Source organism: Rossellomorea aquimaris (genome assembly GCF_000935355.1).
In the GTDB taxonomy this organism is placed as follows: Bacteria; Bacillota; Bacilli; order Bacillales; family Bacillaceae_B; genus Rossellomorea; species Rossellomorea aquimaris_B.
Window position 1 is genome coordinate 459,816 of sequence record NZ_JXZC01000002.1, and the last position, 57,671, is coordinate 517,486.

The 57,671-nt window shown below is 43.9% G+C and carries 48 protein-coding genes (2 of these 48 cut by a window edge); 12 read left to right on the forward strand and 36 right to left on the reverse strand.

Translation table 11 applies throughout. The features are described 5' to 3' along the window. On the reverse strand, positions 1-569 hold the 5' portion of the coding sequence (locus TV75_RS09280) for a GntR family transcriptional regulator (RefSeq protein ID WP_044338428.1). Its footprint begins 157 nt before the window's first position; 569 of the gene's 726 nt are visible here — the first part of the coding sequence; the start codon lies at positions 567-569; the stop codon falls past the left edge of the window. Between the two features lie 221 nt (positions 570-790). On the opposite strand from TV75_RS09280, the gene TV75_RS09285 reads away from it, so the two are divergent. Genes TV75_RS09285 through TV75_RS09300 form a run of 4 tightly spaced genes read left to right on the forward strand, consistent with a single transcriptional unit; the run spans position 791 to position 4,040 of the window. Beyond that, positions 791-2,098 carry a 6-phospho-beta-glucosidase gene (locus TV75_RS09285; RefSeq protein ID WP_044338429.1) on the forward strand — a complete coding sequence of 436 codons (1,308 nt, stop codon included), beginning with the start codon at positions 791-793 and terminating at the stop codon, positions 2,096-2,098. Positions 2,099-2,121: 23 nt separating this feature from the next. Further along, positions 2,122-3,414, forward strand: a complete 1,293-nt coding sequence (gene celB, locus TV75_RS09290; protein WP_172655683.1) for a PTS cellobiose transporter subunit IIC — start codon at positions 2,122-2,124, stop codon at positions 3,412-3,414. Continuing rightward, positions 3,411-3,725, forward strand: a complete 315-nt coding sequence (locus tag TV75_RS09295; RefSeq protein ID WP_044338430.1) for a PTS lactose/cellobiose transporter subunit IIA — start codon at positions 3,411-3,413, stop codon at positions 3,723-3,725. Before celB ends, TV75_RS09295 begins: the two co-directional genes overlap by 4 nt. Before the next feature lie 12 nt (positions 3,726-3,737). Continuing rightward, positions 3,738-4,040: a PTS sugar transporter subunit IIB gene (locus TV75_RS09300; RefSeq protein ID WP_044338431.1), complete on the forward strand. Its 303-nt coding sequence runs from the start codon at positions 3,738-3,740 to the stop codon at positions 4,038-4,040. Between the two features lie 102 nt (positions 4,041-4,142). On the opposite strand, the gene TV75_RS09305 is transcribed toward TV75_RS09300, so the two are convergent. From TV75_RS09305 to TV75_RS09365, 13 genes are all read right to left on the reverse strand, one after another. Continuing rightward, positions 4,143-4,361, reverse strand: coding sequence for a DUF2922 domain-containing protein (locus tag TV75_RS09305; RefSeq protein WP_044338432.1), 219 nt, complete (start codon positions 4,359-4,361; stop codon positions 4,143-4,145). Between the two features lie 36 nt (positions 4,362-4,397). Further along, complete coding sequence (locus TV75_RS09310) at positions 4,398-4,616, reverse strand: DUF1659 domain-containing protein (RefSeq protein ID WP_044338433.1); 219 nt, start codon at positions 4,614-4,616, stop codon at positions 4,398-4,400. Positions 4,617-4,744: 128 nt separating this feature from the next. After that, positions 4,745-6,124, reverse strand: coding sequence for a Glu/Leu/Phe/Val family dehydrogenase (locus tag TV75_RS09315; protein WP_044338434.1), 1,380 nt, complete (start codon positions 6,122-6,124; stop codon positions 4,745-4,747). Positions 6,125-6,287: 163 nt separating this feature from the next. Next, positions 6,288-7,286: a LacI family DNA-binding transcriptional regulator gene (locus TV75_RS09320; RefSeq protein WP_044338435.1), complete on the reverse strand. Its 999-nt coding sequence runs from the start codon at positions 7,284-7,286 to the stop codon at positions 6,288-6,290. Between the two features lie 8 nt (positions 7,287-7,294). After that, positions 7,295-8,335 (reverse strand): aldose epimerase family protein, encoded by a 1,041-nt coding sequence (locus tag TV75_RS09325; protein WP_044338528.1) that lies wholly within the window; start codon positions 8,333-8,335, stop codon positions 7,295-7,297. A 37-nt stretch (positions 8,336-8,372) separates the two neighbouring features. Continuing rightward, the gene (locus TV75_RS09330; RefSeq protein ID WP_044338436.1) at positions 8,373-10,316 is read right to left on the reverse strand and encodes a beta-galactosidase; all 1,944 of its coding nucleotides are present in this window, start codon (positions 10,314-10,316) and stop codon (positions 8,373-8,375) included. 585 nt (positions 10,317-10,901) lie between these two features. Next, entirely contained in the window at positions 10,902-12,398 is a 1,497-nt protein-coding gene (gene galT, locus TV75_RS09335) for a UDP-glucose--hexose-1-phosphate uridylyltransferase (protein WP_044338437.1), read from the reverse strand. Positions 12,399-12,404: 6 nt separating this feature from the next. Further along, a complete protein-coding gene (galE, locus tag TV75_RS09340; RefSeq protein ID WP_044338438.1) occupies positions 12,405-13,400 on the reverse strand; it encodes a UDP-glucose 4-epimerase GalE in 996 nt (331 codons plus the stop codon). Further along, the gene (locus tag TV75_RS09345) at positions 13,397-14,575 is read right to left on the reverse strand and encodes a galactokinase (RefSeq protein WP_044338439.1); all 1,179 of its coding nucleotides are present in this window, start codon (positions 14,573-14,575) and stop codon (positions 13,397-13,399) included. The genes galE and TV75_RS09345 overlap by 4 nt, the downstream gene beginning before the upstream one ends. Before the next feature lie 262 nt (positions 14,576-14,837). Further along, on the reverse strand, positions 14,838-17,081 hold the full coding sequence (locus tag TV75_RS09350) for an alpha-galactosidase (protein WP_253275503.1): 2,244 nt from the start codon (positions 17,079-17,081) through the stop codon (positions 14,838-14,840). Positions 17,082-17,401: 320 nt separating this feature from the next. Further along, positions 17,402-18,988 (reverse strand): solute:sodium symporter family transporter, encoded by a 1,587-nt coding sequence (locus tag TV75_RS09355; protein WP_044338440.1) that lies wholly within the window; start codon positions 18,986-18,988, stop codon positions 17,402-17,404. Positions 18,989-19,397: 409 nt separating this feature from the next. Further along, positions 19,398-20,813: a hypothetical protein gene (locus tag TV75_RS09360; protein WP_044338441.1), complete on the reverse strand. Its 1,416-nt coding sequence runs from the start codon at positions 20,811-20,813 to the stop codon at positions 19,398-19,400. Further along, positions 20,800-21,318, reverse strand: a complete 519-nt coding sequence (locus tag TV75_RS09365; RefSeq protein ID WP_044338442.1) for an RNA polymerase sigma factor — start codon at positions 21,316-21,318, stop codon at positions 20,800-20,802. Before TV75_RS09365 ends, TV75_RS09360 begins: the two co-directional genes overlap by 14 nt. A 288-nt stretch (positions 21,319-21,606) precedes the next feature. Here TV75_RS09365 and TV75_RS09370 point away from each other — a divergent pair, with 288 nt between their 5' ends. The 5 genes from TV75_RS09370 to TV75_RS09390 all read left to right on the forward strand — a co-directional run bounded on the left by TV75_RS09370 (position 21,607) and on the right by TV75_RS09390 (position 26,289). Next, positions 21,607-22,395, forward strand: a complete 789-nt coding sequence (locus TV75_RS09370) for an ABC transporter ATP-binding protein (protein WP_044338443.1) — start codon at positions 21,607-21,609, stop codon at positions 22,393-22,395. Continuing rightward, positions 22,379-23,134: an ABC transporter permease gene (locus TV75_RS09375; RefSeq protein ID WP_044338444.1), complete on the forward strand. Its 756-nt coding sequence runs from the start codon at positions 22,379-22,381 to the stop codon at positions 23,132-23,134. The genes TV75_RS09370 and TV75_RS09375 overlap by 17 nt, the downstream gene beginning before the upstream one ends. 67 nt (positions 23,135-23,201) lie before the next feature. Further along, positions 23,202-24,197 carry an aliphatic sulfonate ABC transporter substrate-binding protein gene (locus TV75_RS09380; protein ID WP_044338445.1) on the forward strand — a complete coding sequence of 332 codons (996 nt, stop codon included), beginning with the start codon at positions 23,202-23,204 and terminating at the stop codon, positions 24,195-24,197. A 64-nt stretch (positions 24,198-24,261) separates the two neighbouring features. After that, entirely contained in the window at positions 24,262-24,852 is a 591-nt protein-coding gene (locus TV75_RS09385; RefSeq protein WP_044338446.1) for an SCO family protein, read from the forward strand. A gap of 204 nt (positions 24,853-25,056) precedes the next feature. Then, entirely contained in the window at positions 25,057-26,289 is a 1,233-nt protein-coding gene (locus tag TV75_RS09390; RefSeq protein ID WP_044338447.1) for a helix-turn-helix domain-containing protein, read from the forward strand. A gap of 357 nt (positions 26,290-26,646) precedes the next feature. On the opposite strand, the gene TV75_RS09395 is transcribed toward TV75_RS09390, so the two are convergent. The 6 genes from TV75_RS09395 to TV75_RS22515 form a co-directional block, all read right to left on the reverse strand. Continuing rightward, the gene (locus tag TV75_RS09395; RefSeq protein ID WP_044338448.1) at positions 26,647-27,765 is read right to left on the reverse strand and encodes a hypothetical protein; all 1,119 of its coding nucleotides are present in this window, start codon (positions 27,763-27,765) and stop codon (positions 26,647-26,649) included. After that, the gene (locus tag TV75_RS09400) at positions 27,758-28,192 is read right to left on the reverse strand and encodes a type II secretion system protein (protein ID WP_044338449.1); all 435 of its coding nucleotides are present in this window, start codon (positions 28,190-28,192) and stop codon (positions 27,758-27,760) included. Before TV75_RS09400 ends, TV75_RS09395 begins: the two co-directional genes overlap by 8 nt. 13 nt (positions 28,193-28,205) lie before the next feature. Next, on the reverse strand, positions 28,206-28,625 hold the full coding sequence (locus TV75_RS21155; protein ID WP_052504491.1) for a type IV pilus modification PilV family protein: 420 nt from the start codon (positions 28,623-28,625) through the stop codon (positions 28,206-28,208). A gap of 187 nt (positions 28,626-28,812) precedes the next feature. Then, positions 28,813-29,934, reverse strand: a complete 1,122-nt coding sequence (locus TV75_RS09410) for a sensor histidine kinase (protein ID WP_044338450.1) — start codon at positions 29,932-29,934, stop codon at positions 28,813-28,815. 188 nt (positions 29,935-30,122) lie between these two features. Beyond that, positions 30,123-31,589: a cell wall-binding repeat-containing protein gene (locus TV75_RS21160; RefSeq protein ID WP_052504492.1), complete on the reverse strand. Its 1,467-nt coding sequence runs from the start codon at positions 31,587-31,589 to the stop codon at positions 30,123-30,125. A 245-nt stretch (positions 31,590-31,834) separates the two neighbouring features. Further along, positions 31,835-31,960 (reverse strand): hypothetical protein, encoded by a 126-nt coding sequence (locus TV75_RS22515; RefSeq protein WP_301280422.1) that lies wholly within the window; start codon positions 31,958-31,960, stop codon positions 31,835-31,837. A gap of 474 nt (positions 31,961-32,434) precedes the next feature. Here TV75_RS22515 and TV75_RS09420 point away from each other — a divergent pair, with 474 nt between their 5' ends. Beyond that, the gene (locus TV75_RS09420; RefSeq protein WP_044338451.1) at positions 32,435-34,087 is read left to right on the forward strand and encodes a M4 family metallopeptidase; all 1,653 of its coding nucleotides are present in this window, start codon (positions 32,435-32,437) and stop codon (positions 34,085-34,087) included. Positions 34,088-34,138: 51 nt separating this feature from the next. Here the strand turns inward: TV75_RS09420 and TV75_RS09425 are convergent, their stop codons facing one another. The 11 genes from TV75_RS09425 to TV75_RS09480 form a co-directional block, all read right to left on the reverse strand. Then, positions 34,139-36,559: a putative bifunctional diguanylate cyclase/phosphodiesterase gene (locus TV75_RS09425; RefSeq protein ID WP_052504493.1), complete on the reverse strand. Its 2,421-nt coding sequence runs from the start codon at positions 36,557-36,559 to the stop codon at positions 34,139-34,141. Between the two features lie 14 nt (positions 36,560-36,573). After that, positions 36,574-37,746 (reverse strand): beta-ketoacyl synthase N-terminal-like domain-containing protein, encoded by a 1,173-nt coding sequence (locus TV75_RS09430; RefSeq protein WP_052504494.1) that lies wholly within the window; start codon positions 37,744-37,746, stop codon positions 36,574-36,576. 227 nt (positions 37,747-37,973) lie between these two features. Then, positions 37,974-39,752 (reverse strand): LamG-like jellyroll fold domain-containing protein, encoded by a 1,779-nt coding sequence (locus TV75_RS09435; RefSeq protein WP_052504495.1) that lies wholly within the window; start codon positions 39,750-39,752, stop codon positions 37,974-37,976. 122 nt (positions 39,753-39,874) lie between these two features. Further along, positions 39,875-40,903, reverse strand: coding sequence for a MupG family TIM beta-alpha barrel fold protein (locus TV75_RS09440; protein ID WP_044338453.1), 1,029 nt, complete (start codon positions 40,901-40,903; stop codon positions 39,875-39,877). After that, a complete protein-coding gene (locus TV75_RS09445) occupies positions 40,900-42,258 on the reverse strand; it encodes a PTS transporter subunit EIIC (RefSeq protein ID WP_044338454.1) in 1,359 nt (452 codons plus the stop codon). The genes TV75_RS09440 and TV75_RS09445 overlap by 4 nt, the downstream gene beginning before the upstream one ends. Before the next feature lie 90 nt (positions 42,259-42,348). Continuing rightward, positions 42,349-43,251 carry an N-acetylmuramic acid 6-phosphate etherase gene (murQ, locus tag TV75_RS09450; RefSeq protein WP_044338455.1) on the reverse strand — a complete coding sequence of 301 codons (903 nt, stop codon included), beginning with the start codon at positions 43,249-43,251 and terminating at the stop codon, positions 42,349-42,351. A 559-nt stretch (positions 43,252-43,810) separates the two neighbouring features. After that, entirely contained in the window at positions 43,811-44,371 is a 561-nt protein-coding gene (locus tag TV75_RS09460) for a competence protein ComK (RefSeq protein WP_044338457.1), read from the reverse strand. A 269-nt stretch (positions 44,372-44,640) separates the two neighbouring features. After that, positions 44,641-47,721 (reverse strand): cell wall-binding repeat-containing protein, encoded by a 3,081-nt coding sequence (locus TV75_RS09465; protein ID WP_052504496.1) that lies wholly within the window; start codon positions 47,719-47,721, stop codon positions 44,641-44,643. Between the two features lie 197 nt (positions 47,722-47,918). Beyond that, on the reverse strand, positions 47,919-49,199 hold the full coding sequence (locus TV75_RS09470) for a TRAP transporter large permease (RefSeq protein WP_044338458.1): 1,281 nt from the start codon (positions 49,197-49,199) through the stop codon (positions 47,919-47,921). A gap of 18 nt (positions 49,200-49,217) precedes the next feature. Further along, a complete protein-coding gene (locus TV75_RS09475; protein WP_044338459.1) occupies positions 49,218-49,796 on the reverse strand; it encodes a TRAP transporter small permease in 579 nt (192 codons plus the stop codon). A 14-nt stretch (positions 49,797-49,810) separates the two neighbouring features. Continuing rightward, the gene (locus TV75_RS09480; RefSeq protein ID WP_044338460.1) at positions 49,811-50,809 is read right to left on the reverse strand and encodes a TRAP transporter substrate-binding protein; all 999 of its coding nucleotides are present in this window, start codon (positions 50,807-50,809) and stop codon (positions 49,811-49,813) included. 494 nt (positions 50,810-51,303) lie between these two features. Between TV75_RS09480 and TV75_RS09485 the strand changes: the two genes are divergently transcribed. Next, positions 51,304-52,308, forward strand: coding sequence for a YeiH family protein (locus tag TV75_RS09485; RefSeq protein ID WP_156142373.1), 1,005 nt, complete (start codon positions 51,304-51,306; stop codon positions 52,306-52,308). A 176-nt stretch (positions 52,309-52,484) separates the two neighbouring features. After that, positions 52,485-53,183 (forward strand): FadR/GntR family transcriptional regulator, encoded by a 699-nt coding sequence (locus TV75_RS09490; RefSeq protein WP_044338462.1) that lies wholly within the window; start codon positions 52,485-52,487, stop codon positions 53,181-53,183. Between the two features lie 51 nt (positions 53,184-53,234). On the opposite strand, the gene TV75_RS09495 is transcribed toward TV75_RS09490, so the two are convergent. The 5 genes from TV75_RS09495 to TV75_RS21165 form a co-directional block, all read right to left on the reverse strand. Next, positions 53,235-54,311: an Ldh family oxidoreductase gene (locus tag TV75_RS09495; protein ID WP_044338534.1), complete on the reverse strand. Its 1,077-nt coding sequence runs from the start codon at positions 54,309-54,311 to the stop codon at positions 53,235-53,237. A 78-nt stretch (positions 54,312-54,389) separates the two neighbouring features. Further along, on the reverse strand, positions 54,390-55,547 hold the full coding sequence (locus TV75_RS09500; RefSeq protein ID WP_044338463.1) for a UxaA family hydrolase: 1,158 nt from the start codon (positions 55,545-55,547) through the stop codon (positions 54,390-54,392). A 2-nt stretch (positions 55,548-55,549) separates the two neighbouring features. Beyond that, positions 55,550-55,894, reverse strand: coding sequence for a UxaA family hydrolase (locus tag TV75_RS09505; protein WP_052504497.1), 345 nt, complete (start codon positions 55,892-55,894; stop codon positions 55,550-55,552). Between the two features lie 120 nt (positions 55,895-56,014). Further along, entirely contained in the window at positions 56,015-56,965 is a 951-nt protein-coding gene (locus TV75_RS09510; protein WP_044338464.1) for a hydroxyacid dehydrogenase, read from the reverse strand. A 335-nt stretch (positions 56,966-57,300) separates the two neighbouring features. Further along, positions 57,301-57,671 carry the 3' portion of a cell wall-binding repeat-containing protein gene (locus TV75_RS21165; RefSeq protein ID WP_052504498.1) on the reverse strand. The gene runs 1,258 nt beyond the window's last position, so 371 of the gene's 1,629 nt are visible here — the last part of the coding sequence; the start codon falls outside the window, past its right edge; the stop codon is at positions 57,301-57,303.

Sequence of the window (57,671 nt, forward strand, 5' to 3'; positions counted from 1 at the left end):
GCTAAAAATAATTCAATCGTTTCGACGGTCTTTTTAATTTTTATCTCAAACTGTGTTTCCAGGAGCTTGTAAAGTGATCTTTCACATTCGTCTTTATCAAGCCCGGGCGTCTTGTACCAGGGCAGATAGGCCACCTCATATTGCAGGGGCAGCCCGTCTGAATAACGAATTCTCTCTAACCGATTGACGGGATCTCCGTTCTTCAACTCCAGCGCTTTTTCCACTGTTGATTCTGCCGGGATGACATTCATGCTCAGTACCTTGATCTTAGGTTTCTTACCTTGTAGTCGCAGTTGCTCTGTGTAATTGTCGATCGTCGATGACAGGATCTGACTGACTTTCTGTTCTGCGACAAAGGTTCCCCTTCCTTGCTCCCGATACACGTATCCTTCAAGTGTCAGCTGCTGGAGCGCCGTCCGGATCGTCGTACGGCTGACGTTGAACTTTTCGCAAAACTCCGCCTCTGTCGGCAGTTTAGTATTCGGTGCGTATTCTTTATTTTTAATCATGTGGATGATTTCTTCTTTTACATGCGAATGCAGGGCCTTTGCTTCTTGTGTCTCTTTCATTTTGTTTCTCCCTTCCACTTTCTTCCTATATTTGTTATAACACACCCACGTTCAATTCTCTATTCCTATTCATTTTATCATAAAAATAATTTGTTATTACAATTAAATAAAAAACAGTCATAAATTTTATATTTGTCATTACAATATATAGACGAGCGAAAATTTGTATGATACATTATAAAAAACAGAAATCGCTTTCAAAATGAAGGGAGATCGACAGAATGTCATTAAAGGTGGTCATAATCGGAGGCGGATCAAGCTATACACCAGAAATTATCGAGGGGTTCATCCACCGATACGAATCTTTTCCTATTACGAACATCACGCTTGTAGATATCGAAGCAGGAAAGGAGAAGCTTGAAATCATCGGGCAGCTTGCTCGTCGAATGATCCATAAAGCAGGTGTGCCGATTGAATTGGAATGGACTCTTAACCGGCGCGCTGCCTTGATCGGCGCTGACTTTGTGACAACACAAATCAGGGTGGGCGGCCTCTCAGCCAGGGAAAAAGATGAACGTATTCCGTTGAGTCATGGGGTCATCGGTCAGGAAACCAATGGAGCAGGCGGTATATTCAAGGCCTTGCGTACCATTCCGGTCTTGATGGAAATTTGTCATGACATCCAGCAGATTTGTCCCCATGCATGGCTCATTAATTTCACCAACCCCGCAGGCATTGTAACAGAAGCCCTGCTTAAATACAGCCCTCACAAAAAAGTCATCGGGGTATGCAACATCCCGATCAACATGAAAAACAGTGTGGCTGAGATGATGAATTGTACTGCAAATGAAGTACAAATCGAGTTTGTAGGGATGAATCATTTTGTATTTGGAAAAAGGGTTTGGGTCAACGGTCAGGATGTCACAGATCAGGTTCTGCAAAAACTGATCCATCAAGAAGTGGATTACTCACCGGCCAACATCGTCTCCCTCGGATGGTCGAAGGAATTTTTACAGGCCATCGGGATGCTTCCCAATCCTTATCATCAATACTACTTCCAACGGGACTCTGTGTTGGAAAAGGACCTTCAAGCTTATAGTGAAAACGGTACACGGGCAGAGGTTGTTCGAAAAGTTGAAAAAGAACTTTTCATACAATATATGAAAGAAGAGTTGAACGAAAAACCAAAAGAACTGGAAAATCGAGGAGGTGCCTACTACAGTGATGCTGCCTGCAGCCTCATGACGAGCATTTACAACAACTCAGGGGACATCCAAACCGTCAATACACTGAACAATGGATCCATCCCTGACCTGCCTCACGACGCTGTCATCGAAGTAAACGCTGTCGTTACGAGGGACGGACCTCGGCCAATCGCCATCGGACCGCTTCCTCCCTCCGTCAAAGGGATCATCCAACAGATGAAAGCGTTCGAAGATCTCGTCATCCAGGCAGCAATGTCCGGTGAGTACAATCATGTCTATCAGGCCATGGTGATGAATCCGCTAGTACAGAACGAAGGGGTAGCAAGACAACTAGTCGATGAATTATTGGAAGCTCACAAAGAGTTTTTACCGCAATTCAATTAATCTAGTAAATGGGGGAAAGAGAAATGAGTAAAGTAATGGGGTTTATGGAAAGCAAGTTTATGCCGATTGCAGGACGAATCGGGTCACAACGGCATCTCGTCGCCACCCGTGATGGATTCGTTTCGATCATGCCACTGATCATCGTCGGATCTTTGGCTGTCTTATTAAATAATCTGCCGATCGATGCCTTTCAAAATTTTATGGCCTCTGTGTTCGGCGAAAGCTGGAAATCCGTCGGGGGCAATATGTGGAATGGGTCATTCGCCATCCTCGGACTGCTCGTCGCCGCATCCATCAGTTATCATTTAGCCAAGTCCTATCATATCGATGGGCTATCTGCAGCGTTGGTATCGATCGCTTCACTCATCATCCTCACGCCGGTAACGGAAGACTGGGGGATTTCCTACGCGTGGACAGGAGCACAAGGGATATTCGTCGCAGTGATCACGTCCCTCCTTGTCACAGAATTATTCAAAGTGTTGATTCGTTCCAAGTTTACGATCAGTATGCCGGACGGTGTACCTGAAGGGGTCGTAAAATCATTTAAAGCCCTGATCCCGGCTACGATCATCTTGATTCTTGTTGGTCTTATTCAAGCTCTCTTAACTTCCTTTGCAGAAAAAAGCATCTTTGAAATCGTGTTCACTGTGGTTCAGGAACCACTGCAAGCTGTATCCAACTCACTGCCATCAGCCATAGTTGTAGCCTTCTTAAATCATTTCCTTTGGTTCTTCGGCTTACATGGCACGAACATATTAGGTCCGATCATCGAACCGATCTACCTTCCATTGATTGAGAAAAACCAGCAGCTGTTCGCAGACGGCATGAGTGCCTTCGACGTTCCATACATTGTAACGAAGCCATTCTTCGACGCATATGTGTACATGGGCGGATCCGGTACGACCATTGCCTTGATCATCGCCATCTTCCTTGTAGTGAAAACGAAGCATTACCGCACAGTCGGAAAATTATCTGCAGCGCCTGGGGTTTTCAACATCAATGAGCCGGTCATCTTTGGATTGCCGATCGTGTTAAATCCGCTTATGTTTATCCCGTTTTTACTGGTACCTGTCGTATTGACAGTTACATCTTACCTGGCACTGAGCTTAGGAATTGTACCTAAAACCGTCGCGATCGTTCCTTGGACGACACCACCGATCATCAGTGGATACTTGGTAACAGGGGGATCATGGAGTGGAATCGTGCTTCAACTCGTGAATCTGACGATCGCTACACTTATGTACATCCCATTCCTGTTTGCATCTGAACGTGCCCAATTAAAGAAAACAACCGAAACGAGTGATAAAATCGCATGAATGCAAATCTGACTTTAGAAGAAATCTCTTTTCATATCATTTTACATGCGGGAAACGCCCGGTCCTCAGCCATGGAAGCCTTGCAAGCAGCTAAGAAAAAACAATTCGAAACAGCAGAGGAAAAAATGTCCGAGGCAGCGAAAGAAGTACATCAAGCTCACCACTATCAAACGCAATTACTTCAAAAAGAAGCAAGTGGTGAAAATCAGAATCCTACGATTCTATTGATTCACGCCCAGGATCATCTCATGAACGCCATCACCGTCAAAGAACTGGCACAGGAAATCATCGAAATCCATCAAAACAAGTAAGGAGTGCTTCATATGAATATCATGCTGGTCTGCTCGGCAGGCATGTCAACGAGTATGTTAGTCCAAAAAATGCGGAAAGCTGCTGAAGAAAAAGGTCTTGAAGCCACGATTAATGCTACATCCGAAGCTGATTTAAGCAATCATTTAGATAAACTGGACGTCATCCTGATCGGACCTCAAGTCCGCTATCTATCTTCTAAAATCATTGAAAAGGCAGAGCCTTATCAGATTAAGGTGGATGTCATCGATGGGATGCACTATGGGATGATGAATGGTGCGAAGGTATTGGAGCAGGCTGAGGGGCTGTTGGGGTAATAATCGTTTCATGAAAAAGAGTGACCTGTAACAGGTTACTCTTTTTCATATTGAGGAACATGAAGAAAGTGCCCCCCTTTACAGGAGGACACTTCCAATCGATTACATTACTTCATAGTCCGTCACATTACGCTCTACCACCCGGGCTCCCTCAACGCTCACGAATGCTCCGTTTGAACTTCCGAACACATTGGTCGCGATCAGGTTATCCATCGCTGCTTTCACCGCCACAGTATCGATCGGTTCGACGGGGTCATTGATGGATAGTTTAGCTGGCTTCCCCGTTTCCGTTTGGAATTCCAATTCTAATACTTTTGCCATCCTGTCTCCTCCTCTCTATTAAGATATTGTTCATCCTTACTCGTTAATATCAAAGCTTTGCACCTTCTCGATGTTATACAATCCTTTTGAAGAAAGACTTGCCAGCGATAAAGCCGCACTGTTCATCTCATCCGCTGTTGCCAGTGCATTGATGTAGCTGTACGATTTGTATACAAACTTAGGATTCCCTTTCTCGTCCAAACCATCGTTGTAAGCAAGTCGTATTCTCGTCGATTTCAAATCCGCAGTTGCCATGTGCCTCACCTCCCTTCACCCTTTATATAGGGGATAGAGAAAGGAAGGGACACCCCGTTTGTAAAAAAAGAGGGACGGACCTCCATTCCTAGTACCAGCTCCTAGGAATAGAGGTCCGTCCCTCGTTCTTAATAAAGTTTTCCTTGCCTGTATAGAACCGTGGATAGTTTCATGACGGAGTGGATGTAGCAGTTTTGGCGTAATGGGAATGGGTCGCCGAAGAATAGTGGCAGGACGGTGTCCAGGGTTGCTTTCATTTTGTCGTAGAGGAGGTTGAATACTTCTTCCTCAGTATAGAATTGGGTTTCCCGTCCTTGCAGCCATTCGAAGTAGGAGACGATGACCCCGCCGGCATTCGCGAGGATATCGGGGATGATGATGACTCCCTGATCACTTAAGTACGTATCCGCTTCTGTCGTAATCGGGGCATTGGCTCCTTCCACGATGATCCTTGCTTTCACTTTTTCCACATTGTCCTTGTGAACCTGATCCTCTAATGCCGCTAACATCAGAACATCTACGTCTAAAAACAGAACCTCATCACGGTCACGGATTTCAGCATTCACACCGATTTCCTTCAACTGTTCTTCCCCGGTCGGCAGATCTCCTTTATTCTTCATCGTAAACTCAACCAGTGCCGGGATATCCAGCCCATCCGAGTTGAACAGCGTGACATTCCGGTCACTCACCGCCACCACTTTATTCTGTAAATGGGTGGATTGATGGGCTTCAAGCGCTGCCACCGAGCCGACATTCCCGAACCCCTGCACAGCAATCGTCAACGCACGATCTTCAAAATCAAGAGCCGTTTTCGCAAAGACATTATCCGTCTTCGTCAATAGACTCTTCTGGTCCCTCACAAAATCATGAACAAGATAACGGAATGTAAAGAAAACGCCTTTTCCAGTAGCCTCTCTCCGTCCCAACGATCCGCCGTTCACAACACTCTTCCCCGTAAAGCTCCCTCTATAAGGCATCCCCGGCCGGATGCTCTTATACTCCGCCATCATCCAGTCCATTTCACGTTCCCCCGATCCCATATCAGGGGCAGGGATATCTTTATCGGGCCCGAGGACATCGCTGAAATATTGGACATACTTTCTCGCGATCAGATGAAGCTCCTTCTCGGAATACTCCCGGGGATTCAGGATGATCCCGCCCTTTCCCCCACCGAATGGCACATCGTGAAGGGCATTCTTCAACGTCATCAAAGAAGCCAGATTCACGACTTCTTCCTCATTCACCGTCTCGTGAAAACGGATCCCTCCCTTATACGGCCCCAGGGCATTATTATGCTGAACGCGGAATGCGGGGATACGGACCACCTTTTCGTCTTCAAGGGGAATCCTCAAGTACGACTTATGTACATGATTCGGCGTCGATAGAATCGAAGTCAGAGACGTAAACGCTTTCTTCCTCGTCTCACCTTTTACTTCCGGTAAAAAAGATCCGTCCTCTAATAGTGCATCCAATGACTTTTGAACAATATCTCTCGTTTGGCTGATCAAATCGGGTCCCTCCTATAAATGTAAGAAAATAGTGGTATCTACTATATTGTTACCCTTCCATTACTGGTTAAAAACGACTATTCATAAACTCCCATATCAAATCTCTCCCAACATCAAAAAGACCGCACCCTATCCAAAAGGTGCGGTCTTCAACAGATGGTATTCAATAACTGCTTTTTCTGATTACAAGATCGGATGAAACAAACACTTTATGCGTCACCTTCTGCTTTTGCTCCAATCTTTTCATCATGAAGTCAACAGCCGTTTCCCCCATGATTTCGGTTTGGACTTTGACAGAACTAAGTGGCGGATATACATACTTGGCGACGCTGATATCATTGACGCCGATGATATTCACCCGGTCAGGTACACTGATCCCCTCTTCATGAAGGGCACGCAGGGCACCGATGGCAAGGGAATCATTGCCGCAGAAGAAGGCCGTCGGCAGATTTTCACCGTGTTCCCCGATGGCCTTTTTCATTAAATCGAAGCCGTCGTCAACGGTAAAGGAACCGACATACATGGCGGATTCTGACAGCATCCCTTTTTCACCGAGATACGTCTTGAAGGTAGCCTCCCTGGAATCGGGAATGTATGCTCCCCCATTTTCTTTAAACGTCTCCCGGCCCCCGATATAGCCAATTTCGGAGTGACCTTTTTCAATAAAATAATTCAACACTTTTTTCGTGGCAATGGAGAAATCAGTGAGTACAGAATCAAAATCCTCACCCTCTGGACTGAAGTCGACGAATACGATGTTCTCCGTTATACTGTGGAGCTCCTGTACCTGTTTCGGACTGAACTTCCCGATCGCGACCACACCATCGTATTCTTCTTTCTTCATTTCCTCGAAATCATTTTGAAAGTACTTCACCAGATTCAGCCCGTATTGCTGACAGCGCTGCTCGGCACCAAGGCGGATCGACATATAATACAGATCGTCCAATTCCTCTTTTTCCGTGTACCAGTTAAAAATCGCGATGCTGGATTCCACTGATTTCCGCGGTGATTTCTTTTTCTTATATTCCAATTCCTCGGCAATTTCAAAGATCTTTTGTTTTGTCTTATCCGGTACAGATAAACTTTTGTCGTAATTCAGTACCCTTGAAACCGTCGAGATCGAGACACCCGCCTTTAACGCAATATCTTTAATCGTTGCCATTTTTAAATCTACCCCTGTTCGTTTAATACATGAAAACTATACGTCGTGGAAGCTTTGTATACTTCCCCTTTTTTAACCATGACAGATGGGAAATGAGGGTGGTTCACGGCATCCGGGTACCCTTGCGTTTCAAGGCAAAGTCCGAGATGCTCGCGTCCCTTAACACCGCCTGTCAAGAGATCGCCGGAGAGATGATTCCCCGTATATAGGACGACTGCTTCCTGATCCGTTTCCACCGTCATCACTCTGCCGCTTTCTTCGTGGGAGAGGACGATTGGGTCATTCTTTTTATTTAAAACAAAGGCATGGTCATACCCTTCTTTCGGTCCGGACTTCATTCCTTCCACAATCGTTTGGCCTTCACTGAAATCAAAGCCTGTCCCCTCTGTAGGAATCAACTTTCCTGTCGGCACTTTATCCCCGGAAAGCTCGAGGATCCGATCTGCCTCCATTTCCAATCTGTGAGACAGAATATCTTCTTTGTAAGCACCGCTCAAGTTGAAGTAACTGTGGCTCGTCATGTTGATGGGGGTGTCACCATCCGGTTCTGCCTCATACTGAATGAGAAGTTCATTGCCGTTCGTCAGAGTATAGGTTACATCCACCTTGACGTTTCCTGGATACCCCTCTTCTCCGTCACGACTCAAATAGGATAGGCGGACACTGACTTCTTCCTTTTCAACGGACACTTCCTCGACCGCCCATATCACTCTGTTAAACCCTATTTTACCACCATGCAAGTGGTTGCCGCTATCATTAGGGGTCAGTTCAACTTTTTTTCCCTGGGAGGAGTAGCCTGCCTGCCCGATCCTGCCGGCCACCCTTCCTATCAGAGCACCGTAATAGTGCACGTGCTGAACGTATTGCTCTAACGTATCAAATCCAAGGACGACATTCTCAAGTACCCCATTTTTGTCCGGGGTCAGGATTTTCGTAATGGCCCCTCCGAACGTCATAAACGTCATTTCCATTCCGGCATCATTTTTTAACGTATAGGACTCAACCGTTTTTCCATCAATGTCGCCAAAGGGCTTTTTGATTACATCCATATTCATTCACAATCCTTTTCTCCGTTCATGATCTCCGCTACAACTCGTTTATCACGCAGTCATAAGGCTGTAAAACCACTTCACCATACGCTTCCTCATACCCATTGTGGTTAATGATTATCTGATACGTTTTAGCATCGACTGTTCTCGTAACAACCTCGACACCTGGATTTGTTTCCAGCGTTTCAATGCCTGTGTCGTCTGTAATTTTTCTTGCAAGCACGTCCATGATTTCTTTTTCGATTCCCGCACCGATATAGTACGCTTTCCCCTTGCCGAATTCATTTTCCGTTACACAGGCATACTCATTGTAAAATGCGTCGTCGTAGCGATAAAGGGACTTGGCCGTAATCGGATTCACCAAATCGCGCCAGTATTCTGCTATCGTCGTACGACCCGACTCCGTTGATACGACAGGAACAGCTTGTCCTTCATGAAGCGATTCGGATTCCTCCACCTCAATGCCAAGCAACGGGGACAGTCCCCCAGGAATCATTTGTCCGAACACCAGATTATTATCTTTATCCTTCACTCCGGCACGGTACGACACGATGACCGTCCCTCCATTTTTGGTGAACGCTTCAAGTCTCTCAGTCAATTCGGCATCCATCAGCTGCGGCACCGGTACAAGCACCACCTTGTATTGTGAGAAATCCTGATCGTACTTCAACACATCGATCATCGTGTTTTGTTTATGGAAAGGTTCATACAAACGAAGAACTTCCTCTGTAAAATCAATGCTCGGATTCTGCTGCTGGATCCGCCATGACCATACATTATCGAAATCGTATAGCAGGGCGACATCCGCTTTTACAGGTGAATCAAAGAGGGTCTGATATTCCTTGACTTCACTGAAAAATTGCTTCACTTCATTGAATTTACGCGTCGTCCGGTTATTGGCATCAAGGATTCCAAGACAATACTGTTCCGCTCCGCGATTCATTCCACGCCAGCGGAAGAACAACATATTGGAACATCCGTGTGCAAAGGCGTGCCATGCCCATGCCTTTGCCTGATTCGGTCTCGGTAAATAACCGATTACGTCATGACCCTGGGCTCCCATTAATTCTTCAACGATCCAGAAATTCTGTTTCTTTAATCCTCTTACAAAATCGAGTGTCATGGAAAGATGGGCCGGAGAAATTGGTTCCTTCAATCCTCCCCATACCGGATAATTGTCGTAGGAAACAAAATCGAGATCTCTCGAAAATTCATTATGATCAAACCATTTCCCGAAGAAACCGCCTGGCAGGTTCGTGGTCACGGTTTGGTGAGCGCCTTTCAAGCGTCTTGCAAGCTCCACATGTTTAAGGGCAAAGCCGCTTAAAGAAGCTGAACGAAAACGGGACCAATCCAGCATCATGGCCGGGTTATGAACCGTGATCGTTTGTTTGGGTACGGGAATTTCAGAGAACAAATTATACGTCTGCCCCCAGAAAATCGTTCCCCAGCGCTCATTCAATTCATGAATTGATTCATATTTTTCCTGAAGAAACGCTTGAAAAGCACGTTGGCAGCTAGAGCAGTAACACATATCACTATCTTCATGGCCAAATTCATTGTCGATTTGCCATGACACGATGGCTTCTTCGTCACGGTAATGAGTGATGAGTTTTTCAGCGATTCGCAGGGAGTATCTTTGGTACGTTTCAGAGTTATAGCAATACTGCCTTCTCCCCCCGAACGACTTTTTCACTCCATTGATATCTTCAATGAAAATATCGGGATGTTCGGCAGCAAGCCACGCAGGAAACGTCGCTGTCGGTGTCCCGAACATCACCTTCATATCGTACGCCTTCACCTTTTCAATAACATGATCAAAAAAGGAAAAGTCAAAACGGCCTTCTTCTTTCTCCATCAAGTGCCAGGCGAACTCGCCGATCCTGACCATATTGACACCCATGTCTTTCATCCTTGAAAGATCTTCATCTATTAAATCGATATCCCAATGTTCCGGGTAGTAATCTACGCCTAAATACATATCTATCACCTGTTTTGTTTAGTATAGAGAAAATAAGAAACCGGGTCGTTCATTGGTTTCTTATTTCACTTGGAGATTTATTTCTTTTTGAAATCTATGATGGTACTTATCCAACAGTATCTGATTTGATAGGTCTGATGGTACTTATCCAATAGCATCTGACAATTCTCAGAGAACTGCTCATGAATTAGCAAGAGTGGGGCATATATTGATTTCGCTGGTATAAATGTGATTTCGCTGATAAAATCAAATTTTCGCCGTTATATCCGAGATTTCGCTGATAAAATCAAAATTCCGCTGATATATCTCAGATTTCGCCGTTAAAATCAAATTTTCGCCGATATATCTGAAATACCGGACCGATATGTTCAATTTCCGCCTCAAAAAGTGTTCAAACCGGATCATATATCTCGAAACAGAATCTTAATACCATAGAATGGATGCTTTTTTACAACTTCCACCTCAAAACTTCTCATTTTAGCGCGCAAAAAGTCATTTCAATCCCAAATTCCCACAACTTCAACCCTGTTCATCATGAAAAGCAGCCCTATCCGTTCAATCCAGCGCTAATCCACCACAAGGTTTTTAACAAAAGCCGTCCACAAATCTAACAAACGCCTTCTGTCCATTTTCATCCCTCTTAAATACACCGGCATCTTCAAGCACACGGGAGAATTTCTTCCCTAATTCTTCTCTGACGATGCCACCGACATTGTCATGTGTCACTTCCCCATGATAACGGTCCTTCAGTTCTTCCACCCACGGCTTATGGTAGTCTGCCACCTGATGAGCTTCATCCAGCAGGGACTTTTCCACTTCCAACAGTTCATCTTTCAAGCGGGCCGGCAGAACGGCCAGACCCATCACTTCGATCAAGCCTATGTTTTCTTTCTTGATATGGTGGACATCTTCATGAGGGTGGAATATGCCCATTGGATGTTCATCATTCGTTCGATTGTTCCGTAGAACGAGATCCATTTCATACTTCCCGTCACGCATGCGGGCGATGGGTGTAATCGTATTATGAGGTGTGTCCCCGGTAAAGGCCAGGATCTCCGCTTCAGGGTCACTGTACCCTCTCCATCCTGATAAAATATCCTCCGTTGCATCCAGCAGAGCTTCCATGCTTCCGCTGTTCAAGCGGATCACGGACATCGGCCACTTCACGATCGCCGCTTCCACTTCTGGATGACGGCTCATGGAAAAGGTATATTCTTTTTCCGCTTTCGCCATGGCAAAGTCATACCGTCCACCCTGATAGTGATCGTGAGAAAGGATCGATCCACCGACAATCGGAAGGTCTGCATTCGAGCCGGCAAAATAATGAGGGAACTGATCGACAAAATGAAGCAGCCGTTCGAATCCGCCACGATTGATTTCCATCGGACGATGGGTTTCCGACAATACGATGCAGTGTTCGTTGTAATAGACATAAGGTGAATACTGAAGCATCCAGCCTTCATCTGCAAGGTTCAGGCGGATCACCCGGTGATTGGCCCGGGCAGGATGACCGATTCTCCCCTCATATCCTTCATTCTCGACACATAGTAAACACTGTGGATACTTCTGATCCTTTTTCGGCATGGACTTTTCAAGGGCGATTTGCTTAGGATCTTTTTCCGGCTTGGATAGATTGATCGTAATATCGAGTTCCCCGTATTCAGTATCCACTTTGTAGCTGATGTTTTGACTGATTCGTTTTGTCTGGATGTAATTGCTGTCCTGACTGAGCTGGTAAAAGTAATCGGTTGCCTGTTTGGGATCTTTTTTATAAAGATCGGTGAACGTTTGATTGATGACAGATGGACGTGCCACAAAACAGTCCATCACACTGGCCGAGAACATTTCTTTATGATCAAACAAATCTTCGATGATTCCATTTTCCACTGCATAAACCGTCAATGTTTCGAGCAGGTCGGGAATGGTGATACCGTCAAGTGAATCTGCCTCTTCAGCTTTATACTCTTCCATTTTTAAAAGGGCAAGGATCCGGTTTCGCGCATAGATTTCATCCTCTTTTCCGATCAGTTCAGCCTCTAACGCTTTTTGTATAATCGCATCAATGGTCAAGAAAATGCTCATCCTTGTTCACTCTCCCTTTCTGTCGTTGTATCCATACGGATGGGTTTCGTGCCACTCCCAGGCATCCCCGATCATTCTCGTTATCGAGGTACGGGATGGACTCCAGCCCAGCAGTTCTTTCGCTTTTTCAGAAGAAGCGATCAGTTTGCTCGGGTCACCAGCTCTTCTTTTTCCGATTTTCTCGGGGATCGGATGCCCGGTCACTTCCCTTGCAGCGTGGATCATTTCTTTCACTGAAAACCCCTGGCTGCTTCCCAGGTTGAAAATATTACTTTGTCCGGTGCGCTTCAGGTAATCAAGAGCAAGGATATGGGCTTCGATCAAATCATCGACATGAATGTAATCACGGATACAGGTTCCATCAGGAGTATCGTAGTCATCTCCAAAAATCGTGATGAACTCACGTTGTTCCAGGGCCACCTGTAGGATGATAGGAATCAAATGAGTCTCGGGAGTATGATCCTCACCGATTTCCCCGTGGGCACCAGCCACATTGAAATAACGGAGGGAAACAAATTTGATTCCATAGGCTTCATCGCACCATCTCATCATTTTTTCCATGGCAAGCTTCGTTTCGCCGTACGCGTTTGTCGGTAACGTCGGCATCTTCTCGGTGATCGGCACCTGTTCCGGCTCTCCGTACGTGGCAGCCGTTGATGAAAATACGATATGCTTCACACCGAATTCGTTCATCACCTCAAGGGTCACCTGGGTACCATACACATTGTTATCAAAGTACTTTAATGGATTCTCCATCGACTCGCCGACAAGGGAATTCGCGGCAAAATGGATCACCCCATCTATTTTTTCCTTTTCAAACACAGATCGCAGAAAGTCTTTATCCCTGATGTCTCCATTGTAGAAGACCGCGTCCTCATGAACCGCTCCTCTATGACCTGTTTCCAAATTATCCACAACGATGGTTCTGTATCCGCGCTCCACAAGCTGAAATACCGCATGAGAACCAACATAACCTGCACCACCCAGCACTAACACGTTCATACGATCACCTCTTTGTCTATTTCTGTTGCACCATTACCGATACTTGCTACATAGAAGGTTGCTTCATACCCTATGTCACCCTTATATTTCTCGCCTACTCCGTCAATGAAACTCTCCACATAATCCTTTTCCACAATCGCAATTGCGCAGCCGCCGAAGCCTGCCCCGGTCATCCTCGCCCCGACTACGCCCTCTTGATTCCATGCTGCTTCCACAAGGGCATCAAGCTCTTTTCCCGTCACTTCATAATCGTCACGGAGCGAAACATGGGATTCATTCATCAGCTTCCCGAATTCATGAAGCTGTCCGTTTTGTAAAAATTGAAGAGCTTTAAGCGTACGTCGATTTTCATATACAGCATGCTTGGCTCTTTTTTGTTCGACTTCATTCGGGATCACATGCTTATGAAGCTCGAATCCTTCTTCCGTCAGCTCACCCAACGAACCGATATCCGTCACAGATTTCAGGCTTTCCAGGGCAGATTCACATTCCGTTCTACGTTCATTGTATTTTGAACCGGCGAGCTCCCGGCGTTTATTGGAATTCATGATGATGATATTGTGATGCTCAAGATCGATAGGTGCGTATTGAAAGTGAAGGGTGTTGGTATCCAGTAAAATACCGGCTCCCTCTTTCCCCATTCCTATCGCAAATTGATCCATGATCCCGCTGTTCACACCGATGAATTCGTTTTCCACCTTTTGTCCCGTCTTAACGAGAGCGATCCGGTCCACATCCAGTTCAAACAGTCCCTGGAGCATGACACCTGTCGCCAATTCAATGGAAGCCGATGAAGATAAACCGGCACCGTTTGGAATATTTCCGTAGAAAAGAACTTCCATCCCCATGTTGATACGGTTTGTATCCATTAAATAACGGATCATTCCTTTCGGGTAATTCGCCCACTCATGATCTTGATTATAGTCCAGGCTGTCGAGATCAAATTCTATGACGCCCGTATGGTCAAAGTTCAAGGAATAAAGGCGTACCAGACGGTCTTCACGCTTTCTTGCCACTGCATAGGTGCCGAACGTAATCGCACAAGGAAACACATGCCCTCCGTTATAATCCGTGTGTTCCCCGATTAAGTTGATCCGCCCAGGGGCAAAAAACACACGTTTTGCTTCATTGCCGAAAATCTCCTGAAAACTCCTGAAAAGTTGCTGAACATCCATTCTGATTCCTCCTACCATTTATACCGATCTTTCACTAGCTATCGTTCATGTCGCGAGAGTCCTGTAAAGAATTTCGCGGATATAGTTTAAAATTACAGAAACCGCTTTCAACCCCATGATAAAACAAGGAAGGAAAAAGGTCAATAAAATTTTAGTAAAAGTTTTACTAAGTTTTATTTATGGTTAATTCTTTATCTTTGAATAAGGTGTAAAAAAACACCAGACCTCAATCAATCACAGCCTGATGTTTTTTATAATGTTTTCAATCCACCTCAGATAGAATGAAGATCTCAGAAGTAAAGTCACCCGACTCTTCGATGCCGCCCAGTTGTGTGCCTGAATAGCCGCTATCCAGCTGAATCCCCACATGCATCAGTTCATCTCCGAAATAGGTACCACCCCTACCGTTGATGCGGTATTCCTTATCCGGATCGAGCCCCTTCAGTAAGAGCCGTTCATATCCTTGATTCGGTTTAGAGAGCACTTGATAATATCCTGCAATCGCTTTTTTTCGATCAGAGGACACCGTCATCCAGGAAGTCACGTTTCCATCCCCTTCAAATGGACTGATCAGGCGATGAAAATCACCGTACTGAAGGGTATTGCGGTGCTTTTTATAAAAATCGATCTGGGCTTTCACCTGTTCCTTCTCGTGAGCAGTCATTTTCGTCACATCAAGCTCGTACCCGAAAATACCAAAAAAGGCCGTATTTCCTCTTGTATGCAAGGATGTGACACGTCTCACCTGATGGTTCGGAACCTCCGATACGTGGGCCCCCATGGAACTGAGGGGATAGACTAACGATGTCCCGTATTGGATCTTCAACCGTTCCACTGCATCCGTATCGTCACTGGTCCACCCTTGAGGAGCGTAGTACAGCATACCCGGATCAAACCGTGCACCGCCGCTCGCGCAGGATTCGAATAAGATATGAGGGAATGCGGAAGTCAATCTTTCATACAAATCATAGACACCGAGAATATATCGGTGAGGGACTTCCCGCTGACGTTCTGACGGAAGTACCGCTGAACCGATTTCAGTCATATAGCGGTTCATATCCCATTTCACATACGAAATAGGGGCTTTTTCCAACACATCCGCCATCATGCCATAGAGATGATCCACCACTTCTTTCCTTGAAAAATCGAGTACATACTGATGACGTCCGTGCGAAGGGGCTCTGCCCGGGACATGGATGATCCAGTCCGGATGCTTTTCATAAAGTTCACTGGCCTTCGACACCATCTCAGGCTCGAACCATAACCCGAAATCCATGCCCAATTGCTTGATTTTCTCTGCAAGGGACGGGATGCCTGCCGGAAGCTTATCCTTGTCGACAAACCAGTCCCCCAGTGAAGTGGTATCGTCATTCCGTTTCCCGAACCAGCCGTCATCCAGGACGAATAACTCCACCCCCAATTCTTTGGCCGTGCGGGCGATCGTTACAATCTTCTCTTCATCAAAATCAAAATAGGTGGCTTCCCAGTTGTTGATCAGAACCGGACGTTCTTTATCCCGCCACATGCCGCGGGCAAGCCTGTTTCTGTATAGTTCGTGATATTCCCTGCTGAGACCATTCAATCCGGCATCTGAATATGCCATGACCACTTCCGGGGTCTGGAAGCTCTCGCCACTCTCCAGAAGCCAGCTGAAATCAAACGGGTTGATCCCCATAAAAACCCGGGTGACATCATACTGATCCACTTCAGCCTGGGCCAGGAAGTTCCCGCTGTACACCAGACTGAAACCGTAGACTTCCCCTTGGTGTTCCGTTGTTTGGGGACGTTTAAGGGCCAGGAATGGATTTTGCTGACTGCTGCTCGTTCCGCGCGTACTTGAAATACTTTGGATCCCCGGCTGTAACTTTCTCGAGCTCACATGACGTTCCCTTGACCAGCCACCGGATAACTGAACAAGGTCAAAAGTAGAATCAGGCAAATCAACCGAACAGCTTAATGAACGATCCAGTTGCAGCTTTTGATTCCCGTCATTAACGAATTTCGCCGAACGAACGATCACGTCACGGTCATAGTAACAGGAATACAAAAGAATGATCCTTGCATCGAGAAGCTCGTCCCTCAATGTAATTTCAAGGGTCTCTGCTTCAGAGTCATCTTCTGTATAGGTGGCAGGAAGACCCTCAAGCCCCGGCTTTCCATGGATGATCCGATAGCCTTCATACCGAAAATCCGTGATTCGGCTCCCGTTTTCCTGAAGAATCTGAAAGGCCGGTTCACGGTAATCTGTTGTCCCATAGCTCGGGAATTCCTGACGGAGGAAGTCGAGTGAAAAAGATAAATCCCCTTCGAACACACACGAAGAAGTCGCTCGGTGCTCCTCTTTATACAGGTGGGAAAAATCGTCACGATGACGGACTCTCTTCCCATAATGAAGCTGACCAAGCTGCCCGTTTCGCAGCACATTGAAAATATAACTTATATTTTTCCCTTGCAGGTGAAATACCTTGTTGAGTTCGTTAACGTAAATGAGTGTATTCTTTTTCAATTGAGTGACCTCCCATTTGGTTTAATAACGCTCTTTTCTCAAAGAACGTTGTTTTTATTGATTTCTATAAAGGATACATGCTTAGAAAGTTGATTGGAGCGGAAGGATGCTCGACTCCTGCGGGAATAGCGGGAAAGTTGAGACCCCACAGGGAGGAAGCCCGAGGAGGCTCAACTCACGCCCCGCGGAAAGCGAGAATCCTGCAGCGGAAATCAACTACCACTTTCAACCTTAAGACAGCCACAAACTTTTGGGTAAAATAGCCAATTTACAACAAAACAGCCAGGCAATCACCTGACTGTTTTGTTGTAACTATTGTTCTACGCTCCAATCCCGACAGGAGAGAAGACCATATAGATGATGATCATGGCAATCGTACAAGCAATCCCGATCGGATAGACGATTTTCCATGGTGTCATATCGACCTTATGAGATTCCTGCAGCGTATACTCCGTGTCTCTCGGTTTGAACTTCCCGATAATCAGCATCAGTGCTGAACATAGCACGAAAAGTATTCCTAAAATATGCAGGAAGTGAAGGCCCGTATCCCAGAATAACTGTGTAATCGCATACAACGTAATGAACACAAATAGCGAAATTTTCGCTGCAATCGCCGGTACCCTTTTCGTCATGTAACCGACAATGATGATCGTAAAGATCGGCACATTGTAGAAACCGTTTACAATCTGGAGATACTGGAAGAATCCTTGTGGCGCCTTTTCAATGAGAGGTGCCAGAACCATGGCGAAAACGGCGAGTAATACTCCGAAATACTTCCCGTTTTTGACGAGCTGCTTATCAGAAGCACCCGGTTTCACGTATGGCTTATAAATATTCAGCGTAAATAGTGTGACAGAAGAGTTCAGCGCCGAGTTAAATGACGATAAGATCGCCCCGAACAACACAGCTGCAAAGAATCCTACAAGAGGCGTTGGCAGGATTTCATTCACCAGTCGTGGATAAGCATCCGTCGGCTCAAGATTCTCTCCAAACATGTTATACGCGATGATTCCAGGCAGAATCAAGAAGAATGGTCCGACCAACTTCAATGCTGCTGCAATCAGAACCCCTTTTTGACCTTCTTTCAGATTCTTCGCGGCAAGGGCACGCTGCATAATATGCTGAGCCGTACCCCAGTAGAAAAGGTTCACCAGGAGCATTCCCGTAAACATCGTACTGAACGGAACGGGATCCTCAGGCTTACCGATCGCATTCAGTTTCTCGGGTGTATTTTCCATGATGGTGCCGAACCCTTTAAAGAGGGAACCATCACCCAGAACAACCAGACCGATGACTGGAATCATCAATCCACCAATCAAAAGCCCGACTCCGTTGATCGTATCGGAAACGGCAACCGCTTTCAATCCACCGAAAATGGCATACAGGGAACCGATGATCCCAATCGACCACACCGTGATCCAAAGTGCCGTTGTACGGTCCACTCCCAACATTTCAGGAACGTTGAAGATCCCACTCAGTGCCACTGCCCCTGAATAAAGGATGGGAGGCAATAAGTTAAACACATACCCGAACAAGAAAAGAATCGTAACGATTTGCTTCGTACCAGAGTCAAATCGTTCTTCAAGAAAATCAGGTATCGTCGTGATTCCCCCTTTTAAATAGCGGGGAAGTAGATAAAACGCTACAAGTACCAGAGCAATGGCTGACCCGACTTCCCAGCCCATCACCGACATATTATCGGTGTAACCCTGGGCGTTCAGTCCTATGAGCTGCTCTGTGGATAAATTCGTAAGCATAAGTGATCCCCCGATCACCCAGCCGGTCAAACTGCGGCCTGCAAGAAAATACCCTTCCTGTGTCCCCAGATCCTCGTCCCTTGTTTTCCAATACGAAATCAACGCAACAAGAAGCGTGAAAAATAAGAAGGAAACAATTGTGAATACCATAGTTGAAACTCCTCTCTATCAATCTCTCTTTTTAGCTGTTTTATAAAGCTGAATGAAGACTTTTCTAAATCTTTAAAAACAGTATAACGTGAAAGCGCTATTATAGTAAACATTTTAGTAAATAAAATTATTAAATTTTACTATTATTTTTTACCAGAGAGGAAATACGCTTCTATCCGTGAAAAGGAAAAAGGCTTAAAAAGGCAAACGTACAGGTACTTTTCAAGAAGGTTGGACCCTGGGAGAATGGAGGATCCTTTCCATGTGAAGATCGTATGTACCGGATATCATGATCAAAGGTTTGTACCTGGAACCTGAAAAAGAAATCAAAAAAAGACACCCCATAAACGATAGGATGTCTTTCCTGGCTTTTCACTCAATCAATTGACTAGAGCTGGCAAACGTTTCTCTACCATCCATGATAAACCAACACTTCATTTTTCACCTCGAGTAATTCCCCTGAGTTTCCTTCTTCCACTTTATACGGCTCACCGGTCTGTATAACCGTGTCTACAATGGCAGCGAATTGGTCCCTTGTATATTTCTTGGATCGAAGTGACATCAAATCGATAAAGAGGTCCTTATATTCCACATCAGCTGCAGACACGAGAGAAACGGTGGCTATGATCTTTCTGCCTATAATGACGTGTGACATATCCGAGTTAGGAGTATAGTAGAAACGTCCTCCGTACCTCTTTGCAATTTCATCATAATCCTTACCGAATTTATAGATATCGAAATCACGACTTAGCTTAAACGTACGTCCATTAGAATCAGTCATAGTGAATTCCATCGGGTATAGCTCGTCTTCGGGACTGTCTTGGTTCGTCTCTTCATTTTCTTTCTCATCTGCAGAGGCACTTCTTACCTCGCCGCTGCTTATCTTTTCCTTTTCAAGCTTTGCTTCTTCTTCAAGTCGCGTTTTCTCTTCCTCCTCTTCTTTCACCTGATAGAACGCATCTTTTGCCGACTCTATACCTTCTTTCATTTCAGAAGTCGCCTGATTATCGGGCAAAAAGGTAACCTGCTTCATCACTCTCTCTGCTTCTTGTTCGAAATCCTCTTCGTTTAAAGATTGTTCCTCTGCCATCTCTTTAAGGTTTTCGATTTCTTGTTGAGCTTCCCTGTATTGATTAAACGTTTGATCAATACGATTCACCTGTGTCGAATACTGATTGGTAAAAAACGCTCTGAGTGACGGGCTTTCAAGTTTGTCGAATGTGTTTGATTTTTCCGCTAGTTCGCTTTTTATTGACGCTACCTTTTCGGCCACTTTTTCCTCTAAAGGGCTTTTCTCGAGGAGGCTTCTCACTTCATTAATGTTCTGTTGAAGTTCATTGGCCACTGGGACGGTCTTATTATAATCCTCTATTTCATTCATCATCGGAAGTAATTGTTGACGGAGTTCCCTTTCCATTTCTTCTGCACTTTCCAATTCCTTCTCAGCCTTGCTCAGTGATACTTGAGCCGATTTCAATTCGGAAGGTTCGATCGTTTTCAGCAATCCACCTTCTTCCGTATCCTTCAGGTTCGATTCCATTTCTTCATAAACGGATTGAATGTTCGCCTCCGCATCAGCGAATAGCTGATTGGCTTTCTCTTTCTCTGTTTCAGAAATGATATATACCGTCAGGATAGAAAAAACGAGTAACCCTACAGCTGCAGCGACAAGGTTGCCAAACCCGCCCTCTTTCCAGGCTTTCTTCTTTGAAGACGGAGAAGGTTCATGACGGAGTATGGCTGAATGGATCCGTTCTTTCGCCTCTTCATTTAATTGAAGCGGGGGAAGCTTTTTTGATAGGTTGCTTTCATTATGATTCTTCATTTTCATATCCTCCTGTTATGGATTGAAGCTTTTTACACGCACGATGATAGGTGATTCGAACTTTATTCTCCGTCCAATTAAGAATGGCGGCCGTTTCCTTTACGTCAAAGCCATGTATCCCTTTTAAAACCAGCACATCCCGATAATTGGATTTAAGTTTTTGAATCGTGATGAGAAGTTCGCGGCTCTCTTCATTCAGAAAATAAAGAGATTCAGGTGTTTCCATTGAAGCGGCTTCATGATTTCTTTGGGAAAAAGATGACAAGGACCATTTATTCCGCTTCTTCTTTCTCAGTTCATCAAGGGCAAGATTCCTGGCAATGGAGTATAACCATGTTTTCGGATTCGCTTTCCCCTCAAACGAATCCACGGAATTCAATGCCCGGATGAATACTTCCTGAACAAGATCTTCCACATCAACGGACCCCATCCGATATACCAAGAATGTATATATAGGATCACTGTAGAGCCGAAACCAATCTGCGACCAATCTATTGTTGGACATCCCATTCCCCCGCTTTTTTCTTTTATATATTAGACGATATAGAAGTTGAAATCATTTCACTTTTTAGATTTTATTTCCAATTTTCATAAAAACTCTTCCTGCTGAATAAATGGTTACATCCGGTGCCAGACACTAACCCCCCACTTTGTGCCTGGCACCCGTTTAAGAACCGGCTTGGCCAACCTTCACAAAAATAAGGAAACCTTGACAACCATCCCCAATATACTATAATTGTTATTATTTATATTCCGACTAAACTAATAAGATTTATAAGATAAGGATGATTACATGTTTATACAGATCAACCATCTCAATAAGCAATACCTTGATAAGGCAGGAAAACCCACCGATGTCTTGAAAGATATTAATCTCGAAATTAATAAGGCTGAATTTGTTTCAATCCTTGGACCTTCGGGATGTGGAAAGTCCACTCTCCTCTCTATCGTGGCAGGCCTGACCGGCTCAACTTCGGGAGAAATACTTGTAGAAGGAAATCCGATCAAGAAACCCGGAAAGGACCGGGGGATGGTTTTCCAGCAAGCGGCCTTATTCCCATGGCTTAATGTACGGGACAACGTGACGTTCCCTCTCAAAAAAGAAATGTCCAAGAAAGATGCAAGGAAACAGGCAGCCAAATACTTACATATGGTCCAACTGGGAAACTATCAGGATCATTACCCTCATGAGCTGTCAGGGGGCATGCAGCAACGGGTGGCCATTGCCCGGGCTCTCTCCATGAACCCGGAAATCCTTCTCATGGATGAACCATTCGGCGCACTGGATGAACAGACCCGCTCCCGTCTTCACCATCAACTGGAAACGATCTGGATGGAAACGAAGAAAACGGTCCTGTTCGTCACTCACAGCATCTCGGAATCTATTAAGCTCTCAGACCGTATCATCGTCATGGGTACCAGACCCGGTACGATATTGGCGGATATCAAAGTGGATCTTCCCCGTCCACGGGATGCTCATAAAGAAGAAATGGTAAAGATCGAAGAACATATCATGAGCTATCTAAAGAAGGAAATCGACAAAGTGATAAGCGAGGAATTGGCCTATGAACACAGCTCTTAAACGCATCATCTTTTTTGCCCTCATCATCGGCCTCTGGGAATCGGGATCACGATTCGGACTATGGACAGAAGTTGTCCTTCCTTCTCCCACTTCCGTTTTTCAGGCCCTTTTTACAGGAATTGCAGATCAAACCTTGATCATTGACCTTATTGCAAGTTTCAAACGCCTCTTCATCGGTCTCGGGATCTCCTTAGTCATCGGCACGAGCATCGGTGTTCTACTGGCAAAATCAAAAACAGCCGACGATACACTCGGATCCTTACTCCTGGCTTTCCAAAGTGTACCAAGCATTGTCTGGCTGCCACTTGCGATCATGTGGTTCGGACTAAATGAAAAAGCCGTCATTTTCGTCGTCATCCTTGGCGGGACATTCGTCATGGCCCTCAACATTCGAATGGGTATAAAAAACGTCTCCCCCCTCTTTCTGAAAGCAGCACAAACCATGGGGTCGAGAGGTTTGGACTTATTCATTCGAGTCATCTTCCCGGCATCGATCCCCTATGTAGTCACAGGTGCACGCCTTGCATGGGCATTTGCCTGGAGAGCGTTGATGGCCGGGGAACTGCTGAGTACCGGGCCCGGTCTTGGTTACACTCTCCGATATGCATCTGATTTTGGTGACATGAGCCTCGTCATCGCCGTGATGATCATCATCGGTATCATCGGTGCCATCGTAGATCAGCTGATCTTCCAACGTGTCGAGCAATCGGTGATTAAGCGTTGGGGATTGGAGTCATAGCATTGCCTTAGAAAATACGGCAGGTACTTATCGCCTGCCTCATTAATAAAAAACAGGAGGTAACAAAATGAAAAAAGCATTTCTACTCATAACGATTTTCTTTACATTCCTAGGTGTTTTGGCAGGATGCGGAACAGAAAAGAGTTCCGGTGGTGACGTAAGCGAGAAGGTCGTCATCGGTTACTTCCCCAATATTAACCACGTACCCGCTATGGTAGCGAAAGACAAAGGTTTTTATAAAAAGCAGCTGGGTGACGGTACAAAGATTGAATACAAAACCTTCCCTGATGGCTCATCATTCATGACCGCCTTGAAAACTGGCGAAATTGATGCCGGTCTTGTCGGTCCTGGTCCAGCCATGAACAACTATATGACCGGTGCTGACGTAAAAATCATCGGTGGTGGATCTACTGGTGGAACGGTGGTCCTTGCAAGTAAAGAAAGCGGCGTGAAATCAGTCGCCGATTTCGCAGGCAAATCCTTCATCACCCCAGCGGTCGGGTGTACACACGATGTCCAGGTCGAAACATTCCTTCAAGAATATGGCATTGAATCCCAACGTATCGGCGGGACCATGAAACACGTCACAGGAAACCCGGCTCAATATGCGAACATGCTGAAATCCGGTAAAGTCGACATTGCCGTTGCCCCGGAACCATGGGCAGCCGTGATCCAGCAGGAAACAGGTGCGAATGTAATCATCGATCACGATGAAATTTCATTCGGTGAAACCCTGCCTGCTTCAGTACTTGTAGCGTCTGGAAAGTCCGTGACAGAAAACCCTGACACCATCCAAAAAATCGTCGACGCTCATAAAGAAGCAACTTCTTTCATTGCAGAAAATCCTGAAGAAGCAAAAGAAATCACCATTAAAGACGTAAAAGACGTAACCGGCCAGGAACTGAGCAAAGAAGCCGTCAACCAGGCATGGGAACGCATCGGTTTCACCTACAAAGTGGACTCCGAGGCCGTGCAAGCCTTTGCCGACTCATCCTATGAACTGAAATTCCTAAAAGAAAAACCGGAATTCACAGACCTCATTGACAAACAATTCATAGACTAACCAGATAAGGTCCGTCCCTCTTCAGAATGAGGGACGGACCTCTGTTTCAGAAGGAGGAAGTGAAATGAAAGGAAAGTCTATCATTGCTGCGGCTGCCCTATCCCTTTTCTTGCTTGCTGGCTGCCAGAGTGAAAATGTCGAGGAGTCTTTTCCCATGAAAGTGGAGGTCGGTGACTTGGCCGCTGTGGATCAGAATGGGGAAAGCACGTCCTTAAGTGAGCTCAATAAGGGTAAGATTGTGATTGCCGATTTTATCTTTACAAATTGTGATACCGTCTGTCTTCCGATGACGGCGAATATGGCAAAGCTTCAAAAAAAGATAGCAGATGCGGGGTTGGAGGATGAAATTCAGCTGGTTTCAATTAGTGTGGATCCCGAACATGATACTCCTGAGGTGTTGAAAGAATATAGCAGCCGATATGAAATGAAGGATGAGAATTGGAGCTTTCTGACGGGATACTCCCGTGATGAGATTGAATCCTTCGCCAATGTTTCTTTTAAAACGCCTGCAGCTCAAGTGGAAGGATCGAATCAGTTCGTTCATGGAACGTCGTTTTATTTAGTGAGTGAAAATGGGGTTCTGTTGAAGCAGTATGAAGGGGTGTCCAATCCTCCTTATGAAGAGATGATTGAGGATATAGAGAAGTTGAAGTGACCTTTTCGAGTGGGATCGAAGAGGTTTTTTTTGTGGATTTACGTCTGGACCCAACTCTCCATCCACCGATCACCAAACCAAATTCCACCAAAACCCCATGTCTATCCACTCATTTAACTTTCACCACCACTCCCAAAGCAGGAAAAACCCCTCAGCCTAACAAATACTACTCATAAAGGGATATTTATAAGGAGGGGGTTACCCATGCACATTGGGGAAATCATTCGATTTTATAGGGAAAAAGCGGGTCTCACCCAGTCGCAATTGGGTGAAGGAATATGTACAACGACACATGTCAGTAAGATCGAGAGGGGTAAAACGGCTTATTCAGACGATATCATTTCACTTTTTTCAGAACGACTGGGAATCGACATCCATCATGAGATCAACTCATGTAATCAAGTCGAAAAGCAGCTGCAACTTTGGCATAATAGCATAATCATGAGGAGAATGAACCTTGTGGAACAAATGAAATCCGAACTTGAAAAATCTCCGTTTCTCGAGTCCTCGAAATATGGGGTCTACTATCACTTGCTCATGGCAAGGTACTACATCCTGCATAATAAAGATGACCTCTCTTCCAACATACTGGATTCCATCCGAAGGGGTTCAAGTCCTCTTACAGCTTTTGAGACCAACCTGTTTTATCACGTTCAAGGAATCATCTATATAAGAGACACTACGGAAGAAAATCATCAAAGAGCCGTACAAATCTTTAAAAAAATAAATATGGATGAATACAAAAATGAAGAATGCCATTATCATATATCGATTGCTTATCACTGTTTGGGAAACAAAGTAATGTCCTACTTGCACGCCGGTAAATCCCTCAGTTACTTTAAAAAGACGAATAATTACCCCGGTGCGATCAAGGCTGAGTCCTTAATGCTCCTGCAGCTGAGCAGTGAGATGTATCTGGATTTTGAAGATTTGGTCGAAAGGTATCAGAACCTGATCCAGGATAGTGATTCACTTGGGTACTTAGATCAAAAAGGGACTCTGTTAAATAACTTAGGGTATGAGTATTACAATCGTGAAGAATATGCCCTGGCCAAAAAGTGTTTTAAAGAAGCGTTGGACCTGGCGAAAAAAGGTTCGATGTTTTATTTGCGGAGATTATGTAATTATACGGATGCCTGCATTGAAGGAAATCTCATACATTCCAAACAGATAAAGAAACACATCCAACACGGTCTAAAAGAGAGCAAAAGCGCAAACAATACACTATTCATTACATTATTCGAACTTTTTTCTCTCCGTATATACAACCAAAGCGATGAATACTTCTCACATCTTGAAAACAAAGCACTGCCTTACTTTTTTGAAACGAAGAATGTGTTGTTGATTGAAAGGTTTGGGAAGTTGCTCTATGAACATTATGTACAATCCGAGGAGTATAAAAAGGCGGTTCATTTATCCAGTCAATTGATGACATAGTGGACGAGCATCGCGGTGCCAGGCACGAAACTTGGCAATGGTGCCAGGCACACATGTCATAACAAGTGTACCTGGTACAAAACCGTCGATTTGTACCAGGTACACTTTCAATCCTCACTCCATAAAAACGTTCACCAGCTTCACCCATCCAAAAAATGATATCCAAAGGGTGATACTGAAAATCATTCCCCACAATAATCCGATAAACAAGTTGCCCTCTTCATCTCTCACTTCAAAATTCTCCTGACTGATTAATGTATTTTAATAGTCAGCTTTTACAGAGGAAGGGGTAGATATACTTCATTAGTCTCTCATAAAAAAACCTTCCACAAAAGTGAAAGGTTTGCATATTCAGGATCAGTAATCAACTTCAGTGGAAATATCATCCCACATAATAGATAACGTTTGAGCGGAGCTTCTTACTCCACAGTTTTTCACAAAGTCAGTGTGATTCACATAGATTGGCTGTCCAGACTTAATATCCCCTCTTACAGAACCTTTCACAAATAACTTACCTTCTACTTGAATCCGACCCGCTTCAAGGTTGCCGGCTACACACATTTTTGAGTTTGTACTAATAGTTAAATGTTTGGAAATAGAAACGTCTCCCCCAACATAAGTATAGGAGTTATCTTCTATATCCATATGCCCGTTAAGGCTCATGCTGCCTCCGACATATACCTTGGAACTGTCCAATCTTAGGTGTCCTCCAAAGCTCATCGCACCCTTTACTTCAAGGGTCACTTCCGAAGCATTATTCATATTCTTCCCGAGTGACATTGAGCCATCAGAATGAATATATGTATTGGTCATGTTATTGACATTACCGTCCAGTGTGAGTGCTCCGGTTGTATAGATAACCTTGTCATCCAAGTTATTATGATTTTGATGAAAGGTACCAGAGCCAACAACTAAAATTTCATCACAACTATCATATATAATCGGTGGATTTTTGCATTTAGGGGGAAGGTTTTCCGGTTTGAGAATTTGGTTGAAATCCGGTAGTTCTTTTGATGAGGTTGGTCCGGTCTTAAGCGGGATTGTCATGGTCGTGTGCAAGGTGGTTTCTTTACTTTCCGAACTTCCTAAACTCTCAAATTCAACCACTAGTTCACTTTTATCCGAGGAAAGGTTTGCAGTGGTTTTATCCATTGGAATTCTAAAAAATGCTTCCGTTGAAATTTCCTCTATCACATCTCTATTTTTCAAAGAACCTATCACTTTATTTTCCAGGTCTGCACGATCATTAATCCCACTGATCTCTAAAGAATTCAGAACATTTTTTACCGTCTCTTCATAATACTCCACGCCCATCTCCGCCAACGCAACCGATTGATAGTCCTTCTCCACTTCCTTATTTTGTTTCACACTGCTAAAGGATTGACCCATGAAGGATAATGAAATCACCATAAAAACAACCATCATTAATAGGACGGTCACCAATGCATATCCTTTATCGTTTTTTAGATCATTCATTATGGTTACTTCCCTTCAGTCTATATAAGGTTGTATCGATGACGAACTTATTGTTGGGATGGTGCTTATCTGTGATAGTGACGAGTAAAGGATAATCGCTCTTGCTTGGTTTGATGGGTTCCTCCGGGGCCTTTTCCAGTGAAAAACACAGATCGCTATGATGAAACTCCTCTTCTTCTTCACTGTATTTCACTTTGATGGTACATTCCGGATTTTCCAATTCATAGAATTCAGAAGTCTGATGAATCCTCGTCAACTTCATCGTCAGAATATTGGCTTCCTGCTGAATACTATTTTGCGAGACTGCCTTTTTTGTATAATGGATCCCTTGAAAGAATACATTCCATATAACTGCACCTATAATCGACAAAATGGTTAAAGTAGCAAGGACTTCAACAAGCGTCAGGCCACGTTCGTTATGTATCAATGTAGAAGCCCCCTTAGTCATTTATCATCACGTATCCGTAGGTTTCACTTACTATTTTTTGATCTTCAAGCACTTGGATGAGCAATCGATGAGCTTTTGCTGGAGATGGGGATTCTGTTGCATCTAAATCAGAGTGTTTATTGATTGTTACATTCACCTTGAATCCATCGATTGTGGAAGTGAAATACTGATGGTGCGGGTCTGTCCCTTCATTTTTCACGTAATGTGGTGGCGGTGTTTCAAGGCTGCCCCGTTCTTTCCACAGAGCAAGCTCTCCCCTGGCCACGTTCACAGCCTTCATTTTCTCGCCATTATATGCGTTCATCCTGCCCATCTGTGGAAAGAAATTTACAATCGTCAAGAGAACGATCGATAAGATCACCATCGACAGGAGCACTTCTAGTAACGTCATCCCTTTTTCATTTTGCGTCATGATCTTATCCAACCTCCCCTTAAGATGATTATATTTTCCTATATCGATTATACCATTTCCATTCTACTAATCACTCGATCATTTGCTAAAATCAACCAAAAAATCGATGCCAATCTATCGGTGCCAGGCACCAACATCATGTTTGGTGCCTGGCACCGATAGATGGCACCGATAGACCGGTATTCTTTTAGATAACCAGATTGGATCCTACAGGAATACCGATCGTAAACGTCGTCCATTCGTCGTTTGATTGACAACGAATTTCACCGCCATGCTTCTCGATCAGCTTTTTACAGATATATAGACCGATTCCGGTTCCAAGATCTTTCGTCGTGTAAAAAGGTTCAAAGATGGCTTCGATGGTCTCCTCTTTAATCCGTGGCCCATTGTTGGAGATTTCCAGTTTTGTCTTGCCTGCTTCTTCTTGGCAGCAAACGGTGATCTGACGGTGCCCTTCCACTTCTTGAAGGGCGTCAATCGAGTTCATGATGAGGTTAAGAAAAACCTGTCTAAGCTCATCCCTGTTCCCCAATATCTTTATGGTCGTATCACACTTAAAGTCAATGGATACATCACCATCCAGAAGGCTGGGATACAGGAATTCAATGGTTTCTTCCAGGTGGTCGGAAAGGACGATTTCTTCTCTCGTACTATCAATTAAATCCTTTCTCGACACATGGAGGAATTGAGAGATGCGGTAATTCAATTGCTCAAGCTCATGCTGCATAATATCCAGATAAGGTAAGTCGGGATAACCGTTCTGCAAGAGCTTGGTGAACCCGATGATGGAAGTGAGTGGATTTCTGAATTCATGGACAAAGCTCGAGCTCATCTGGCCCAGGATCGTCAGCCTTTCTTTATGGGTCTGATCAATATACAACTCTTTTTCGTGGAGCTGCTGCTCTTTGATTTCCGTATATTTTCTGACGGCCAAGTAGGAAAAACGGTCGAATAACGCATTGATCTCTTCAAAAATGGGCTGTAATTCCCGGAGCTCGATCCCTGAGTTGCTGACCCATTTTATAATGATGCTTTTTCCTATATTCACGTTGTACACAAACTCACTGATATTGACGTTTGCGTTGACCCGTTCCAGTGCGGTCTTGTGTGCAAGATAAGTGATTTCTTCTTCAGTGAGGGGCTTCTCAATCGCACGTTTCACTAATTCAAACATTTTCACCCCATTTTTCAACACTTCTTCTTTATATAAATCGTTTTCTGAAATAACGATGTCTTTTAGCCAATTATGTAAAAATTCCTCTGAATGGTCTTCCAGGAATTGTATCAGCATGGTTGAAGCACTAGTCATTGAATGGCAGTCCCTTCATTCCGTTTATTGTCAAAATATTCGTTGATATCATCATAACAGAAAAAGAGGGATAGGATGATAGTCATTTGGTATTTTATTAGTTGGGGAATACTTGAAACAGCTGAAAATAAAATAAGACCAATTTCCGCCCCAGGCGTGATCATTGGTCTTTCTATCATGTTGATAACCTAGAGGCCGCTGAGCTCTTCTACAACTTTTTGAGAAACAGCACCTTCTCCCCCAAGTACAGTATAGTACCACGTTCCATTTTCTGAAATATACTTCCGTACAGGGTCGGGAACCTTATTTTTTTCTACCAGGATGATAGGTTCGTAGTATTTGGCAGCGAGTACAGAACCAGTCAGTGCATCGGCGAAGTTTTGACCGGTGGCAACGGTGATGATATCTCCCGGCATTTCAAGCTGTGTGGCGATGTTGACCGATGTTTCGTATCTGTTGGCACCTGAAATCCGTACAGGATTCTTTTTAGCAAGTTGCTTTTGGACTCCCTCCGAAATGGCTGATTTTCCTCCTACGATGATTGTGTCCGTGACATTTTTCAGAGCTTCCTTTGTTTCATCTGCTAATTCATTAGTAGGACTTAACAGGATCGGTATCCCACTTGAGGCAGCAAATGGTGCTATGGATAAAGCATCAGGGAAATTGCCTCCGTAGGCAATGATTGCCTGATCGTAATACCCTAATTCTTTTGCAATATTGGCCGCTGTCTCATATCGTGTTTTCCCGCCGATCCGGCGGACGTCCAAGCCGTTATTCTTTAGGTCCCTTGCAACATCAGCTGATATTGCACCCTCTCCTCCTAAAATCACAACTTCCTTGGCCCCTAATTCTTTTATTCGTTCTTTTACCTTACCATTTAAACGATCCTTAGGATTTAATAGGATCGGCGCATCTTTTTGGAAAGCGAAGGGGGAACCTGCCAAAGCGTCAGGGAATGTGGTAGCCCTTGCTAAAACAACTGTTTCGGCCCCGTCTGGCCATCCTACTTTTGAGATTTCAATCGCAGTTTCGTGCCGGTCGTTTCCATAAATCCGATACACATTATCCACGGTTTCTTCTCCAGTGAATGCGGTCAACCCATATACTCCATCCCCGCCAAACACATTCAGGTCAGTGGCTGCAAGATAATACGACCCAGGAGGTAATGAATAATAAATCTGGAGATTATCGCTTCCATCTTCCAGCCATTCATCAGGATAAACAGGCTCGCCTTCCGGGGTGAAAAGCAAATACCCAAGATCATTGAGAGTCGTCAATGTCGAGCCGTAAATATACGTATCCTGCGTTTCATCAATATTCAAACTATAAAAATCCAAGTCCTCCGCCCACCAAAAGGTGCCGAGTACGATGTCGTCGAGGCGGATGTAGTCAGCCTGGTAAGGATAATCATTGGGTTCCTGTTCATACACTTCACCCATCAACCTCATTTCATCGGATTTCTTTAATCCTTTCATCCTTTCTTTCAGCCTGGTGAAGGTTGAGTCATCAAGTGTCGTAGACGATTGTTTCTTTGAGAGAGAGTCAATTTCTTTCTTAATGGATGGGTGCTCAAACGGTCCTGCGGCAAGCGACGGTGAAACACTAAAACAGAAGATCAATAGAAATACAAATAAACCGGTACTGATTTTCTTCATGGTCCCAGCCCCTTCGAATTAAAAATGTATGTAATGCCCAACATTAAGTTGGTTTACAAACTTATTTTATTTGAAAAAGTTGAATTCTAGACGTGAAAATGTGGTTCTATTATTTTCTTATAATGGTTAAGTGGAAAAGGGAATAGTTAAAATACGAGATTTCTTAGAAAGTGAGGTTAGAAAAAGAAAAGCAGTTGGGAATGTAAGGATGGAAATATCGAAAATTAAAATATCAAACTATGTCTTTAGAAAATACGTTTTCTTGGTTTGCTTAAAAACTTCATAAATACCCGTTTTTCTTCGGTTTTAAAGATTTTTATCCCTACTAATTTTAATGGTGTCCATATTTCTTTCATATAATATCCAGACATTATCATTCCTCCTAACACAGCAATTTGTTAACATATATTTCCTATACTTCTATTATAGATTAAATTTCAGAATAGTCTATAAATTAAGAAAGGCTACTTATCGACAACTTTTTCAGATGAGTGCACTACTATTATAGAGTTTATTAAACCCACGGCTAATCATATTATTATAGTATGGTTTATCCCTCTGCATAATTCTAATTACCCAAAAAACCACCATTTATAACCTTTTACTATTTAAATAATCTCTCCCATTATTCTTTCGCTTTCGACAATAACTAGTCCTTATTTATTACTTCGAAACCCGAAATGAATGAAAGAGAATGGTGTATCGCTCTAATTTACCTATAGATCACTCCTTCTCCCACCAATAAATACCCATTTATTCAGACTATTAAGATAATAATAATGAATCATGTAATTATTTTCCTCCCTCTCTATACTTGTACATAAGCTATTAAAGGAGGAAATAATTTGAAGAAAATACTAATAACACCAATTATCCTTTCTACTTCTCTCTTTTCTGCCGCCCTTCCGTCCGGTGATGCCCTTGCCGTCCAACCCCAGGAACACGCAGTAAATGCAGCCTCTAAAGAATGGAATGACAATGCCAATGTCCCGCTTTTTGTAAAAGAAAAGCAGGCCGTCAAACGTCTTGCCGCCAATTCCAATGATGCTCTTAACTATCTGGATCAGCATAAAAGTAAAATTCGAATGAAGAATCCCAAAGCCAGTTTGAAAGTAAAGGAATCAAAGAAAGATGAGCTGGGGATGACCCACGTCCGCTTCCATCAAACAAAAAATGGACTGCCTGTTGAGGGATCTGAGATCATTGTTCACTATAACCAAAACATTGAAATTACAGCCGTGAATGGTTCTTACAATGAACAGGTGGAAACGAGTGAACTGAATACATCTACACTCGTTACCAGTGAAAAAGCGGTAGAAGTTGCGAAATCCTCTGTTCATGCTCCTGAAAAAACAGAATACACCCCTACATCGGAACTCGTGATCTACCCGTTTGAAGGAAAGAATCATGTCGCCTACAAAGTGAATGTGAATTTTTTAGGAGAAGAGCCTGGAAACTGGTTAGTTTTCGTTGATGCGAAAAGTGGAAAAGTGGTTGATCAATATAATGGGATCATGCATTCAGAAGAGATCAAAACCCAAACAGGAGCCGGGACCGGTGTACTAGGGGAACATCGCCTTTTACATATTTCTCAAGTAAAGGAACCGCATTCAGGCACCGAATTCCAGATGGCGGATTATAGTCATGAGGATTTGGAGGGGATTTTAACATACGATTATCCTTCAAGAGAGGTTTTCTCCAATAAAGATGCTTCATTTAAATCGGATTACGATCGTCCTGCCGTGGACGCCCATTATAACTCAGAGAAGGTGTATGAATATTATCTGAACGAACATGACCGAAATTCACTTGATGATGAAGGAATGGCGATCATTTCGTATGTTCATTTTGGTACAAATTATAACAACGCCTTCTGGAACGGACGACAAATGACGTATGGTGACGGAGATGGAGAATTCATGATTCCATTATCTGCCGGTCTTGACGTGGCCGCCCATGAAATGACTCATGGGGTCATTTCCAACTCGGCAAATCTTCTTTACCGTTTTCAATCAGGGGCGCTGAATGAAGCTTACGCAGATATTTTCGGTGCATTGATCGATGACAAAAACTGGGAGCTCGGCGAAGACATCATGGCACCGGCTGCCAAAGCAGAGGGCAGGGAATCTCTTCGCAGCTTAAGTGACCCAAGCAAGTACCCGGTAGGAGCAAAATATGTAGAATACGGCAATGGTGAAGGCAAATATCCATCGCATATGGATGAATTTTATGATCTTCCCCTTTCCCTCGACAACGGTGGAGTTCATATAAACTCCTCCATCATCAATCATGCCGCCTACCTGACGGCTCAGGATATCGGTCGTGAGAAGCTTGGGAAAATTTATTACCGGGCATTGACGGTTTATTTAACGCCTACGTCTGATTTCAGTGCTGCCCGTCAAGCAATCATTCAATCAGCTGTGGATTTGTATGGTGAAGACAGTCAAGAGGCGGAAGCTGCGGCCGGTGGCTTTGATTCTGTGGGGATTTTGGAATAAAATACGATATTAAAAAAGCATGAAGAATCATTCTTCATGCTTTTTTTATTCTCATAACCATTCAGGTAAAGAATTTTCCTTAAATACATTTTTTTCAAACTCCTCAGGAGGCATTGGGTGACCAATCCCATATCCTTGTACCATATCACAATTACTACTTTTCAAAAAATGGTATTCTTCCCGACTTTCCACTCCTTCTGCGGTTACGTTCAAGTGAAGATGTTTTGCCATGGAAATTGTGCTTTTTACAATGGCTTGATGATCTTGATGAGAAGTTATTCCTCTAATGAAGGAACGATCGATCTTTAACGTATCTAAGGGATATTTTTTTAAGTAACTTAGAGATGAATAGCCCGTTCCAAAGTCATCCATAGATAAACTTACTCCTAAACCCTTTAATTCCTGTAGTTTAGAAATCATTACTTCCTGATCACACATAGCAATGCTTTCTGTTACTTCAAAATCGATGTAAGCTGGTTTAATATTGTATTTCTTGATACTTTCTTCCACTTTTCCAACAAATGATTTGTCCATAAGTTGTCTGATCGAAATATTAACGCTTACTTTCAATTCTTTATATCCCGCCTCTTTCCATTGCTGAATTTGTTTCAAAGCATGATCGATTACCCATTGTCCAATAGGGATAATCAGCCCGGTTTCTTCAGCTATTGAAATGAATTCAACTGGTGATACATTACCTAAGGTTTTACTTTTCCAACGTATGAGCGCTTCCATTCCACATATCGATCCTGTCTTAACGTTTAAGAATGGCTGGTAAACAAGGTGAAATTCTTCCTTATCCAAGGCACTGCGTAATTCTTTCTCAATAACCATTTTCCTATAAAACTGTTGATTCATTTCTTTGGTGAATAATTGAAAGCTGTTCTTTTCTCTATCTTTAACATAGTACATTGCTGTATCAGCATTTTTCATTAACGTTTTTGCATCCTGACCATCTTCGGGATACATGCTGATTCCGATACTCGGGGTAATATAGAATTCTTGACCCTTGATTACAAACTCTTCGCTAAATTGCTCAATAAGAAGCTTGGCTGTTTCAGTTGCTTTTCCTCTTGAAAAATCAGGAAACAGGAAAGTGAATTCATCGCCTCCCTGTCGATAGACTTTTGCATTAGACAGCTGGTTTATCTCAAGAAATTTCTCTAATCGTCTTGAAACTTCTATTAATAGTAAATCTCCAAAATCATGTCCCAACGTATCATTAATATATTTGAACCGGTCTAAATCAATCAACATGATAGCAGCACTGATGTTATGAGTAGTGTGATCCATTAATACCGTTGTTAAATCCTCATTGAACAGCCTTCTGTTCGGTAAGCCTGTTAAAACGTCATGATTTGCTTGATGAATGAGCTCATCTTCATGCCGCTTTCGCTGAGTAATATCTGTTGATACCCCTAACAAAATGGTATCGTCTCCACTTACGATCGGAATTTTCGTCGTCTGCAGCCACATAACATTTCCGTCTTTATTAATAAACTCTTCCTCGGGGATGGAAACACCTTTTAACTCAGAAAGGATCGCTTTATCATTATGAAAAGTATTGTTAGCCATTTCTTTATCAAGTTGCACATCAAAGTCCGTTTTCCCAATCATTTCTTCTTTGGTTAAACCATAAAGCCCTGCGTAGGAGCCATTCACTAGAGAATAACGTCCATCTTTATCTTTTGCATATATGTAATTGGGATTTAAATCAATGACCGTCCTTAGGAAAAGGCGTTGTTCATCAAGCTGTTTGTTCATATCTCTAACAATTGCAACATGCATTCGGTTCGAAAGAATTAAAATTGATATGGCAAACACCATGACTGAAATGGCACTGGGAAGCAATCTGGATTCAGGAAACATATTTAAAATCCCTATTCCATACCCAACAGCTGTCGAGAGAAGAAAATGAAACAAAAATGACCGCAAAGCTGAATGATGTATTCTTGTAGAAATAAAGAATGATAGGATCATACTTAATCCAAATAAAAACACATTGGTATGAAAGACCCATGATAATTCCCCATATATAGGGAAATAGAATTCAAAGGACCCCTTTGGTTTGATTAGAATCAATTTATCAATTCCATGCTTACTCCATCCTACTAAGTAAACAATAAAACTCCAGATATAAAAGAAAAGAACGCTATATTTATTCATCACAAAACGCCATTTACTTCTTTTAAAGTTTGGAAACTCTTCTTGATAAATCGTGTATGCCACATAATACAACGTTGGAGATACTAGAATGGACCCTATCCTAAATAACCTGAAATATAGATCGATGGTTTCCTGGGATAATACTCCATAAGCAAACAATAAAGCTACATCCACCTGCCAGAAAGAAGCTAATAGAAGAAAAAGAAATAAGACTTTAGAAAGTTTACTTTTCTTGAACAATAAAAGAACAGTAATCCCAATACTAAATGGAATAAGGGCAACTAGTAGCGAAAAAATAAAAAACATAAGAAGTAACCCCCCTATTTACTTACGATGACACAAGCGTTATTGCCACTATTTCCATGAGTGGTAATACTTACAGCTCTTACTGGTTGATAGATGGTTTGATACACAATAGGTAAGTCTTCGAATCCCTTCCCTTCTGTCTTTATAGTAGGAGGGATGAACCCATATTCTATTGAAAGTAAAGCAGCAATCATTTGTATGGCACCCATCGCCGCAAAGGAGTGACCCGTCATTCCTTTAATGGAGGTTAGAGGGACTATGTCATCAAATAATTTTTTATGTATGAACCCTTCAATTCGGTCATTGGCTTTAAGTCCTAGAGCTTGACTATTCACATAGCAAGGAACTCTATTACCTAGCGTTTCTTTATAAACCGAAAGCATCTCTTCACCCGTTTCATCGGAATGCAATATAGGCCTGCCTTCATTCCTTGAGCACACTTTTTGAACTCTTCCATAAATTGTATTACCACGCTGTAGCGCTTTCTCTTCAGTCTCTAATATCATAATCCCTGCACCTTCCGAAAGAACAAAACCTTGATGATCTGATGAAAAAGGGACGCCTGTTTCATTAATAGATACATCGGAAGTAATGGCCCTGGTCTTAAGAAACCCATTGATACTCCATTGTCCAAGTGGTGCATCTGTCCCCCCGACTATACAAGCATCAACTTGTCCGGCTTCCAATAAGAGTTTTGCCAATAGAACCGCATCTAAACTTGCCGTGCAACCTGTCGTTATGGTGAACGTTGGACCTCTTGTGCCTATATGTTCCGCCACAGTAGCTGATAATGTATGTGAATCAACAAGGGAAACGCCATGCAATGGATACTTTTTCAAATTCAGTGCTACCGATGAATAGTGTTCTACTTCTAGAATAGCTCCAGCTGAAGTTCCAATAATGACAGCTATTCTATGGGGGTCATATGATAAATCTGCCATTTCGACTGCATCATTCGCAGCAGCTAATGCCATCCTTGTCGACCGGGGATATCTAGTATAATTTCTCTCTCTCAACATCCCAAAATCATCTTCTATCACCCCAGCAATAACGCTGGATTGATTCTTTCCTCTACCTTCAAGAACGGAATGAGTACATATGCCGTTCTCCAGAATTCTCTGAAAATCTTCTTTGCTTACAGCACCTGGAGTCTTAATTCCGTAACCAGTTATCACAATGTTGTCCACTGAAATCATCCTTAAAATTAGTAGAAGACGCCTTACCACACTACGTTATAATGCTTATTATATATGAGTTAACTGGCCATAATCTATCATTTTTCGACAATTCTTTAGGCATATCGTTTCATTTTTTAAGAAAGATGAAACGGTTGAAAATTCAGAATCCCTTAATAGCATGAAGACACTTTCTTCATGCTATTAAAGGATTTTTTTACTTTTCCGAAATAAACTATTCACTCCGCGAAATCAAACCGCTCTTCAAAATCAAAAGGGATCTCGAATTGATCCCGTACCCCCGTCAAATACGCCACATCAAAAAACGTTTTCTGCGGCCTCGGCAGTTTATCCACCCATGGGGAGTAGGTCTTAAACGAGATCGTCCCGTCTGCTTCATCGAATTCCGCAAACCTCATCCAGCCATTGCCCCCGTGATAACTTGATTGGTAGTCGACAAGCACTTGTAAAACGGGATTACCTGCTGCATTTTGTTTCACTCTGTGTGTGGAGCCATGGTGATGGCCATTGACCGTCATGAATACCTGGTTAAAAGGATGGACCAGTTCATCCCAGGCAAGTGTCCCCCTCTCTGTCTCAATGGGAGTGACTCCATCTATGTTGAGGATTTGATGAGAAAGAAGGATGGTCGGTGTTTTGGGATGTGCTCTTAGAACCTTTTTTGCCCAAGGAATGTCCTCCTTCATATGTTCCATGTCGAGGGTTAGGAATAAGTAATGATAGCTTCCCGCTTTAATGATGGAATACGAACTATATCCAGTAGGAGAAGCCCCTTTAAAATACGGTTTGTCCTTAAAACGACCTGACCCATAATATTTAAGATAGGGATCTCCTTTACCGTAGTCATGATTCCCGGCAATCGTCACATACGGTGCCTTTCCCTGGTCGAGGAGACCGACGCTTGTAGACGAGTGGACCCATTCCTCCAACGAATCGCTTTGATCGACCATGTCTCCTAAAAAAGCGGTCATGGCAATATTCAATTTTTCATATTTCTTAGAAATCCATCTCATTTGTTCTTTGAAAATTTCTGGTTTAGAGCGTACCGTTTTTTGAGGATCAGGGACAAAAAGAAAGGAATAGTTTTTCTTTTTCGTTCGTAAGGATTGATAATTGTTGGACCCGTTTTTGACGTGGTCACCCGCCTTTAGTTGGATAAGCCATTCTTCTTGTGGAAGAGGTCGATCGGCGATACGTATTTCCTGTAAATTCCCTGCAAACAAGGCATCTGCTTTGTTGTCTTTTTCTGATGCCCCGATATTCCATCCCTTTCCTTTTGCAACATCCATTCCGAATATTTCAGCGTCAGTGGAGTGCCTGAAGTCGGTCACTCCATTTATATAGATGCTTGAATGTTTCCCATCATTGACGACTGCTACATGATACCAGTCTTCTACACTATCAAGAGCTGGGGACCAATCCGTCTCGCTGCGTTGAAGATTTAATGGATGACTGGCCCACTGGACTTGTTTAAAATCGGATACAGATAAGGTGGAGCGTCCGCCCCCCCTTGACATAATGCCCATTCCACCGTGATCTTTAGGCGAGAACTGTTTCGGCAGTTTGAATAATACCTCGATGGTATATCCGTTTTTAAAGCGATTATGATTCAAAGGGGCATCCTTGTCGGTTTGAAAATATTGACCTCCAGCATCACTTTTTTTGTGATGAAACTGCAGGGTCTCCACCTCATCCTTTTGTTCGTAATCTTCTTCAGACCAGCGGATGGAAGGAATCTTTTGATTGGAGTCTTCCAAGTTGATCAACTGGAGGTGATTCGCGTTCCCACTTACATCCCTCATCACCAGATCCTTCCCGGTGATGGTTCCTGATTGGATATAATCCTTCGAGAAGATCCAATGGGCGGCGATGTCTGTAAAAGGACCTCTCTCTTCCATGTCCCGTCCGGAAATGACAGGAGGGAACAACACCCAAAGCAGAACCATCAAACCAGCCAGTCCCGAAATCAATAGCAGGTGTTTCTTGTCTAATCTCAATGTCGTCCCTCCTTTACAAGCGTTTTCTAGTTAGTATGAACCGTGTCGGATAGAAGATGTATCATACTGAAACAAAAAAAAATCTCCTAATGAATCATCATTAGAAGATTTTTTCGGGCACTTCAATCACTGAGGTCCGTCCCTCTCGTCAACCGGATTTTTTGACCAGGATCCATTAATTCCAATAGATCAAGGTCTTTCTCGCTAATCCTCCCGATCACGTTCACGGCAGGGTTTTTCTCCAGGTCATTTCGGACGATTTGCATTTCTCCTTTATAGCGTCCGTACAGATCGTTGTCCTGGGTGATGGTCCCCCGCGGTCTTTCCACGGTATTTGAAGGGGGAACATCCTGACTCTTCCTTGTATCCAGGAGCCGATACACGTCTCTTCCCGGATCTGGCCTGAGCTGATATTCTCCCTCCATTTCACCGAGGCCGTCATACGAAAGCTCCATAACATTTTCTTGATCATGATCCACTAGCTTACGAAGTAGTTCCTGCGACCATTCGGGATCGCCTATAAATACACCTTGAACACCCAAATGCCTCAATTGTATGGCACTCGTATAAGGGTTTCGATCACGGTGATCCTCCAAAGTTGGGAGACCCTTGTATAACGGTCCTCTTTTTCCCTCGTCCCCCGGGATAAAGGCATAAACCGGAATATCTAAAGCTCCAAACAGTCTTTGCTGCCTCATAAAGTAATCCTGATCCAATCCCGTCTCAGGCTTGGGGTAGAAGTTATGCCAAGCAATCATGTTTCTTGTTTCCAGTCCACTCGAGGTCCACTCTAGAAGCTCCCTCTCCCCAACAGTACTGGCATTGATGGCAATCTGAAAATGGCGTGATAAATCAACCAGCTCCTCTGCCGTAAACCCATCATCCAAACGCAGTGCAGACACACCTAATTCCTTTAACTCTTCCAAATGGCTCAACCCTAAAAAGGAGGGCGTGTTCTTCGATACGTCAGCAAACACTTCAAACCCTTCCCTTTTGAAAATGGATAAAAGGTGACGGACATGCTCGCTGCTATACGCCGACTCTTCAGGAATGTGAAGTGAGGTGAACGCAAGCTTGATACCCAATGAAGAAGCGCGAAGAATGCTCTCTTCGGCTCCTTCGTCGGATAAATAAACGGAGATTCCGATCATTCGAACTCACTCGCCATTTCGTCTTTAAAGCCAACAAGATACGTGATGGCAAAACCTGCTGCATAGGCAATTAACAATCCGATCGTGTAGTAAAGGATCTCTCCTGCATTCACAAGGAAAATCAGCGGCAATCCTGATACCCCGATCGCAAACGTCGCGACATCAAAGTACGCTTGGAATGCTCCGCCGAAACCGGCACCTATACAAGCTGTCAGGAATGGTCGGCCGAGTGGTAACGTCACACCGAAGATAAGCGGTTCACCGATTCCAAGCATCCCTGCCGGAAGAGCTCCGCCAATCGCTCTCTTCAACTTCTTCTTCTTCGTTTTCATAAAAATCGCGAAAGCTGCTCCTACCTGTCCTGCTCCACCCATTGCAAGGATCGGAAGAAGAGGGTCGTCCCCGATTGTGTTGATCAGTTCCAGGTGAACCGGTGTCAGTCCTTGATGCAATCCTGTTACGACTAGCGGCAGGAAGGTGGCACCGAGGACGAATCCAGCGACCAATCCACCCATTTCAATCAATGAAAGAAGTCCGTTCGTAATTAAATCTGAAATGAATCCACCTACCGGCATGAATACCGTGTATGTCAATAATCCTGTGACAAGTAACGCAATGGTCGGTGTCACGATAATGTCCACAGCCTGCGGAATCACTTTGCGTACATTTTTCTCAACGAACGCCATGAAAATCGCTGCAATCAATACTCCGATCAGTCCGCCCCGGCCTGGAAGCAGATTTTCACCAAATAGCGTAACATCACCAATGGCCGGGTTGATAATCAGAATACCCGCCAAACCACCAAGTGCTGCAGATCCACCGAACTCCTTCGCCGCATTCATCCCGACAAGGATACCAAGATAGCCGAATAACCCGCTTCCGATGATGGATAGCATCATCACAAGCTGTGACTCACCATTCAGCCAGCCGGCTTGAACGAAGAACTTCGTAAACCCAGTGATAAGTCCTGACGCAATCAACGCAGGAATCAGAGGGATGAAGATATTTGCCACTCGTCTCAGCAGTAATTTAAACGGTGTGCTGTTCTTCTTTTTCAAATCAGCCTTTTGCTCAGCAGCTCGGGCTTTCAGATCAAGATCACCTGATCCGGATGCAACCAACTTCCCGAATACTTCTGTTACTTTATTGACCTTACCCGGCCCTAAAATGACCTGGTATGTTTCGTCTTCTACAAAGCCCAGTACTCCTTCGATCTTCTTGATGTTGGCTTTTTGCACAAGATCTTCGTTATACACTTTCACTCTCAGTCTGGTCATACAATTTTCATAGCTTGCTATATTGTCAGCACCGCCAAACTGCTCTAAAATGATGCCGGCCAATTCTTGATTCGTCATTGTTCACCTTCCCCTTTCAAGTTTGCTTTGTATTCCTTTTCCCTTCTATTTCTATGAAGGGTCCTGGACAGGTACCCCTGTACAAAAAGCCTATTTTTCAATGGCTAAACGAACATAACCATTGGCATCTTCCAGTCGGCTCTTCGCTTCTTCATATCCACAGCCGAGGGTGATCATCACAATGGATGGTTTCACTTCGTTGTTCGCTTTCTTCAATGTGGATGCCGCCGTTTCTCTATCTGCACCTGTGATACTCTCAATGATTCCGATCGCCCGCTGCTCCAGTTTATAGTTACTGATATTCACATCGACCATCAGATTCCCATAAGCCTTTCCAAGCTTGATCATGGCCGCTGTCGAAATCATGTTGAGGACCATTTTCTGTGCAGTTCCGGCTTTTAATCGAGTGGATCCGGTCAAGGCTTCGGGTCCGGCATCCACTTCAATTGCATGCTTTGCTTCAGCAGAAATTTTCGAGCCAGTATTACAAGACAGGGCAACGGTTGTCGCACCAAGTTCCCTTGCATATCTTAGACCACCGATGACATACGGCGTACGTCCGCTCGCAGCAATCCCTACGACCGTGTCAGCCTCGGTCAGTCCGATTTCTTTCAGATCGGATACACCCAGCTCCTCATCGTCCTCTGCTCCTTCAACCGCTTTGACGAATGCTTTCTCCCCGCCTGCAATCAATCCGACAACGACATCACTGCTCACACTGAAAGTCGGCGGACATTCCACCGCGTCAAGCACGCCCAGCCTGCCACTTGTACCTGCACCGATATAGATCAATCTCCCGCCTTGAGAGATGGATTTCACAACATCATCCACTACTTTTTCGACTTGAGGAATCACTTCTTGAACGACCGAAGCGACCTTCTGATCTTCCTCGTTCATCATGCGGAGAATCTCGCCTGTACTGGCTGTATCGATCCCCAGCGTATTTTGATTCACCTTCTCTGTTGATAATTCAAAAAATTTATCTTCTTTCATAAGTCATTCCTCCCAGAAAATCTGAATGCGTTTTCATTACTTATATTAATATCACTTTTAAAATAATATTTCAATTGTAATTTTAAATATATGAAATTTTATTTTAAAATAGACCAATGTTTTTTGTGGAAAGGGAGGATAAGTTTGGTTGTTTAACAGAAGAAAGTGCTGGTTGATTTCCGCTCCAGGTGCTCGCTTTCCGCGGGGCGTGAGTTGAGCCTCCTCAGGCTTTGCCTTCCGGGGTCTCAACTTTCCCGCTATTCCCGCAGGAGTCGAGCACCTTCCGCTCCAATCAACTATCCCGGCATAAAGTTTTCTAAAAACCAAGATAAATGAATGTGCAAAATACAACCTCCAAAAGAAGGCAGTTATTTTCTTCAAACTAGAAAATCATATTTCCTTATACTATTTTTTATTCTGCTGGAAGAACTTGTTTTCCATGACAAAACAGTTTCTTTATGAGCAAAATCAAACGACAAATAGGAGTTGGAACAAGCTTCCTACTCCTGTTTTTTCTTTATTTCATGTTTATCTTACTCTACACTCAGAGGTCCGTCCCTCAAAAATCGATTTGTGGATCATTTGGAATGTCTGCTCCATCCAGTATGCCGGGATGGAATCCTGGAAGATATAGTTCGCTTTCTGTTCTTCTTAAAGCTCTGCGGGATGGGAAGCTGGCGAAGTGGTTCATGGTGGCAGCGGCCCGTTCCCGTTGTTTGGTGATGACTTTCTCGGAACAGTTGATTTCCAACCGCTCTCCATTCGTAAACTGGATGTATGTTTTTCCTTCAGAAGTGGATGATGACTCGATATGCTGGCAGAATAACCAGATGCAATCATAGTGTGTCGGGGCCATGGTAGGTATACAATAGATGAACTCTTGTGGGCAAATCATGAGAGGTGTTTTTCGTAAATACTTGGTGGCATGGCGAACGGCTTTGATCCTGCCGTCATATGTAGACCGGTATGCCATACAGGATTCGTCTAAAATTTCCATGACGGATTTTTTGCTGAACGTCTTTCTCCCTGAGTAGTCATAAATGATCGACCGATGGATCCCATCATAAGCAGGACAAATCGCTACCGTCCTTCGAGTAACCTGCACTTCTAAACCTTTCAATCTAAACACCTTCCTTTTCCTTTTTAATAAAGCCCCTTTTATCAGAATCTTCTTATATATGAGACTTTATTACTATTATATACTAATACCAGAAGATTTCCATTTATATTTGTATATTTTTTGAGAAAAATCTCATAATTTGAGGAAATGGATTATTTCCTGGGAGATAGTGTCGAAGAAAGTGATCAAAAATGAATACTGTTTTGATTAGTAGCAAAAAACCTCCATTCGATACACGAATGCATCAAATGGAGGCTTATTATGATTTGTTATTGTGCCAAAAGTGATTCAACCACCGAATCAGATACGGCTCCTTCTCCACCAAGAATATAATACATATCGGTGACCGGAGCGAACGTAGAAAGGGTATCCATCGTTGTAAACTGTGCCTCTCTCGGATGAGTCAATACGACGGGATTACCTTCTGCAGCTGCCAGTGCAGAACCAGCCAATGCATCTGGGTAGTTCTTGCCTGTTGCGATGAATGGTGTCGTCATGTTCAATTCACCTGCGAAGTAGTGGATGATGCTGCTATTCGTTTCATAACGGTCACTTCCACTTAAACGCTCATAGTTCATGAACTCCTCAGCTACCATTTCCGGGATGGCAGACTCACCACCGATTACGTAGAACTGCTCAAACATGCTCTCTTCCATATAGCTGCGAACAGATTCCGGTGTTCCGCTTTTCTTTGTTAATAATATCGGCATTTCCAGGGAAGCCGCTATCGGGGCAATGGAAAGGGCGTCCGCGAAGCTTTGGCCCGTTGCCACGACTGCTCGATCAGTGAAACCTAACTCTTCAGCGATCTTTACGGATGTTTCATAGCGATCGGCTCCTGAGATGCGTGAAATCGTCTTAACCCCTAAATCCTTCACTTCTTTCTCGACATTGGCCGAAATGACCGATTTCCCTCCGACGAGAACCACCTTTTTCACTTTCAGGCGTTTCAGTTCGTCCTTCACCGACTGAGGAAGGGTTGTAGTATTGGTTAACAATAACGGTGCATTGTGGTGATAAGCAAGAGGTGTGGCGCTTAGTGCATCCGGGTAATTACCCCCTGTTGCAATGACCGCTACATCCGATTGCTCCCAGCCTTTACTTGAAATCTTCACGGCCGTTTCATAACGATCGGCTCCAAAGATCCTCTCCGTGCCGATATTTGCTTGATCGATACCAGTGACGGCACTTAAGGCATCCAATCTTCCCCAGCCGGATACAGTATCATATCCTGGAAGAACCAGTTCTGCTGGGTACGGATACTCATCTTCATAATAATAGCCGTTACCCGGGTTATCCTCTTCGTCGAAGGTAATATCGACAGCTGTTCTTGTTAACACTCTTTCAACTTGAGCCGGTGTTAACGCGGCATCATGGGAAAGCAGCAAACCAGCAACTGCCGCCACGTGAGGAGTGGCCATGGACGTTCCACTCATATAGCTGACGTTTCCATCCGGAACAAGGCTCGGGATATTCGTTCCCGGTGCAACCAGGTCGATCCCGCTTCCAAAGTTTGAGTAGTCAGATACAAGGTCCATATTATTCGTCGCTCCAACAGAAACCACATACTTTGATGAACCAGGGTAAGAAATTTCTTCCATCCCATCATTACCTGTAGCCGCTACAACGGTCACCCCGTGGTCATGAGCATATTTAAGAGCATACTCAATCACACGGCTATATGATCCGCCAAGACTTAAGTTAATGACCTGGGCTCCGTGATCGACTGCATATTTGATCCCGTAAGCGATTTGTTCTGTATCACCGCTTCCGGATGCATCAAGCACTTTAACAGGAAGGATCTTTGTGTGAGGATTGATTCCTGCCATGGAATAGTGATTATTCGCTTCTGCTGCGATGATTCCGGATACATGGGTCCCATGACCGTGATCATCCATTGCATCTGAATTGCGGCCAACAAAATTATAGCCATCATTAGTCAATACAGTACTGCTCAGATCTGCAAGCGTGTGGTCTACGCCCGTATCCACTACAGCAATGACCGTATCTTCAAGATCTTTTTCTTTCAGAAGCTCCTGAAGCTGTTCGTACTGAATATCGGCATCTGGGGTACCGCCGTTGTCCCCATTATTCTTAAGTGACCACTGATAAGGATATTGAGCATCGGAAGACAGAGCTTTATATTGTTGGATTGGTTCAACAAACTCGACTTCAGGCAGCTTTGCAATCTCTTTTGAAGTAGTTTTTAAGGATGCTGTAGAGACTTTACCAGAAGCGTTTCCATCTACTTCTACTACATACATATTTGAGAAGAAAGAATCCTTCGCCTTTAACGGGGAAATGGATTCAACACCCATTGATTTTGTTTTCCCTTGGATACTGGCTGCATCTTTATTATCTTTTAATTTTACGATTAAACGGGTTTCATCACTGGCAGCCTTAATAGGGGAAAGCCCCGCTTTAGCCAAGATGGAAGAAGCCGTTTTATTCGTCAGATTCGAAATTCCGACACTTTTACCTGTGTTTTCAATATTCTCCTGGATAAATGCAGGAGTCGATTCCAGTGCATGGTTGTACAGAGAATTGATCGCATTCTGGTCTTCTTTCGTGATTTTGTAGGAGCTTGCACTGCCATTCGCTGCTACATCGGCAAACAGGTCCTTTAATTGAACAAGATCACGGTAAACACTGTCTCGCAGCGTTTTGCTGAACACCATTTTCGAACTGATGAATGGAGCCGCTTTGTAGTAAAGAGCCGATAAATCCTGACCTTTTTCCGTTTTTGCCAAGACCGTTTCACGAACGGTACGTAAATCTCTTAAGATACTTTTTCCATTTTCCCTTTCTTTCGTGCTTAACTCCGCTGGACATTCCTCTGCGATGGCTTCATCAGAAGGAGGCAGCGTAACACCATCATAGCTGATCGTGTAAGGAGTCACCATATCTTCAAACTCTTCTTCGAACTCTGGATATTCTTCTTCCATACCATAAGACTCGATCTTGATATAATAAGGGCCTACCCAGGAAATCGGGAAGTCGATGATCGCTGGTTCATCTTGATAGGAATAGCTCATATAACGCTCAAAAGCGCGATTATCGATGGCATTTTCCAGACTGGAATAAACCGTCACATTGATTTCTGATTCTGATTGAAGCTTCACTCGTAAATGAGTATAGTCGGTGATTTCCCTTTCAGAAGGATCGACCTTATACCAATGAACATTTTCAGAGACATCGAATTCCCCGTCGACCGGTGTCCCGATCGTCAACGTTCCTTCCTCATTGGGTACACCAGACTCTTCCGCCCCCGCTTCCATCACGGAAAACTGGCTGAAGATCAACGAAAAGACGAAAGCCAAAGCTACGAAACTACGAATCTTCTTTTTCATTAGAACCTCCACTATGTTATAAAATGAACTACAGAATCTATTAAACCACAGAATGCATAAATTGGAAATATATTATATTTATAGGAAAAATATAGGATACTATTAGTGGTATACCTGATCAAGAAACAAATAAAGAGCCAGCCCCTGTTCACGATGAACAGGGGCTGGCTCTATCAAAAATGGAGGTCCGTCCCTCCTTATAATTGGGTCAGGAACATGGACAGGGCCGGGAAGTAGGTGATGAGTAACAGGTCAAATACCATGACGACGATGAATGGGGTGACGGCCCGGATCAGTTTATCGTAGGAGACATCTGCGATTCCTTTTACGATAAAGAGGTCCAGTCCCACTGGAGGCGTGATCAATCCGATGGAAAGATTCACAACCATGACGACTCCGAAGAATACAGGGTCGATCCCCACTCCCATGGCAATTGGCAGGAGCAGCGGCGTCAAGATCGTAATCGCGGCAGAAGCGTTCAAGAAGCAGCCTGCGATGAAGAAAATGACATTGAACATGAGTAAGATGAGTAACTTATTATCCGAGATGCTTGTCACAAGCTGGGTCAGTTGCTGCGGAATCTGTTCTGCCGTCAATAACCAACCGAATAAGTTGGCCGCTGCGATGATGAATACGACCATCGCTGTCATCTTACCGGCTCTAAGGAATGATTCGGGTATGTCCTTCCAATCCATATCTTTGTACACAAATTTATTAATAATGAACGCATACGCTGCAGCTGCAGCACCCGCTTCGGTCGGGGTGAAGATCCCTCCGCGGATTCCGAAAATGATGATCAGCGGCAGGACGAGTGCAAGTGCCCCTTCGAATAAGGTACGTCTAAACGTAGTGAATTCAAACTTCCCTGCTTCTTCGGAATAGTTATTCTTCCTTGTGATCCAATAATTCAACATCATGATGGAAAGACCGATGATGATTCCCGGGACAATCCCTGCCGTAAATAGATCCCCGATCGATACCCCCGCAGTGACGCCATATACGATCATTGGAATGGAAGGGGGAATAACCACTGCAATCGTCCCTGCACTTGCTACCGTAGCAGCAGCGAAGCCTTTGTCATATCCTTTCTGCTCCATCATGGGAATCATCATTTTCCCGACTGCAGCCGTATCAGCTGCCCCTGAACCTGAAATCCCTGCAAAAAACATACTCGTCAGCGTAGATACCTGTGCCAGGCCAGCACGTATCCAGCCGACCGTCGCAAAGGCAAAGGCCGCAATCCTCCGCCCCATGCTTCCCGACATCATGAACTCTCCTGTCAGCATAAAGAACGGGATGGCGAGTAGCGGAAATGAATCCGTCGATGTGATCAACCTCTGAGGAATGACTTCCAGCGGTACATAATAAATACTTGCCATGAATCCGGCTACGGAAGCCCAGATGAGAGAAATGGCGATCGGGACTCCTATCAGCATTAATAAAAACAGAATACCAAGAGCTACTATGGCAACGGTCATACGATCTCCCCCTTTTCTTTAACTTATATTTGTTTGCTGCTGAACTTCTTCTACCTTCATCGCATCTTGGACGTCGACTTTTCCCTGTCTCACCTCATAGATATTGTTTACGGAGTGGATAAGACAGAAGATGGAGCTGATCAGTACTGTTACATAAATGAACGTCATGTTGATCCCCATCGCCGGGGAGATTTGCAGATTCGTATATTGGAGGATCCTGCCGCCAAAAACGATGAGGAAAAGAAACAGGGCTGAGTTTACCGCTTCCATAAAATAATGAAGATACTTTTTTGGTTTTTCAGATAAGTAATGATGCAGGATTTCTACTTGGGCATGACCTTTTGCTTTATATACAATCCCTATCCCCAAAAATACAATCCATACAAATAAATAACGAATGAGTTCTTCCGCCCATGTCAGGTTGAAGACGGAAAAGTCAACCATAGGCAAAGCTTCATTTAAGAATGTGCTTTGAAGAACAAACCGGGAAAAAACCTGATAAACCGTGGTGACAAACGCAATCATAAAGAACCCTATCATAATCCACCGACTGATCCGATCCACCCTATTACTCAAATGAGAGATGAACTGTTTCAATGTGTAGCCCCCTTTTATTCCCGTAGACTTTCGATCTTTTCAAATAACTCTTTTCCAATGGATGCTTCAAACTCCTTGTAAACAGGTTCGACTGCTTTTCTGAATGACTCTCTGTCAGGGTTTTCCTCGATTTGGATGTCTGTCTTCTTTAAATCCTCGAGAAGTTTCTCTTCGTCTTCAAGGGCTACCTGGCGTTCATATAGGACGGCTTCTTTTGCAGCTTCATCGACCACTTCTTGTAGATTTTCAGGGAGGGTGTCAAAGGTTGTTTTACTCATGATGAATACGGCTGCATCGTAGTTGTGGGCGGTCAGGGATAAGTGTTGTTGGACTTCATTGAATTTATTAAGGTAAATCTGGGCCAGTGGATTTTCTTGGCCGTCAACCACATGCTGCTCTAAAGCCGTATACAATTCACCGAAAGGGATGGGGACGGGAGTGGAATCAAGTGCTTTGATGAAAGAAATATACGGTGGTGATTCTTGGACACGGAGCTTCAAATTCGCTGCATCAGCACTGGTTTTAATCGGTTTCTTATTATTCGTCATATGCCTCCAGCCGTTTTCCATATATCCGAGATTAATGAGTCCCCTATTCTCCAGGTCGGAAGCGATATCGTCCCCGATCTCGCCATCCAGCACTTTGAAAGCATGTTCCCTGCTTTCAAATAGGTATGGAAGATTGAGAAGATTGAACTTCGGCGCAAAGTTGGTGACAGGAGCCACTGAACCGATGTGGAAATGTATGGATCCGATCTGGGCGCCTTCGATTTGATCACGGCCGTTCCCTAACTGACTGCTCGGGAAAATATCGATTTGAATCTTCCCATCTGATTTTTCTTCTACGAGCTCTTTAAATTTTAACGCCCCTTTGTGATAAGGATGCGTTTCCGTCTGTAAATGCCCTAGCCTCAGGACATATTCTGCAGATCGTTCATTTCCTTTTGCCATGTTTGAACATCCACTCACCAGGATCATCATGATGATGGTCAGAAATGCCATGTACTTTTTCATGTAACACCCTCCTACTAACAAAAATGTAAGCCCTTACAATTTTTTCTGTAGATGAATTGATTACATTCTAGATGAAAAATTTCAGTAAAAGTCATGACATGGCCATCATCATGACTTCTTCAACTCCAAGGGGTGACAACGTTTAACCTACTAAAGGAATTCCATGCTATGTATTCTTGTCTCTCCATGCCAAGTCCTTCCCGTTTGAAAGAAATGGGACTTAGGGAACACAGCAGCATTGTCTGCATTTAGGTACAGTCACCCAACCACTACCACTTATTTTATTTTCAATTTTCAAAAAAATCAATACTTTTTCGAGATTTACAGAAAAATAATCATTGAATGAAGACATTATTAATGGTTTAATTAAATTATATTGGTTGGGTCACTGTACCATTCGTCTAAATTTTTTATGAATTAAAGGGGGTTTTGAAGTGAGTCCAATTGGAGCCGCAAAGACGAAAGAATCGTCCATTTCCTTGGAATCCAGAAAGATGCGTAAATCATTACAATTGAAAAAGGGATGGATGAAAGGGGTCATCTTGACATTAGTACTTGCTTTACTTGCGGGGATTGTAGCCGAATATCCCGTTTTCTCCGTCATGGGTGTGATGATCATTTCCATTCTTCTCGGGATGAGCTGGAAAGGATTGATGGAGGTCCCTGCAGACGCAGCGCCTGGAATCACCTTCAGCAGCAAAATTCTACTGAGGGCCGGAATCATTCTGATGGGATTGAGATTAAACTTTGAACAAATCCTTTCTGCAGGTTTCTCGATTGTGATCATCGATGTGGTGGTCATCGTGTTCACCTTGGTTTTCATGATGTATCTCGGAAAGCTTCTGTCCATTGATCGTCACCTCTCTACTTTAATTGCAGTCGGAACGGCCGTATGCGGAGCTGCAGCCATCGTCGCCGTTGCGCCGCTTATAGGGGCAAAAAAGGAACTCACTGCTATTTCAGTGGCCTTCATTGCCATCATGGGGACGATCGTTACGATATTCTATACGTTTCTTTACCCTGTACTCGGTTTCACTCCGTATGAATATGGGGTGTTGACAGGTTCAACCCTGCACGAGCTTGCCCACGTGATCGCAGCCGCTGCCCCGGGTGGCGACGTCAGCAGCGATACAGCCATACTTGTTAAGCTTGGGAGAGTTGCCCTTCTTATTCCTGTTGCCATTATATTAGGGTCCATGTTTTCTAAAAAAAGAGGGAATGCCTCTGTACAAAAGCGGACAATCAAAGACCTGCCCGTTCCTTGGTTCATTTTCGGATTCCTGTTCATGTGCTTAATCAATACTGTCGGAATCCTTCCTGACACATTTACACAAATGCTCATTGCATTGAGTATTTTACTATTATCCATGGCCATGGCGGGTCTTGGCCTTAGCGTCAACTTCGCGGAATTCAAGAAACTAAGTTCTAAGGTGCTCGTAACTGGTGTCGCAGGATCTTTTGCATTGATCCTATTGGGTATTCTCCTTACTAAGTTGTAAGCGCTACTAAATATTTCACTAGAGGTTGAGCCACTCGACATGGTACACTGAATATACAGAATAATACCTGTCATGACATGTATCTATTCATATGAGAATCAGAAAAATGATAAGTCTAAGAAGGTTGAGCAAACCTGATGACAGCTACCATTTCACAGATGGATAGGGGCGATTGTATGCAATTAAATCGAAAAGGCATATCTGAACAAGTGGCAGATAGCATAAAAAAGAAAATACAAGATGGAGAATTCAAAGTCGGAGACAAAATTCCCGGGGAACGGGAAATGGGGATCGAGCTTTCCGTCAGCCGGAATACGGTGAGGGAAGCATATAAGATCCTGGAAGCTTACGGCTATATCACAGCAAAGCACGGAACAGGTGTATTCGTTGCCGCACCTGAACATCAGATTCAAAAAATGACAGAAGCCTTCTTTGTATCTTCTGATCAGATTAATGATTTCTTCTCCGTACGTAAGATTCTCGAAGAATGGACGGTCAAATGGTCCATTGAAAATTCCAACGAAGAGCAATTCCGTGAATTGGAGCACATCCTTGAAGAAGCCAATGAGATCCTCGGCGCCGGCGAAGTGAATCATGAAAGGCTGGCAGAGCTTGACCATAAATTCCATTTAACTTTAGCGAACAATTCTAATAACATTGTTCTCATCCGAATCATGAATTTCCTTATTGACCTTCTATCGGAATCACGTACCAAGTCGATCCAAATTCCCGGCAGAGCCATACAGTCTGTCCAGGAGCATGCCAAGATACTGGAAGCCATGAAACAAAACAATATTAATCTGGCCCAGAAATATATGAAAGAACATATAGAGAGCGTGGAACATTCCATCAAGGAAAATATAGATTCCCTCTAACCTTACATTGAAAGAGCCGGCTTCCTCACCCTGGAAGCCGGCTCTTTTGTGTTAGTTGTTGATAGGTTGTTGAGAAGACAATGGGGAAGGGAATTCAACTCCAAATTGGCTGCCTAATGATTGCAGCTCATCCGATACACTTTGGGATAATTGTACTCCTTCCAGCTGACGTTTATCCCGCTCCCGTTTCCTTCTTTCCCCCGGATAGCGGATTTCATCGTTCCCAGGTGCTTTCGGGACAGCTTTCATCTCTACTAATAAGCTTTTAATAGAGTCAAAGAATACATTTAGGTTCATGAATTTTTCTATGTCCATCAGAATGAAAAAGTGACCCACATTTGCGTTTTCCTTTTCCCCATCCTCATAAATACTCTTCACATGCGGCCCGAATGCCGCCCCCGTCAAGAGGCCCGTAAGGATTTCGACGGCCAGTGCCAGGGCTGATCCCTTTGCTCCTCCTAAAGGCAGGACAGAACCGTTCAAAGCCGCTTTGGGATCATTGGTCGGTTCCCCTTTTTCATCGATCGCCCATCCATCCGGTATCGTCTGTCCTTGTTTCTCCGCTAAAATGATTTTTCCCCTTGCTACAATGCTTGTCGATAAATCGATAATGACAGGTTGATCATCCCCCGTAGGAAAACCAAATGCCATGGGGTTCGTGCCAAAGAAAGCTTCCTTCCCTCCCCACGGAGCTATACCCGGGGGCGAGTTTGTGAAACCGATACAAGCAAGATTCTGTTCACAAGCCAGTTGACAAAAATATGAGGCTGTCCCGAAGTGATTACTATTTTTAATCGCAATGGCTGTTACACCGCTCTGTTTTGCCATTTCGATTCCTTTATTTATCGCCTTATAGCTGATGACATGACCTAGCCCATTATCACCGTTCACTACGAGAACAGAAGGACTTCTTTGCTCCATCTGGATGGATGGATTCAGGTTGATCCTTTGATCGCTGAAGCGCTTAGCATAGATGGGAAGCCTGCTGATACCATGACTATCCACCCCTTCTAAATTAGCCCTTAAAAGGGATTCAGAGACGACTGCAGCATGCTCCTCCATCATCCCCATTTCCTCTAACAGTGTCTTACAAAATTGTCGTAAATCAGATTCAGCATACGTAGTCATTTTCTGCTCCTTCTCATTCATAATGTTTTCCCCGTAAACATGGACTCCCCACACATAAAATGTGCAGGGAGTAAGAAATCAGGCACTGCGATATAATTTCGTCATGACGAATTCTTTATGACCTAATGCTTCTGCACAAGTGAGTCGACCATTCACTGTACGGCAGATCATTTCCATTAACTGATCTCCCGCTTGCTCCAAGGAAATCTGACGAGAGAGGAGCCCTTGCACATCCACATCGATATGTTCACTCATCGTCCCCGCCGTAATCGGGTTCGCCGTAATTTTCACAACCGGCTCGATCGGGTTACCGATGATATTCCCCTGACCTGTAGGGAAAAGGTGCAGAACCGCTCCACCAGCTGCCATCAGGGTGATACATTCTGCCGCTGCAGAGGACGTATCCATGAAATAAAGACCGTTGCCATTGGCCGGTGCTTCAGCAGGATCCAATACGCCGATGACCTCTTTCGTTCCGGTCTTGGCAATGTTCCCTAGTGCCTTCTCTTCAATGGTAGAAAGTCCACCAGCAATATTACCTTGAGTAGGCTGGGATCCCAATAAATCGACTCCCTTTGAATCAATTTCACCTACATAGTCATTGTAAACCGCCATGAATTTCTCGTGTAACTCAGGCGTCGCCATCCGGTCGCGGATGAGATGCTCCCCGCCTGTCAATTCCGATGTTTCCCCGAAGAAAACAGTGGCACCCGCTTCAACCAAACGGTCAACCGCCTGGGCCACAGTAGGGCATGATCCAAGACCTGTCGTCGTATCAGACTCACCGCACTTGATACTGACGGTTAAGTCCTTCAGTTCAACCGGTTCTTTCTGAAGCTCCGAAGCCCACTGGACATACTCCTTCGCTTTCCATGAAGCAGCACGGATCGTTTCTAAATCCCCGTTTCCTTCAATGGAGAAGTACGTTACAGGCTTTCCGGTCTCAGCAATCCCGTCAGCAATTTTCTTCGACCAGTTTTCTTCTATTCCAATGACCACGACAGCCGCTACGTTAGGATTGGATCCCGTTCCGATCATTGTCCTGAAATGCAAATCAAGATCAGGTCCGTACTGTAGTCTTCCATATGCGTGAGGCAAGGCCATTGTACCTTGGACTTGTCTTGCCACTGCTTCGCAAGCAGCGTTTGAAATATCATCTACAGGTAAAATAATGACGTGATTACGAATTCCAACTTTCCCATTTTCTCTGCGATAACCATATAATGTTTGTTCCATCCTTACCACCTCGCCGTTTTAATATTATGAGTGTGGACGTAGTCGCCTACTTCCCATTTTTCTGTTGTAATACCGATTTGAACCCCATATTTCAGCACTGGTTCATCTTTGTTTAAAGTAACCAATGAGATTTTGTGGCCTAAAGGAACATCCCCTTTTGAGGTGACTTCCACTTCTGAATTGTCATCCATGAAGATCCCCACAACATTTTCCCCTGCTGCAATCGGTGATGTGGCAACTCCTACGTGATCACCATTGTGATGGATAAGAAACTTATGAGTGCTCACCGCTTTTGAATCTTGAGCATTTCTTTCCGTAACCGTACCTGCCTGACTATTGTGACTCATTATGGTGCCTCCTTTTAAATTGGTTGAGTGACCCAACCACTTAATCTATCTTTATTAAACCACCTATCAATCTGTTAGTCAATGAGATTATTTAAATTTTCAGAATTTATTTTCGACAAATTACACAGTGCAGAGGGAACGCTCGCCTTTTAGCACTTTCCCGATTTCCTTGGCCACCAGAAAGGACGTACGGACTTGAGATTCTTCAGTCAATCCTGCGATATGAGGAGTGATGGTAACGTTTTCACAAAGAAGCAGGGGATGTGAATCGAGTATCGGTTCCTGCTCCAACACATCGAGGTAAGCTCCTGCAATTTGTTGGTTCTGTAAGGCTGTAGCCAGGGCTTGTTCATCAATGATGCCCCCTCTGGAAGTATTAATGACATAAGAAGAAGGCTTCATCCTATTTAACTCGGATGTTGAAAGGAGATGCTCGGTTGATGGAGTAAGAGGGACATGGAGGGAAATGAAATCGGATTCCATCAACAGTTCCTGAAGGGTTTCTTTTACATGTACACCGGTTTCTGACACCACATGATCATACTCTGTAATAAACGGGTCATACCCGATGATGTTCATGCCAAATGCATTGGCGCGCTTTGCCACACGGTGGGAAATTTCCCCAAGTCCGATCAATCCAAGTGTTTTCTGATAAAGCTCCCCACCAGTGTATTTCTTTCTGTTCCACTGTCCGTTTCGAACATCCGCATCTGCCAAATGAAGGGGTCTTGATGAGTTTAGAATCGCAGCGAGTACATATTCCGCTACAGAAGTTGCGTTTGCATGACGGGCAAACACCACCGGAATATCCTTCTCTTTCGCCCGTTTAACATCAATATTATCCAACCCGACCCCGAGCCTTCCAATCGCCTTAAGGCGGCTACCTGCTTCCATTAATTCTTCGTCGACGATCGTCTGGTTTCTTACAATTACCGCATCATATTGAGGGAGGATTTCAAGTAACCTCTCTCTGTCGGTCCAAAGGGTTTCATCATAGTCGACCTCAAATCCTTGTTCCTTCAGTTCATCAATGCCTTCTTTCCAGATTAACTCTGTGATCAATGCTTTCATTTAAATTCCTCCCTTTTAAAAGTCATCTCTCTTTGGTTCAGTCACCCAACCAATTACTACTTATTATTTAATCATTTCTGGTTTATCCGGTCAATGTTTTTTGAATATTCTTTATGTTGCGTTCTACTATTAGGTTCTACATAGTTGTTAAAACCCCTTCTAGAAGAATAGCCGGCTTACAATTTCTGCCCCTAATATTTAAACAAACGTTTGATTGAGCAAAATCAGCCCTATCACAGTAACAAATGAACCAGTTAAACGAACGTTTAACACATAAAGAAAGCCCTGGACTACTTGAAAATAGTCCAGGACCTTTTTGATTGCTTTAATCCACTCTACTCCACTAACTTCTCAACAACACCACTCTCAACCGCACCTTCTCCACCTAATACCATAAAGTGCTTCAAACCATTTTCCATCACCAAACCTTTTGTCTGCTGAGGTAAGTCATCCTTCTTCACCAGCAATAACGGAACCTCATTGATGGCAGCAAACACAGATCCCGTAAGTGCATCAGCGAAGTCCTGGCCGGTTGCAACTACGGCATGGCTTGTTGGACCTTGGAACTCGTTATAGATGGCGGCAGCTGTATCGTAACGCGTGTCACCAGCCAAACGCTCTCCATTTTTAAACGTTATATCTTCACTGATGACCCCGGCTCCCCCAATTACGTAGGTGTTCTCTACATCTTGAAGGGCAAAGCCTG

What these genes read in the sequence shown, in the direction of transcription:
- TV75_RS09285 (WP_044338429.1), top strand. Translation starts at nt 791, where the DNA reads ATGTCATTAAAGGTGGTCATAATCGGAGGCGGATCAAGCTATACACCA.
- celB (WP_172655683.1), top strand. Translation starts at nt 2,122, where the DNA reads ATGAGTAAAGTAATGGGGTTTATGGAAAGCAAGTTTATGCCGATTGCA.
- TV75_RS09295 (WP_044338430.1), top strand. Translation starts at nt 3,411, where the DNA reads ATGAATGCAAATCTGACTTTAGAAGAAATCTCTTTTCATATCATTTTA.
- TV75_RS09300 (WP_044338431.1), top strand. Translation starts at nt 3,738, where the DNA reads ATGAATATCATGCTGGTCTGCTCGGCAGGCATGTCAACGAGTATGTTA.
- TV75_RS09305 (WP_044338432.1), bottom strand. Translation starts at nt 4,361, where the DNA reads ATGGCAAAAGTATTAGAATTGGAATTCCAAACGGAAACGGGGAAGCCA.
- TV75_RS09310 (WP_044338433.1), bottom strand. Translation starts at nt 4,616, where the DNA reads ATGGCAACTGCGGATTTGAAATCGACGAGAATACGACTTGCTTACAAC.
- TV75_RS09320 (WP_044338435.1), bottom strand. Translation starts at nt 7,286, where the DNA reads ATGGCAACGATTAAAGATATTGCGTTAAAGGCGGGTGTCTCGATCTCG.
- TV75_RS09325 (WP_044338528.1), bottom strand. Translation starts at nt 8,335, where the DNA reads ATGGATGTAATCAAAAAGCCCTTTGGCGACATTGATGGAAAAACGGTT.
- TV75_RS09330 (WP_044338436.1), bottom strand. Translation starts at nt 10,316, where the DNA reads ATGTATTTAGGCGTAGATTACTACCCGGAACATTGGGATATCGATTTA.
- galT (WP_044338437.1), bottom strand. Translation starts at nt 12,398, where the DNA reads ATGAGCATTTTCTTGACCATTGATGCGATTATACAAAAAGCGTTAGAG.
- galE (WP_044338438.1), bottom strand. Translation starts at nt 13,400, where the DNA reads ATGAACGTGTTAGTGCTGGGTGGTGCAGGTTATGTTGGTTCTCATGCG.
- TV75_RS09345 (WP_044338439.1), bottom strand. Translation starts at nt 14,575, where the DNA reads ATGGATGTTCAGCAACTTTTCAGGAGTTTTCAGGAGATTTTCGGCAAT.
- TV75_RS09355 (WP_044338440.1), bottom strand. Translation starts at nt 18,988, where the DNA reads ATGGTATTCACAATTGTTTCCTTCTTATTTTTCACGCTTCTTGTTGCG.
- TV75_RS09360 (WP_044338441.1), bottom strand. Translation starts at nt 20,813, where the DNA reads ATGAAGAATCATAATGAAAGCAACCTATCAAAAAAGCTTCCCCCGCTT.
- TV75_RS09365 (WP_044338442.1), bottom strand. Translation starts at nt 21,318, where the DNA reads ATGTCCAACAATAGATTGGTCGCAGATTGGTTTCGGCTCTACAGTGAT.
- TV75_RS09370 (WP_044338443.1), top strand. Translation starts at nt 21,607, where the DNA reads ATGTTTATACAGATCAACCATCTCAATAAGCAATACCTTGATAAGGCA.
- TV75_RS09375 (WP_044338444.1), top strand. Translation starts at nt 22,379, where the DNA reads ATGAACACAGCTCTTAAACGCATCATCTTTTTTGCCCTCATCATCGGC.
- TV75_RS09380 (WP_044338445.1), top strand. Translation starts at nt 23,202, where the DNA reads ATGAAAAAAGCATTTCTACTCATAACGATTTTCTTTACATTCCTAGGT.
- TV75_RS09385 (WP_044338446.1), top strand. Translation starts at nt 24,262, where the DNA reads ATGAAAGGAAAGTCTATCATTGCTGCGGCTGCCCTATCCCTTTTCTTG.
- TV75_RS09390 (WP_044338447.1), top strand. Translation starts at nt 25,057, where the DNA reads ATGCACATTGGGGAAATCATTCGATTTTATAGGGAAAAAGCGGGTCTC.
- TV75_RS09395 (WP_044338448.1), bottom strand. Translation starts at nt 27,765, where the DNA reads ATGAATGATCTAAAAAACGATAAAGGATATGCATTGGTGACCGTCCTA.
- TV75_RS21155 (WP_052504491.1), bottom strand. Translation starts at nt 28,625, where the DNA reads ATGACGCAAAATGAAAAAGGGATGACGTTACTAGAAGTGCTCCTGTCG.
- TV75_RS09410 (WP_044338450.1), bottom strand. Translation starts at nt 29,934, where the DNA reads ATGACTAGTGCTTCAACCATGCTGATACAATTCCTGGAAGACCATTCA.
- TV75_RS21160 (WP_052504492.1), bottom strand. Translation starts at nt 31,589, where the DNA reads ATGAAGAAAATCAGTACCGGTTTATTTGTATTTCTATTGATCTTCTGT.
- TV75_RS22515 (WP_301280422.1), bottom strand. Translation starts at nt 31,960, where the DNA reads ATGTCTGGATATTATATGAAAGAAATATGGACACCATTAAAATTAGTA.
- TV75_RS09425 (WP_052504493.1), bottom strand. Translation starts at nt 36,559, where the DNA reads ATGTTTTTTATTTTTTCGCTACTAGTTGCCCTTATTCCATTTAGTATT.
- TV75_RS09440 (WP_044338453.1), bottom strand. Translation starts at nt 40,903, where the DNA reads ATGATCGGAATCTCCGTTTATTTATCCGACGAAGGAGCCGAAGAGAGC.
- TV75_RS09445 (WP_044338454.1), bottom strand. Translation starts at nt 42,258, where the DNA reads ATGACGAATCAAGAATTGGCCGGCATCATTTTAGAGCAGTTTGGCGGT.
- murQ (WP_044338455.1), bottom strand. Translation starts at nt 43,251, where the DNA reads ATGAAAGAAGATAAATTTTTTGAATTATCAACAGAGAAGGTGAATCAA.
- TV75_RS09465 (WP_052504496.1), bottom strand. Translation starts at nt 47,721, where the DNA reads ATGAAAAAGAAGATTCGTAGTTTCGTAGCTTTGGCTTTCGTCTTTTCG.
- TV75_RS09470 (WP_044338458.1), bottom strand. Translation starts at nt 49,199, where the DNA reads ATGACCGTTGCCATAGTAGCTCTTGGTATTCTGTTTTTATTAATGCTG.
- TV75_RS09480 (WP_044338460.1), bottom strand. Translation starts at nt 50,809, where the DNA reads ATGAAAAAGTACATGGCATTTCTGACCATCATCATGATGATCCTGGTG.
- TV75_RS09485 (WP_156142373.1), top strand. Translation starts at nt 51,304, where the DNA reads ATGCGTAAATCATTACAATTGAAAAAGGGATGGATGAAAGGGGTCATC.
- TV75_RS09490 (WP_044338462.1), top strand. Translation starts at nt 52,485, where the DNA reads ATGCAATTAAATCGAAAAGGCATATCTGAACAAGTGGCAGATAGCATA.
- TV75_RS09495 (WP_044338534.1), bottom strand. Translation starts at nt 54,311, where the DNA reads ATGACTACGTATGCTGAATCTGATTTACGACAATTTTGTAAGACACTG.
- TV75_RS09500 (WP_044338463.1), bottom strand. Translation starts at nt 55,547, where the DNA reads ATGGAACAAACATTATATGGTTATCGCAGAGAAAATGGGAAAGTTGGA.
- TV75_RS09505 (WP_052504497.1), bottom strand. Translation starts at nt 55,894, where the DNA reads ATGAGTCACAATAGTCAGGCAGGTACGGTTACGGAAAGAAATGCTCAA.
- TV75_RS09510 (WP_044338464.1), bottom strand. Translation starts at nt 56,965, where the DNA reads ATGAAAGCATTGATCACAGAGTTAATCTGGAAAGAAGGCATTGATGAA.